Annotated in this window: 52 protein-coding genes; 20 read left to right on the plus strand and 32 right to left on the minus strand. The window is 48.1% G+C overall.

The annotated features are described in order from the left end of the window. Positions 1 to 307 precede the first annotated feature (307 nt). Positions 308 to 1648, minus strand: coding sequence for a metalloprotease PmbA (pmbA, locus tag HMPREF3091_RS18925; RefSeq protein ID WP_008815237.1), 1341 nt, complete (start codon positions 1646 to 1648; stop codon positions 308 to 310). A 341-nt stretch (positions 1649 to 1989) separates the two neighbouring features. On the opposite strand from pmbA, the gene HMPREF3091_RS18930 reads away from it, so the two are divergent. The 3 genes from HMPREF3091_RS18930 to yjgA all read left to right on the plus strand — a co-directional run bounded on the left by HMPREF3091_RS18930 (position 1990) and on the right by yjgA (position 3264). Beyond that, positions 1990 to 2169 carry a type II toxin-antitoxin system HicA family toxin gene (locus HMPREF3091_RS18930; RefSeq protein WP_070717994.1) on the plus strand — a complete coding sequence of 60 codons (180 nt, stop codon included), beginning with the start codon at positions 1990 to 1992 and terminating at the stop codon, positions 2167 to 2169. A 22-nt stretch (positions 2170 to 2191) separates the two neighbouring features. Beyond that, the gene (locus HMPREF3091_RS18935; protein WP_004097419.1) at positions 2192 to 2602 is read left to right on the plus strand and encodes a type II toxin-antitoxin system HicB family antitoxin; all 411 of its coding nucleotides are present in this window, start codon (positions 2192 to 2194) and stop codon (positions 2600 to 2602) included. A gap of 104 nt (positions 2603 to 2706) precedes the next feature. Further along, positions 2707 to 3264: a ribosome biogenesis factor YjgA gene (gene yjgA / locus HMPREF3091_RS18940; RefSeq protein ID WP_004097417.1), complete on the plus strand. Its 558-nt coding sequence runs from the start codon at positions 2707 to 2709 to the stop codon at positions 3262 to 3264. Positions 3265 to 3344: 80 nt separating this feature from the next. Here yjgA and HMPREF3091_RS18945 read toward each other — a convergent pair whose 3' ends face one another. The 14 genes from HMPREF3091_RS18945 to yiaK all read right to left on the minus strand — a co-directional run bounded on the left by HMPREF3091_RS18945 (position 3345) and on the right by yiaK (position 16975). Next, positions 3345 to 3623 (minus strand): barstar family protein, encoded by a 279-nt coding sequence (locus tag HMPREF3091_RS18945; protein WP_004097415.1) that lies wholly within the window; start codon positions 3621 to 3623, stop codon positions 3345 to 3347. Between the two features lie 5 nt (positions 3624 to 3628). Further along, positions 3629 to 4087, minus strand: coding sequence for a ribonuclease (locus HMPREF3091_RS18950; RefSeq protein WP_070717996.1), 459 nt, complete (start codon positions 4085 to 4087; stop codon positions 3629 to 3631). A 259-nt stretch (positions 4088 to 4346) separates the two neighbouring features. Next, entirely contained in the window at positions 4347 to 5837 is a 1491-nt protein-coding gene (locus tag HMPREF3091_RS18955) for an NAD-dependent succinate-semialdehyde dehydrogenase (protein ID WP_070717998.1), read from the minus strand. A 318-nt stretch (positions 5838 to 6155) separates the two neighbouring features. Continuing rightward, on the minus strand, positions 6156 to 7535 hold the full coding sequence (gene dbpA / locus HMPREF3091_RS18960) for an ATP-dependent RNA helicase DbpA (RefSeq protein ID WP_070718001.1): 1380 nt from the start codon (positions 7533 to 7535) through the stop codon (positions 6156 to 6158). A 213-nt stretch (positions 7536 to 7748) separates the two neighbouring features. Continuing rightward, positions 7749 to 8012 carry a YdgH/BhsA/McbA-like domain containing protein gene (locus HMPREF3091_RS18965; protein ID WP_004097394.1) on the minus strand — a complete coding sequence of 88 codons (264 nt, stop codon included), beginning with the start codon at positions 8010 to 8012 and terminating at the stop codon, positions 7749 to 7751. 343 nt (positions 8013 to 8355) lie between these two features. Beyond that, positions 8356 to 8916, minus strand: a complete 561-nt coding sequence (locus tag HMPREF3091_RS18970) for a C40 family peptidase (protein ID WP_070718003.1) — start codon at positions 8914 to 8916, stop codon at positions 8356 to 8358. A gap of 282 nt (positions 8917 to 9198) precedes the next feature. Continuing rightward, a complete protein-coding gene (gene araD / locus HMPREF3091_RS18975) occupies positions 9199 to 9894 on the minus strand; it encodes an L-ribulose-5-phosphate 4-epimerase (protein ID WP_004097392.1) in 696 nt (231 codons plus the stop codon). Beyond that, positions 9888 to 10760, minus strand: a complete 873-nt coding sequence (locus tag HMPREF3091_RS18980; RefSeq protein WP_004097391.1) for an L-ribulose-5-phosphate 3-epimerase — start codon at positions 10758 to 10760, stop codon at positions 9888 to 9890. The genes araD and HMPREF3091_RS18980 overlap by 7 nt, the downstream gene beginning before the upstream one ends. Then, positions 10757 to 11416: a 3-keto-L-gulonate-6-phosphate decarboxylase UlaD gene (gene ulaD / locus HMPREF3091_RS18985; protein ID WP_070718006.1), complete on the minus strand. Its 660-nt coding sequence runs from the start codon at positions 11414 to 11416 to the stop codon at positions 10757 to 10759. Before ulaD ends, HMPREF3091_RS18980 begins: the two co-directional genes overlap by 4 nt. A 13-nt stretch (positions 11417 to 11429) precedes the next feature. Then, complete coding sequence (locus tag HMPREF3091_RS18990; protein ID WP_070718009.1) at positions 11430 to 12956, minus strand: FGGY-family carbohydrate kinase; 1527 nt, start codon at positions 12954 to 12956, stop codon at positions 11430 to 11432. A gap of 72 nt (positions 12957 to 13028) precedes the next feature. Further along, on the minus strand, positions 13029 to 14366 hold the full coding sequence (locus HMPREF3091_RS18995) for an MFS transporter (RefSeq protein ID WP_070718012.1): 1338 nt from the start codon (positions 14364 to 14366) through the stop codon (positions 13029 to 13031). Positions 14367 to 14485: 119 nt separating this feature from the next. Beyond that, complete coding sequence (locus HMPREF3091_RS19000; RefSeq protein ID WP_070718017.1) at positions 14486 to 15457, minus strand: DUF4862 family protein; 972 nt, start codon at positions 15455 to 15457, stop codon at positions 14486 to 14488. A 39-nt stretch (positions 15458 to 15496) separates the two neighbouring features. Next, entirely contained in the window at positions 15497 to 15964 is a 468-nt protein-coding gene (locus HMPREF3091_RS19005; protein ID WP_070718020.1) for a NanQ anomerase/TabA/YiaL family protein, read from the minus strand. A gap of 12 nt (positions 15965 to 15976) precedes the next feature. Beyond that, on the minus strand, positions 15977 to 16975 hold the full coding sequence (gene yiaK, locus HMPREF3091_RS19010; protein ID WP_035504409.1) for a 3-dehydro-L-gulonate 2-dehydrogenase: 999 nt from the start codon (positions 16973 to 16975) through the stop codon (positions 15977 to 15979). A gap of 296 nt (positions 16976 to 17271) precedes the next feature. Here yiaK and HMPREF3091_RS19015 point away from each other — a divergent pair, with 296 nt between their 5' ends. Continuing rightward, the gene (locus tag HMPREF3091_RS19015) at positions 17272 to 18093 is read left to right on the plus strand and encodes an IclR family transcriptional regulator (RefSeq protein ID WP_004097381.1); all 822 of its coding nucleotides are present in this window, start codon (positions 17272 to 17274) and stop codon (positions 18091 to 18093) included. Positions 18094 to 18118: 25 nt separating this feature from the next. Here HMPREF3091_RS19015 and HMPREF3091_RS19020 read toward each other — a convergent pair whose 3' ends face one another. Beyond that, entirely contained in the window at positions 18119 to 18736 is a 618-nt protein-coding gene (locus HMPREF3091_RS19020; RefSeq protein ID WP_070718022.1) for a DUF3156 family protein, read from the minus strand. Between the two features lie 504 nt (positions 18737 to 19240). Beyond that, complete coding sequence (locus tag HMPREF3091_RS19025) at positions 19241 to 19858, minus strand: DUF3156 family protein (RefSeq protein WP_004097375.1); 618 nt, start codon at positions 19856 to 19858, stop codon at positions 19241 to 19243. Positions 19859 to 20589: 731 nt separating this feature from the next. On the opposite strand from HMPREF3091_RS19025, the gene HMPREF3091_RS19030 reads away from it, so the two are divergent. From HMPREF3091_RS19030 to HMPREF3091_RS19055, 6 genes are all read left to right on the plus strand, one after another. After that, on the plus strand, positions 20590 to 21501 hold the full coding sequence (locus HMPREF3091_RS19030) for a LysR substrate-binding domain-containing protein (protein WP_070718025.1): 912 nt from the start codon (positions 20590 to 20592) through the stop codon (positions 21499 to 21501). A 129-nt stretch (positions 21502 to 21630) separates the two neighbouring features. Then, positions 21631 to 22749 (plus strand): adenosine deaminase family protein, encoded by a 1119-nt coding sequence (locus HMPREF3091_RS19035; RefSeq protein ID WP_070718028.1) that lies wholly within the window; start codon positions 21631 to 21633, stop codon positions 22747 to 22749. A 15-nt stretch (positions 22750 to 22764) separates the two neighbouring features. Then, positions 22765 to 24021, plus strand: a complete 1257-nt coding sequence (dcuC, locus tag HMPREF3091_RS19040; protein ID WP_070718031.1) for a C4-dicarboxylate transporter DcuC — start codon at positions 22765 to 22767, stop codon at positions 24019 to 24021. Between the two features lie 524 nt (positions 24022 to 24545). Next, entirely contained in the window at positions 24546 to 25250 is a 705-nt protein-coding gene (locus tag HMPREF3091_RS19045; RefSeq protein WP_004097365.1) for an MgtC/SapB family protein, read from the plus strand. Positions 25251 to 25350: 100 nt separating this feature from the next. Next, positions 25351 to 26238 carry a pirin family protein gene (locus tag HMPREF3091_RS19050; protein WP_070718034.1) on the plus strand — a complete coding sequence of 296 codons (888 nt, stop codon included), beginning with the start codon at positions 25351 to 25353 and terminating at the stop codon, positions 26236 to 26238. Between the two features lie 345 nt (positions 26239 to 26583). Continuing rightward, a complete protein-coding gene (locus tag HMPREF3091_RS19055) occupies positions 26584 to 28083 on the plus strand; it encodes an aldehyde dehydrogenase family protein (protein ID WP_070718037.1) in 1500 nt (499 codons plus the stop codon). A gap of 76 nt (positions 28084 to 28159) precedes the next feature. Here HMPREF3091_RS19055 and tynA read toward each other — a convergent pair whose 3' ends face one another. From tynA to caiT, 10 genes are all read right to left on the minus strand, one after another. Further along, a complete protein-coding gene (gene tynA, locus HMPREF3091_RS19060) occupies positions 28160 to 30427 on the minus strand; it encodes a primary-amine oxidase (protein WP_371328696.1) in 2268 nt (755 codons plus the stop codon). A 421-nt stretch (positions 30428 to 30848) separates the two neighbouring features. Next, positions 30849 to 31760, minus strand: coding sequence for a transcriptional regulator FeaR (gene feaR, locus HMPREF3091_RS19065; protein WP_070718041.1), 912 nt, complete (start codon positions 31758 to 31760; stop codon positions 30849 to 30851). A gap of 139 nt (positions 31761 to 31899) precedes the next feature. Further along, on the minus strand, positions 31900 to 33000 hold the full coding sequence (locus HMPREF3091_RS19070; RefSeq protein WP_070718044.1) for a DUF1615 domain-containing protein: 1101 nt from the start codon (positions 32998 to 33000) through the stop codon (positions 31900 to 31902). 143 nt (positions 33001 to 33143) lie between these two features. Next, positions 33144 to 33833, minus strand: coding sequence for a hypothetical protein (locus HMPREF3091_RS19075; RefSeq protein ID WP_070718047.1), 690 nt, complete (start codon positions 33831 to 33833; stop codon positions 33144 to 33146). Beyond that, entirely contained in the window at positions 33826 to 34878 is a 1053-nt protein-coding gene (gene parM, locus HMPREF3091_RS19080) for a plasmid segregation protein ParM domain-containing protein (protein WP_083321468.1), read from the minus strand. The genes HMPREF3091_RS19075 and parM overlap by 8 nt, the downstream gene beginning before the upstream one ends. Positions 34879 to 35500: 622 nt before the next feature. Next, on the minus strand, positions 35501 to 36286 hold the full coding sequence (gene caiD / locus HMPREF3091_RS19085; protein ID WP_070718048.1) for a crotonobetainyl-CoA hydratase: 786 nt from the start codon (positions 36284 to 36286) through the stop codon (positions 35501 to 35503). A 14-nt stretch (positions 36287 to 36300) separates the two neighbouring features. Then, positions 36301 to 37887 (minus strand): crotonobetaine/carnitine-CoA ligase, encoded by a 1587-nt coding sequence (gene caiC, locus HMPREF3091_RS19090; protein ID WP_070718052.1) that lies wholly within the window; start codon positions 37885 to 37887, stop codon positions 36301 to 36303. 28 nt (positions 37888 to 37915) lie between these two features. Further along, positions 37916 to 39121, minus strand: a complete 1206-nt coding sequence (gene caiB / locus HMPREF3091_RS19095) for an L-carnitine CoA-transferase (RefSeq protein WP_008815277.1) — start codon at positions 39119 to 39121, stop codon at positions 37916 to 37918. Positions 39122 to 39247: 126 nt separating this feature from the next. After that, positions 39248 to 40390, minus strand: coding sequence for a crotonobetainyl-CoA dehydrogenase (caiA, locus tag HMPREF3091_RS19100; RefSeq protein WP_004097325.1), 1143 nt, complete (start codon positions 40388 to 40390; stop codon positions 39248 to 39250). 54 nt (positions 40391 to 40444) lie between these two features. Further along, positions 40445 to 41968, minus strand: a complete 1524-nt coding sequence (gene caiT / locus HMPREF3091_RS19105; protein WP_070718056.1) for an L-carnitine/gamma-butyrobetaine antiporter — start codon at positions 41966 to 41968, stop codon at positions 40445 to 40447. 712 nt (positions 41969 to 42680) lie between these two features. Here caiT and HMPREF3091_RS19110 point away from each other — a divergent pair. From HMPREF3091_RS19110 to HMPREF3091_RS19130, 5 genes are all read left to right on the plus strand, one after another. Next, on the plus strand, positions 42681 to 43454 hold the full coding sequence (locus HMPREF3091_RS19110; protein WP_070718060.1) for an electron transfer flavoprotein: 774 nt from the start codon (positions 42681 to 42683) through the stop codon (positions 43452 to 43454). A gap of 11 nt (positions 43455 to 43465) precedes the next feature. Continuing rightward, complete coding sequence (locus HMPREF3091_RS19115; protein ID WP_004097321.1) at positions 43466 to 44413, plus strand: FAD-binding protein; 948 nt, start codon at positions 43466 to 43468, stop codon at positions 44411 to 44413. Positions 44414 to 44474: 61 nt separating this feature from the next. Next, entirely contained in the window at positions 44475 to 45767 is a 1293-nt protein-coding gene (gene fixC, locus HMPREF3091_RS19120) for an FAD-dependent oxidoreductase FixC (protein ID WP_070718062.1), read from the plus strand. After that, complete coding sequence (locus HMPREF3091_RS19125) at positions 45764 to 46051, plus strand: ferredoxin family protein (protein ID WP_070718065.1); 288 nt, start codon at positions 45764 to 45766, stop codon at positions 46049 to 46051. Before fixC ends, HMPREF3091_RS19125 begins: the two co-directional genes overlap by 4 nt. Positions 46052 to 46165: 114 nt before the next feature. Next, positions 46166 to 47482, plus strand: a complete 1317-nt coding sequence (locus HMPREF3091_RS19130) for an MFS transporter (RefSeq protein ID WP_070718387.1) — start codon at positions 46166 to 46168, stop codon at positions 47480 to 47482. A 65-nt stretch (positions 47483 to 47547) separates the two neighbouring features. On the opposite strand, the gene aes is transcribed toward HMPREF3091_RS19130, so the two are convergent. Further along, positions 47548 to 48522 (minus strand): acetyl esterase, encoded by a 975-nt coding sequence (aes, locus tag HMPREF3091_RS19135; RefSeq protein WP_070718067.1) that lies wholly within the window; start codon positions 48520 to 48522, stop codon positions 47548 to 47550. 463 nt (positions 48523 to 48985) lie between these two features. On the opposite strand from aes, the gene caiF reads away from it, so the two are divergent. Beyond that, the gene (gene caiF, locus HMPREF3091_RS19140) at positions 48986 to 49390 is read left to right on the plus strand and encodes a carnitine metabolism transcriptional regulator CaiF (RefSeq protein ID WP_004097310.1); all 405 of its coding nucleotides are present in this window, start codon (positions 48986 to 48988) and stop codon (positions 49388 to 49390) included. Between the two features lie 184 nt (positions 49391 to 49574). On the opposite strand, the gene HMPREF3091_RS19145 is transcribed toward caiF, so the two are convergent. Continuing rightward, positions 49575 to 50468 carry a LysR family transcriptional regulator gene (locus HMPREF3091_RS19145; protein ID WP_070718069.1) on the minus strand — a complete coding sequence of 298 codons (894 nt, stop codon included), beginning with the start codon at positions 50466 to 50468 and terminating at the stop codon, positions 49575 to 49577. 86 nt (positions 50469 to 50554) lie between these two features. Here HMPREF3091_RS19145 and HMPREF3091_RS19150 point away from each other — a divergent pair, with 86 nt between their 5' ends. Further along, a complete protein-coding gene (locus HMPREF3091_RS19150; RefSeq protein ID WP_070718071.1) occupies positions 50555 to 51340 on the plus strand; it encodes an NAD(P)H-dependent oxidoreductase in 786 nt (261 codons plus the stop codon). 102 nt (positions 51341 to 51442) lie between these two features. Here HMPREF3091_RS19150 and HMPREF3091_RS19155 read toward each other — a convergent pair whose 3' ends face one another. Further along, entirely contained in the window at positions 51443 to 52369 is a 927-nt protein-coding gene (locus tag HMPREF3091_RS19155) for an L-tartrate utilization transcriptional activator TtdR (RefSeq protein ID WP_008815296.1), read from the minus strand. A 432-nt stretch (positions 52370 to 52801) separates the two neighbouring features. Here HMPREF3091_RS19155 and ttdA point away from each other — a divergent pair, with 432 nt between their 5' ends. Genes ttdA through HMPREF3091_RS19170 form a run of 3 tightly spaced genes read left to right on the plus strand, consistent with a single transcriptional unit; the run spans position 52802 to position 55835 of the window. Next, positions 52802 to 53710 (plus strand): L(+)-tartrate dehydratase subunit alpha, encoded by a 909-nt coding sequence (gene ttdA, locus HMPREF3091_RS19160; protein WP_004097291.1) that lies wholly within the window; start codon positions 52802 to 52804, stop codon positions 53708 to 53710. Then, positions 53707 to 54312 carry a L(+)-tartrate dehydratase subunit beta gene (gene ttdB / locus HMPREF3091_RS19165; protein ID WP_070718077.1) on the plus strand — a complete coding sequence of 202 codons (606 nt, stop codon included), beginning with the start codon at positions 53707 to 53709 and terminating at the stop codon, positions 54310 to 54312. The genes ttdA and ttdB overlap by 4 nt, the downstream gene beginning before the upstream one ends. A gap of 59 nt (positions 54313 to 54371) precedes the next feature. Continuing rightward, entirely contained in the window at positions 54372 to 55835 is a 1464-nt protein-coding gene (locus HMPREF3091_RS19170) for an anion permease (RefSeq protein ID WP_070718080.1), read from the plus strand. Between the two features lie 140 nt (positions 55836 to 55975). On the opposite strand, the gene HMPREF3091_RS19175 is transcribed toward HMPREF3091_RS19170, so the two are convergent. Both HMPREF3091_RS19175 and HMPREF3091_RS19180 read right to left on the minus strand, forming a co-directional pair. Then, complete coding sequence (locus HMPREF3091_RS19175) at positions 55976 to 56737, minus strand: alpha/beta fold hydrolase (RefSeq protein WP_070718085.1); 762 nt, start codon at positions 56735 to 56737, stop codon at positions 55976 to 55978. A 90-nt stretch (positions 56738 to 56827) separates the two neighbouring features. Next, positions 56828 to 57361 (minus strand): metal-dependent hydrolase, encoded by a 534-nt coding sequence (locus HMPREF3091_RS19180; RefSeq protein WP_008815300.1) that lies wholly within the window; start codon positions 57359 to 57361, stop codon positions 56828 to 56830. Between the last annotated feature and the right edge of the window lie 310 nt (positions 57362 to 57671).

The raw sequence follows: 57671 nt of genomic DNA on the forward strand, positions 1-57671 counted from the left end.
ACGGGCGGACGAAAACTTTCACCATTTTTACATAGAAAGGTTCTGACGCATTTTCGTGTTGAAAGAATACATTCTAGAACCGCCATCAGGGAAGATGACGGTAGGTCGAGGGCGTACAGGATGTGCGCTCTGAGACCGGTCGGCCAAGCGACGCGGTAAAAAGCGCGAGAGTCGAGAGGTTGCGCGCTGGCAACCCCTCGTCGGACGCCTACGCCAGCGGTGTCATGGACACATAAATGCTAACGGGCGGACGAAAACTTTCACCGATTATGCATAAATTCAGACGCTAGATGAAATGTATATCCCTCTACTCTCCGGCTATCTTCATTGCTTCTAGCAGCGCAGAACCACACTGAATATTGCTGCGGAGTTCAATATCATCGCCAAGGGTGACCAGATTCGACCACATATCTTTTAGGTTACCCGCAATCGTCACTTCGCTGACCGGATATTGGATTTCGCCATTCTCGACCCAGAAACCGGCCGCACCACGGGAGTAGTCGCCGGTGACACCGCTTACGCCTTGCCCCATCAGCTCAGTAACCAAGAAGCCAGTACCCATTTTTTTCAGCATATCTTCGAAGCCTAAACCTTGCCCTTTGATACGCCAGTTATGGATCCCACCAGCATGCCCAGTACTTTGCATACCCAGCTTACGCGCTGAATAGCTGGTCATCAGCCAAGTCTGTAATACGCCATTTTCCACAATATTGCGTTCAACGGTACGTACACCTTCGCTATCGAAAGGTGTAGAAGCCATCCCTTTCAGCAAATGTGGCTGTTCGTTGATGGTTAACCATTCAGGCAGAATTTGCTTACCTAGACTGTCAAGCAAGAACGTCGATTTGCGATACACACTGCTACCGCTGATCGCGCCGACTAAATGGCCAAACAGACCAGTTGCCACCTCAGCCGCAAACATGACTGGCGCTTCCATCGTCGGCAAGCGGCGTGGCGCCAAGCGGGAGAGCGTGCGGCGCGCGCACTCTTCCCCTACCCACTCAGGGCTTTTCAGATCGTTGATGTCACGAGCGATGGTATAGGCATAGTCACGTTCCATATCGCCGTCATGCTCGGCGATAACACAGCTAGAGAGCGAATGACGGCTGGAGCTGTAGCTTTGCAGCATACCGTGGCTGTTGCCAAAAACTTTAATGCCATAGTGGCTGTTAAAACTGCCGCCTTCGGTATTGGTAATACGCGGGTCAAATTTCAACGAGCTCTGCTCAGCGCGCGCTGCCAGTTCAATGCCACGTTCTGCATCTAATTCGGCAGGATGAAACAGATCGAGATCCGGCGCATCAAATGCCAGTAACTCTTTATCTGCAGGACCGGCAAAAGGATCGGGTGAGGTATAGCGTGCAATATCCAGCGCAGCCTGTACGGTACGGGCAATGGCGTCTGGGCTAAGATCCGTTGAGGATGCACTCCCCTTACGCTGCTGGTGATAAACAGTGATACCTAAAGCGCCATCGCTGTTGAATTCAACATTTTCAACTTCACCAAAACGAGTACTGATGCTAATGCCCGTAGTTTTGGTGACGGCCACTTCGGCGGCATCTGCGCCGGCTTTAGCCAGTTCTAACGCCTGTGCTACGGCGTTTTCCAGCGTCTTGCGTTGTTCTGCAACCTGAGTGATTACTTTCATCAATCTGCCATAATTATCAGAAATGGATTAAACCACCGGCGCAATCATCGCCGTAGGCCGTTATAATTGGCACCTAAACTGTGCCAGTTTCTAAAACTAAATTAACTCTGAGTTTATCAGGAACTGAGATCAATTTCGCACAATCGCTGAAACCCACGCAAAACCGCCAACGCTTACAGATCATAGACCGTATAACTTAGACAAAAACAAAATTAAGTGGGGTTCTTTACCTCAAGATCGCATTCACTACTCACTTTTAGACGCGGCTACACGACGATAAATTGTGTTAACCAGCTCGCAGGGTTATTATAACCCTCATATTTAGGGAGTCAGTGGCTATAATGAATAGCAGGATGCTGATCGCTGAAATCATGGCTGACGGATGGATTCTTAAAAGGGTGAAGGGAAGCCATTATCACTTCACTCACCCCAACAAAACGGGGCTAGTGACGATTCCTCATCCTAAAAAAGATCTCCCCGCCAATACCGTAAAAAGCATCCGGCAACAGGCTGGGCTTTAGCTTCACCACCAAGAGGTTTCCTATGCTTTATCCCATTGCTATTGAATCCGGAGATCAACACCATGCTTACGGTGTAACCGTGCCTGATTTACCGGGGTGTTTCTCTGCCGGTGATACGCTCGATGAAGCGATAGCTAACGCCAAGCAAGCAATCATTAGTCATATTGAATTGCTGGTTGAAATGGAAGCCGATTTTCCAATGCCATCAAAAATCGAAGATTTATCAAACAAAGCTGAATATCAGGAATACATCTGGGCTATCGTCGAGGTTGATGTTACTCGCCTCATGGGCGGCGCAGAAAAGATTAACGTCACGCTCCCTAAGTCATTGATTGCCAGAATCGATCGCGTCGTTGCCTTACATCCTGAATATAAAAGCCGATCCGGTTTTTTAGCTCAGGCTGCGCTCGAACAAGTAACAGTGATAAAATAGAAACAAATTTGCGATAGACATGATCTCCTTAATTTCATGTAAATCATTCAACATGAATCCTGCACAACCTGATAGGATTAGCGTCTTTTTTTAAGGAATCAGATATGCAGAAGCATCCAGACGAAGACTGGTTAGACGAAGTACCCGAAAACGATATTGATAAAGACGAAGATGACGAGATCATCTGGGTCAGCAAAAGCGAAATTAAACGTGATGCCGAAGCCCTGAAAGATCTGGGCGCAGAGTTGGTCGACCTAGGCAAAAATGCGCTGGATAAAATCCCGCTGGATGCCGATCTACGTGCCGCGGTTGAATTGGCACAGCGTATCAAAAAGGAAGGCCGTCGCCGTCAGCTACAGCTGATTGGGAAAATGCTGCGTCAGCGTGATCCTGAGCCAATCCAGATTGCATTAGATAAGCTCAACAACCGCCACAACCAGCAGGTTGCTCTGTTCCATAAATTAGAACAGATCCGCGATCGTTTGATCGACGAAGGCGACGATGCTATCTCGCTGGTTCTGGAACTCTATCCGCAAGCCGATCGTCAGCAACTACGCTCGCTGATCCGTAATGCGAAAAAAGAGAAGGCTACCAATAAGCCGCCAAAGTCAGCCCGCCAGATTTTCCAATACCTGCGCGAACTGTCTGAAGAAAGCGAGTAATGGCGCCCCTGCCAGTGCATCTTTCAGCGTACATTTGGCGCTGAAGGCTGCACTGTTGCAGCCATATGTAAATCGACGGATTAGACCGTCTTCTCCAACATATTAAAACGCAGCGCCCCTTCGAGTTCCTCTTCCGCCTCTTCAAAAAGCAGAACCAACGCAGCAAAGCGGCGTTTTTTATGGCCGTTAAAATTGACGAAATCGATCTCGACCGGAAGTTTTATGCCCCCCGTCACCGCGTCCCACAGCGCATCTAGATTGTTACCAAATTCGCTATCAAGGGAAAATTCATGGCTAAACTGACGATAAAAAGCCGGAAGATCGGCGATATGATTAAAATCGAATTTAACTTTATTCATGCTGATCACTCCATTTTTGTGAACGTGCGATAGTGATCTCGCGTTATATAAATCAGTCCATCGTTAGAGTAGATCAGTCGATCTGCCTGACGACGTCCGCATTGATAATTGATATCGGCTTCTCGCCACACGCGTTTGGCTTTTTGCGGTAAACGCTTTTCGCGATTAGAAAAACGATCGCCACCAATCGCTCTACCAGGAACCGCGCTACACAGATTCCCCGCACTCGCATCCCAACCTTCCGCTCTTGCCTGTTTTTTCGTGATATAAAAATCAGGTAGACGTTGATGTTCTCGCAGATAACTCACTACGCGATCCTGCTGTGTTAACTGTTCAATACTTTCTGAAGTAGAAACCGAAGCCGACTTCCCTTCATTACTGCTGACGGCAGCTTGGCTATTCAGAAACGCCACTCCGCTCAACGCTAGAATGATCAGTAACCCTGTCCATAAACGCTTTGCCATACACCCTCACCAGACCATTGCTTAAAGGTTTGAAACACGAATAACGGCGAAAAATGAAACAAAAATGAACCCACACTTTTTATTTTTGGCTGCCAGATAACTGGCAAGGATTCAAAGCTGCATTTACAGCCTTCGTACTTATCATAATCGCTGAATAGGGAAACACCAGTAGGGATAAGCTGAACAAATAGGAAAAACCATCAGAGCGAGGCCAAAGTGGGTGAATACTCAACAAAAAGAGTATCCACCCATCAACGGATTAGAGATTTCCGAGGTGTAGTGTTTTCACTTCCATGAATTCCTCAAGGCCCAGCGTTGAACCTTCGCGGCCTAAGCCAGACTCTTTTACGCCGCCAAACGGAGCCACCTCAGTAGAAACCGAACATTCGTTAATGCCGATCATGCCACTTTCCAACAGCTCAGATACGCGGAAAACACGTGATAGGTTTTGAGTATAGAAATAGGCCGCCAAACCAAATGGCGTATCGTTAGCACGCTTGATCACTTCCTCTTCCGTTTTAAAACGGTAGCAGGCCGCAACAGGTCCAAAAGTCTCTTCCGAGGCCATTAACATATCTTCGTTTGCTTCAGCAATCAGCGTTGGCTGGAAGAAGTTACCGCCCAATGCATGGCGCTGACCACCTACCACCACTTTTCCGCCGTTTTCCAATGCATCTTTAACGTGCTGTTCAACTTTATCGACACCCTTCTCGCTCACCAATGGACCAACGCTAACGCCTTCATCCATGCCGTTACCAACTTTCAGCTTACGAATTTCATCGGCTAAGCGGCTTACAAACGTGTCATATATGCTGTCATGCAGATAAATACGATTAATACACACGCACACCTGACCCGCATTACGGAATTTGTTCGCCATGACACCTTTGATAGCAGCATCTAAATCCGCATCTTCAAAGACGATGAATGGCGCATTGCCCCCCAGCTCCATGGACACTTTCTTCATCGTTTCCGCAGCGTTACGCACTAAGGTTTTACCGACGCCCGTCGAACCGGTAAACGAAATCTTGCGCACGTCTTTGCTCGCCATGATCGCATCGCTGATAGCTAATGTATCGCCTGAAACCGCGTTCAACACGCCATCGGGAACGCCTGCTTTTTGAGCCAATGCCAGCAAGGCAAACGCACACAGCGGAGTTTCATTGGCTGGCTTAATCAGCCCAGTACAGCCAGCCGCCAGAGCCGGACCTAATTTGCGCGTCAGCATTGCCAGTGGGAAATTCCACGGCGTGATCGCCGCCACCACGCCAATAGGTTCACGCGTCGCCCAAATACGCGATCCCGGTTTTACCGGTGGAATGATCTCGCCATTCGCGCGTTTGGCTTCTTCGGCAAACCACTGAATGAAACTCGCCGCATAATCCACTTCGCCCATCGCTTCTTTTAAGGGCTTACCCTGTTCTGCGACCATCAATTCAGCCAAGAAAGACTTGTTTTCAACAATCAGCTGATACCAGTTTTGCAAAATTTCAGAGCGCTGCTTGGCAGTCGTTTTGCGCCAAGCGGGCAATGCTTCACTCGCTGCGCGAATAGCTGCCTGAGTCTCTTTCTGTCCTGCATTGGCGACTTTAGCTACCACTTCACCCGTTGCAGGGTTTGTGACTTCATAGGTATCCGAGGCGTCCTGCCATTGACCGGCAATAAAATAGCCAGTTTTAAAGAATTCATTTTTCTTAAGTTTTTCGTGTAATGGGTTCACTTCAGCCTCCGGAATCACAGCGGTACTCATCGATACGTCGTTCTATGAGTGGTAAATAAAATGCACACTTGAAGAGTATAGAGGAAGATTTTTGAGGTGGGGGAAATTCACTGTATCAGTTTATACAACAAAAAATGGCACCCGCTAGGTGCCACTGGTGACTGGCTGCGACTGATGTGGTGGCACAGGACAGGACTTCGTGGCCGACTCAAGATTATCGCCCAATGAAGGAGAGAATATGGAAAGCGCAACCTAATGGCTGTTTGCTAAAAGAGATTCTGGTTGGAGATACTGAAGAAGAATAGCCCCGTAGATGAACTACGGGGCTGAACGCATACTGATAAAAACTTACTTATAAATCCTAACCTTGCAGCTTTTCCCTTTAATTTTACCTTCTTGCAGCTGCTTATAGGCTTTTTTGGCAGCCGCTTTGCGAATGGCGACATAAGCGTGGATCGGGAACATATCAATTTTGCCGACATCGGCAGCGGTTAATCCCGCATCACCGGTAAGTGCACCTAAAATATCGCCAGGACGGATTTTCGCCTTGCGACCACCGTCGATGCACAACGTCACCATTTCCGCCTCAAGAGGTTTCATCGGCGAAGCCATCATTTTATCTGCAGACAACCAGTTCGGCTTCAGGCCAATATAATCTTCCAACGCATGTGCTCGAACCATTTCAGATGGCGCAACAAAGCTAACGGCCAAACCTTTCTGGCCCGCTCGCGCAGTACGGCCAATACGGTGAACGTGAACTTCCGGATCGAAGGACAGCTCGTAGTTCACAACCATTTCTAACTCTTTGATATCCAAACCGCGCGCAGCGACGTCAGTCGCGACCAGCACACGGCAGCTACGGTTAGAGAATCGCACCAAAACCTGATCGCGTTCGCGCTGTTCTAAATCGCCGTGCAGTGCCAATACGCTGATATTCTGCCCAGACAACGCGTCATAAACGTCTTGGCAATCACGCTTCGTATTACAGAACACCACGCATGAGGCGGGTTGCAGATTGCTGAGCAATGCCTGTAGCAAAAGCAGTTTCTCACCACGTGACGTTTCATAAAACTGCTGTTCAATATCGGGCAATGCAGAAACATCGCCCGTTTCAATCGTGACGGGCTCGCGCTGAACGCGGGCGCTAATGCGCTCAATACCCTGCGGATAGGTCGCAGAGAACAGCAGCGTCTGACGCGTGGTGGGCGTATAGCTGATCACATCATCGATAGCGTCTGCGAACCCCATATCTAGCATGCGGTCAGCTTCATCCAGCACCAGCACTTTCATTGCATCCAAACTGACGCTTTTCTTGCGCAGATGCTCTTGGATACGTCCCGGCGTACCCACCACAATGTGTGGCGCATGGACTAACGAATCCAACTGATGGCTGATGGGCTGTCCGCCGCACAGGGTGAGAATTTTGATGTTCTGAGTGAAACGGGCTAGACGGCGCAGCTCTTTGCTAACCTGATCGGCCAGCTCACGGGTTGGGCAAAGCACCAGCGCCTGAGTCGTAAACTGCGTGACGTCAATCTGCTGGAGCAGACCAATACCAAAGGCTGCGGTTTTACCGCTACCTGTTTTGGCCTGCGCCCGAACATCGCGGCCTTCCAAAATGGCGGGTAATGCAGCGGCCTGCACGGGCGTCATGGAGGCATAACCAAGTTCAGCGAGGTTTTCAAGCTGCGCTGCTGGCAGCGACAGGGAAGCAAAGGATTGGGTCACAACAGTTACTCTAATCAGGCAAATAAAATAGGGAGGAGCAAGTTTGCTGTTTTACTCGGTCATTCGTTCATAACGACAACAGACTTGTACACATAGGGGCACATAATAGCAGAGAAGCACTTAGGCGAGCAGAAGTAAAAATGGGGTACGCTGTAAGATGAGAAATTGCGGGGAGACCCCCGCAAGATATTATAGCGTTATCGCGTGATATGCTTATTTATACACTTCTGCCGTAGCACTGATTTTGCCATGCTCACGTCCGGCAATAATCACGAAGTATTTTCCGCCTTTCTCATCAGCCAGTTTAGACAAAGCCTCTTTGGCATCCATTGGCGACGTGGTTTCAGCAGTCGTGCTTACTGTACCGATTTTCGTATATTTTGCTGCTTCATCTTTGGTGATTTCCTCTGCTGCCAAAGCGCCAAAAGATACTGAACTCACCAGAATCGCTGCTGTAATCGCTTTAATTGCTTTCATGAATCACTCCTTGTTGTTTGTAATCGGATGTAACAACTACAGAATTAAAGGTAGTACAGATTCAGGAATGTCGCAGAATAATGCTGACTTATTGTAAAGATTTAAGATAAATCTCGCTTGCACGCGCCGGTCAGCGCAGAAGATAAGAGTTGGGAAACCTCCCCGTAGAAGGGAGGTTTAAAGCCAATTATTAAAGTTCTTTACCATTGGAACGAATCACTTTTTGATACCATTCAAAGCTCAGCTTTTTCTTATGCGTCAGATTATTTTCGCCAACTGCAACCAGTTTCAATTTAAACTAAGAGTGTGAGAACGATCGAAAAACTAAAAGAATACGAGAGGATTAGATCACACGAACAGACGTTTCGTAGCTACGCTGCCAATAGTTTTCATCGAGACGTGAAGTGGTGACTCCCATACTTTTGGACGCATGAATAAACTGCCCATTCCCGACATAAATCCCTACATGACGCGTCACACTCGATGTTTTAAAGAAAACTAAATCGCCAATTTTTAGCTGTTGCTTAGAAATCTGATTTCCAGAGTGAATTTGCTCAGAGGTCGTGCGCGGTAAATTTATCTTCAGTTGACTCAGCACGCGGCGTGTAAACGCAGAACAATCAATCCCATATTTGGAATCTCCGCCCCAAAGGTATTTAACACCTTCCCAATGACGATAATTCTGCAAAATAACATTCTTTACCATGGAGTTATTAACATCGCGGACGCCCGAATTATTCACACGAGCAAAATGCATCACCGCTTTAGAATGGTGTGGAATTTTCGGTGTTTCCAGCAATTTGTCACTTTTAAAATAGCTGGGCAAATCAAAAGCTGAAGCCACCTGAACGGTAAACGTCCCTAGGCAAAAAATAACGGCAAGGGTAAGTTTTCGAAATAACATGTATAAGCATCATCGCAGAAGTGCAAAATTTTCCATCGTGAGTACAACCAAGCGGCGATCTGCGGGTATTGACCTGCAATCGCATCCTTAAGCTGGAAAGAAAATAGACATCACTGCGTGGTGATTCAACTGAATTGATATGTAAGTTATGCTTACAAGTTAAACATATTTTTTATGTATAGATAATTTCCCTTACGGGGGCATCAGTTACACTAAGACTGAAATGTTAAGAAATAAATATCATAAAAAAAGCCTCAAATGAGGCTTCAATCAAAAGCAATTTTATTGCCCATAATAAGCATTAGCACCGTGCTTACGCAGATAGTGTTTATCTAATAAAGATTGCTGCATCGCCGAGATCCCCGGTGTCAGTTGACGTGAGAAAATGCCCATATAGGCACACTCTTCTAACACGACGGCATTGTGTACCGCATCGGCAGCATCTTTACCCCAAGCAAACGGACCATGGGAATGCACCAGCACCGCGGGTACCTGCATAGGATCGATGTCACGCTGGGTGAACGTTTCAATAATAACTTCGCCGGTTTCATGCTCATAGTCACCCGCGATTTCCTCACGTTTCATCAGGCGCGTGCAGGGAATCGGGCCATAAAAATAATCAGCATGAGTGGTACCCCAAGCCGGTAAATCGAGACCCGCCTGTGACCAGATAGTGGCATGGCGCGAATGGGTATGAACAATGCCGCCAATATGAGGAAAAGCACGATATAGCGCCAAATGAGTGGCGGTATCCGAGGAAGGCTTTTTATCCCCCTCAACAACGTTTCCGCTGCTGAGATCGACCACCACCATATCTTTGGCTTGCATACCATCATATTCCACGCCAGAGGGTTTGATCACCACTAGCCCAGATTCGCGGTCAATCGCGCTCACGTTTCCCCACGTGAAGGTGACTAAATGGTGTTGTGGCAATGCCAAATTTGCGGCTAAAACCTGTTGTTTCAATTGTTCTAACATACAAAGTCTCCCTCAAGCATGCGTGCTTCGATCCACTGACGAGCCTTAATAATTTCCAGCACCGGCTCCTGCGCTTTTTCAGTCCACATTTCAATCAAGAATGAACCGCGGTAGTTCAGCTGTTTAAGCGTTCTAAATATCCCCACAAAATCCACACATCCCTCACCAAACGGCACGTCACGGAATTGCCCTTGGCTGCTTGCCGTTACGGGATAAGTGTCTTTCAAATGGATTGCAGCAATACTGTCGATGCCTAACGCGAGTTCAGCCGACACATCGTTGCCCCACGCGCTAAGATTTCCTACGTCGGGATAAACGCTAAACCATGGTGAAGAAAGCAGTCGATCCCACTTTTTCCATTTGGTTATCGAGTTCATAAACTCGGTATCCATAATCTCGACCGCCAGCATGACCTGCGCCCCCGCCGCCTGCTCCACTGCCCACGTTAGCCCTTCGGTAAAACGCTGCAGTGTCCCTTCATCCTGCTCCTCGTAATACACGTCATAACCCGCCAACTGGATGGTTCGAATCCCCAAATCCCGCGCTAGATGGATGGCTTTCGTCATGATTTCCCGAGCCTGCTGGCGTACGTTTTCATCATGGCTGCCAAAAGGAAATCGACGATGGGCTGAAAGGCACATGGACGGAATGGCAATGCCGCTCTCCAACATCGCACTCACTAAAGCACTGCGCTGTGCGGTACTCCAATCAAGACGCGCCAGCCTCTCATCGGTTTCATCCACTGACATCTCAACGAAATCAAAACCACAGCTTTTGGCCAGCGCCAAACGTTCTGGCCAGCTCAACGTTTTTGGTAGTGCTTTTTCGTAAATACCTAGCGGATGCACTCTCTTGGCGATGTTCATGCCCTTTCCCCCCAAATCGCGTTGATTTGTTGATGGAATTCCTGTGCAACCTGTGCCGGATTCGTCGCCTCAGACAACGCTCGGCCGGCAATAAACGCCCTAACGGAAATATCGCTGAATAGACTCAGATCCTGCGGAGTAATGCCACCGGTGATCGACAGCTCCAGCCCAAGATCGGAAAGCTGCTGCATTCGATCCAGATCCTGCTGACTCCAAGATTGCCCGCTGGCCTGAGCATCACGTCCGCGGTGATAGATCGCCTGCCGCACGCCCGCTGCGCGCCATGCTTTAGCGTCGTCTAGCGTCCAGTTACCAAAGAGCTCAATTTGTATTTCACCACCGCGAGATTGTGCAATCTGATGTGCTTTCACCACCGTTGCCAGCGGAGCGGCACAAATCACCGTCATCCAATCGGCTCCCGCATTAAAGGCTTCTGTTGCCAACGTTTCTCCAGCGTCGGCCACCTTAAGATCGGCAACAATAGTGTGCTCAGAGCAAAGCTGGCGCAGCTGACGTACGGCTTGCAGTCCCTCGCTAATACATAAAATCGTACCGGCTTCGATAATATCCACGCTGTTTTTCAGCGCGTTCACACTCTGCAAAGCCGCATTCAGGCTCGTATGATCTAACGCCAGTTGGAGCAAAGGTCGGCTCATAATGGGTAACTCCTTAGGACTTATTCAAAGATGAACAGCGCACGTGATAGGTCTGTAGCGCTTCAATCAGATATTGGTAACGGGTGAATTTATGTTGATACGCAGACCAAGCATCAGCGTCGGGTTCAATGCGCTGAATATCATGGCTAAGCTGGCCTTGCGCCTGCTTGAAATCCGAATAGACGCCGCAGCCCACCAAGGCGGCCAGCGCTGCGCCTAAACAGCCCGTTTCTTCAACCTGTGGCAGTTCAATCGGCAAACCGCTCACGTCGGCCAGCATCTGCATCCAAACTTTTGAATGCGCGGGGCCACCGGTAACTCGCAGTTTTTTCACCTGAGTAAAACGCTCACGCATTCGATTCAGATGGGTCATATGGCTAAATACCACGCCTTCATACACGGCTTGAAGCAGGTGCCCACGGTGATGCAGCGACTGCAAACCATAAAAGCCGGCAGTCATATCCAATCCCGCATTGCTGCCGTATAGGAAAGGTAAAAACATCACGTCACTGCCCGCTTTAGGTAAGGCGGCAACCAAGCGATTAATTTCCTCAAAACCGAGGCCGCCAAGCTGCTGGGTGAGCCACTCCAAATTGGCTGAAGAGGTCGGACTCGCTTCATGGACAATGTAGTTTTTTGCGTCTGAATTCTGGGCGTTGGCATAGCGTCCATATACGTATGGATGCGCTTCGTGTTGGCAGATCTCGGGCGCCAAACCGCTCGTCACGGCCCAAGTCCCCATCACCGCATTCAGCGTAAATTCGTCCTGTAACCCTGCGCACAACGCGGTAGAAACCACATCAAACAGCCCTCCCACCACAGGCGTTCCCGCGCAAAGCCCGGTTTTTGCCGCAACCTCCTCGGTCACTCGGCCACCTATTTCCGCCGAGCCCACCACGGGAGGAATAGCGGAATTGATCTCTGAAATGCCCAGTAACTCGGTGAGTTGCGGGTCATAGCCTCCCAAAGTCATGTTGTAGAGGTTAGATTCAGAAATATTGGTTTCTTCGCAGGCTCGCTCTCCAGTCAGACAAAAACGCAGATAGTCATGCGCCATCATTACCGAGCCAATCTGTCGGTAGCGTTCCGGCTGATGGAGTTTTACCCAGCGCAGGAGAGAAACTGGATGTCCTGTCCATAGCGTTTGCCGAGTCAGCGGATACAGCAATTCAGGCAGCCCATCTCTTTGCCACTGCGAGACCACTTCGATTGCACGCCGGTCTGATGAAAGCATCGCATTACCGAGTGGTTTTTCATTTTTATCCAGCAGGAACAATCCTTTTCCCTGAGCCGAGATCCCAATCCCTTGGACTTGCTGACCGCTTACTCCGCTTTGGCGTAGCACATTCGCGATGGTGTCGATGCAGGACTGCCATAGCGCAGACATATCACGCTCCGCCCAACCCGGATGTTCGCTGATGACCGGCAGCGCTTGACGGCTGATGCACAACTCTGCGCCTTGCCTGTCGTATAAGCCCGCTTTGAGGTAAGTACCGCCGCAGTCAATCCCCAGCCAATATTCAGTGGATGTCGCGTTCATAGTGATTCCTGTTATTTACACAATGACTTCTGCTCAATCAGCCTCCCCTGATAAGGAGAGGCTTGAGACAACTTATGCCGCCGAGCGCTTTCCTTTCGGCAATTGCGCAGTAGATTGCGTCGGCACATCACATTTGGCGGGTAAAAGCAGAGCCAACAGTGCTGCCAGCGCGAGCGATAGCGCCAGACAATAAACACCTGCATCTTTGTTGTAATAGGTGATCAAAAGTCCCACCGCATAAGGCCCGCAGAAACCGCCCAAGTTACCCAGAGCGTTAATAACACCACGAGCACCGCCCGCCATTTCCGCGCTAAACAATTTGGCTGGAATAGTCCAGAACACACCAGCAGCCGATTGCAGGAATACGCCGCAGCCCACCAGCATGGCGTATGACCACCAGATATGCTGTTTCAACGTAACGGACAGGAACATGCAAACCGCAAAGCCGAGCAACGGTAAAAATACGAACAGCTTGCGTTTGCCAGTGCGGTCAGAAAGTGAGGAGAATAGGAACATGCCCGCCATTGCACCGATATACGGCAGGATTGCCAACATGCCGACCTGTCCCATAGAGGTGTGAGTCAGCTCTTTCAGAATGGTTGGAAGCCACAGGGTGTAGCCATAAATACCGGTTTGATAGAAGAAGTTCAGCGCAATGAGTTGCCACATCGTTTTGTCCGATAGGACTGCACTCAATGAAGCATTCTTCACCTCTTTTCCGGCAATGGCGCGCTGTTCTTCCGCCAAGGTGTTAATCAGCCAGGTTTTCTCTTTTTCTGAGATCCAACGAGCCTCCTGAGGTCGGTCACATACGGCAACCACCCAAAGCACCAGAACCGCGATCGACATCAAACCTTCGATAATGAACAGCCAGCGCCAATCGAGTGCGGTGATAATCCAGCCAGAAAGCGGCGCAGTAATAATCCCCGCAATCGGCACAAACATAATCACAATGGCGTTCGCGCGGCCTCGCTCGGCATCGGGAAACCAGTTGCTGATCATCGTTAACACCACCGGCAGCATGCCCCCTTCGGCAACCCCCAATGCGAAGCGCAAAAACAGCAACTGATACTGATTTGTCACCAAGCCCGTTAATACCGAAATAACGACCCACGCCACCAGCGACCAGCCAATAAATTTCTTACCACTGCCGTGTACCGCAATTTTCCCACCGGGTACCTGTAGGAACAGATAACCAATAAAGAAAATACCGCCCGCCAGCCCCGCCATGGATGCGGTAATACCAAGATCGGCATCCATACCTCCCGGCATGGCAAAGGCAATATTCACCCTATCCATATATGAAATAATACAAGCGATTAAAATCGGAGGAATAATTCTCAGCCAGCGCTGACGTGGAATATCCTCGGGAATATTATTTTTATTTAGGGTATCAGAGTTAGAGTTCATAACTTCACGCCTTAATCATTATTGATACGGCCCATGTACATAAATACACAGATTTTCCCTATAAAAGGGTTTATTCGGTGAAGACTTGGCTTAATTAATCCATTAAAAAAGATTAAGTTTTAATTTTTACTGGCGATATTTAACGCCTTAATTCCATCGCGTAAAATGGCAATCCGGTGTTCTACGCTAGCCTGAGGATCAATTTCTAATAATTTAATCCCCGCAAAGCTCAATGAGTCGAGTGGCGCCGCGTTAAACATCTCCGCCGCTAATGCCACCGTCATTAAACTTTCAACACAATGAACCTCGGCCCCTGAGAATGGTGCAAAAGGTGCATGTAAATCTTGCCAGTCACCATAAGCTCCGCCGCAGGTCGTGCCAGAGAACATCAACGCTTTAAGGGCACCGCTTTTCTGGCTTGCACGGAGATGCTGCATAGGTAATTCGGTATTGCGGCCTTCGATAGCAGAACGTGCCCAGTTAAGCGCCACGCCGACCTCTTTACCGAGCTCTGACTTCAGGCAGTCAATAACCGCAATTTCCTGTTCTAATGGCAGAAAACCTTTGCGTGCATCTGGGGTATTCATGGCATCACAATGTTCAATCACCAACTCGCACGGCCAGTCCCAACTGACGATTTGCCGCATCGAATCGGCAAAACACTCTGCGGCTAGCACCACATCACCTGAGCCTGCTAACGGTGCCGATTGGATTTCCAAAGCCAGAACCTTCTGCATTCCAAAGCGGTCGTTAGCACGATTGATTTTATCCAGTATGTGCCGATAGTAGTCAACGCAGGCCAAGCGTTGTTCTGTATCGCTCGAGGCTAACCCAAATCCAGAATTTTTACCGCGACGGCGCATGGTTTCCATCACCGCGGTGACAACAATTTGCCAATCCGATGGAATATGCTGGAATAAATAGTCGTCACCGTACGGATGGAGATCTTCCAAGCAGGGCTGCTCAATGCCGCGAATACCTTCAATATCAGCTAATCCACGCCAGAAGGCGCTTTCCAGCGCCTCTTCTCGCTGATGAAATGAAGGCGCGCAGGGATACGCCCCGACGATAAAGCCGTTATTCTGTTTCATAGAAAATTATCCCTTAGTGATGGCAATAATGACTTCAATTTAATTCAGCGCAGTTAATGCCACTTTCACAACAACTTTTCGAATCGGAGTTGCTTTATTTTTAATGCATGCAGGGCGATGAACATCTTGTGGAAAAAAGATAGCGTAGCTTCCAGGTGTCATCGTTATTTCAGATTCGTTTTCAACGCCGTGATAAAAAATAATATCTCGCTCAGCCAGTAATGATTCTGATATTTTATTATTTTGGCGATCGGCCGCGACGCCGATAATTTCCTCTCCCCACGCGAGAAATTGAATATCGATATAGCGCCGATGCACTTCAGGGCGATTCTCTGCTTTAGGTCGTGTAGTCATATCAATAATTTGGGCATAAATATCACGCCCGTCGATTTCAACTTCGCCCGCCTCCCGTTGGCTAAAATCCGTGGAACGCAAAAACTGTAACGCTCTTTGGATAGCCTCCGGCAGCTTGCAGGGATTTTCATTGCTTATATGGCCAAATATCATCGTCTTTTATCCTCAAAGCGCCTGAATTTTTGCCCATACGCTGTCATCAATGGTGATGCCATTACGACGATTTTCAGCCAGCAAATGAGTAAACTCATGGCCCGGCAGGCGTATCGCCACATCGGGATTAGAACGTTCAGCGCTGGTGACATAATCCATAATGCGCTGAAGCTTGGCATCGCGTGTTGCACCTTCGATTAAGCGATCCACTTCAATAGCAATAAAGATCTGTGAAATACCATATTCATCTGAGTTTTCTTCAGTCACTTCCGCGACCGATGCACCGTCAGACAACAGCGTCGCAATCATATCCAGCACGATGGATAAGCCTGAACCTTTCCAGTATCCCATTGGTAAGATACGGCGATTTTTCTCGATAACGCCCGGCTCGCGAGTGAGGTTGCCCTCGTCATCAAATCCACCGTCGACTGGTAGCTCACGACCCGCTAAACGATTAACCTCCAGCATTCCATAGGAGAACATCGACATCGACATATCAACCATGGTGATAGGATTTCCAGGGATCGCCACGATCAACGGATTGGTACCAATACGGCACTCTTTTGCTCCCCAAGGTGGCATTACCGCAATCGAGTTCGTCCAGCAAATACCGATATAACCTTTTTCGGCCGCCTGCCAACCATAGCTCCCGCCTCGCATCCAATGATTCGCATTGCGCACTGCAATTAAACCGATGCCATGATCCGACGCCAGCGACATCGCGCGATCCATCATCTTTTTCGCTGTTAAATTGCCAATTGAACGCTGTGCGTCCCACTGCTCAATCGCGCCCAGCGCCAGGATTCGTTTCGCCTGCGCTTCGGGAATGATGTCCCCTGCCTCTAGTTGCTGAATAAAACGAGGGAAGCGGTTCACGCCGTGTGAATACACCCCAGATTCGGTGGTCTGCGCAAACATAGTGGCGCATTCACTCGCCGTTTCAGCCTGAACGCCGCGTGCCAATAGCACCCGTTCAAACTCCTGTTTTAACTGTTCAAAACTCACTCGCATACCGCTCTCCTCGTCAAACACATGATCTATCTGATCGTTTTTAAATCTTAAAATTTCACTATGTGAAACCTGATTCCAAAAAATAATACCGCCCAAATTTTAACAAGTCAAAGCGAGTGAGTTTTTTAAAATCATTAAAAATCAATGGATTAATTTTTATCATTCAGGAACGTGACGTGAAACACACTTCAAGCGTTTAAGAAGAGAAGGAGAAAAATGCAGAGTAATAGCAAAAAATGACGATAAATTGAGTTAACATCTCAGCAAAGTAATTTGACTGGAATGATTGAAGGCGAATGAAAACTAAAGAGAAAGAAACCGATATCGAACCAAGCAAAGAAAAACCGGCTGGCAGCCAAAGCCTTTTTCGTGGCCTTCAGCTCATTGAGATCTTGAGTAACTATCCAAACGGCTGTCCGCTGGCACATCTGTCAGAACTGGCGCAGTTGAACAAAAGCACCGTTCACCGCCTGTTACAGGGTTTGCAGTCCTGTGGATATGTCACTCCCGCGCCCGCCGCTGGTAGCTATCGTTTAACCACCAAATTTATTGCCGTTGGGCAAAAAGCGTTGTCGTCTCTCAACATTATTCATGTCGCGGCCCCTCATCTGGAAGCGCTGAATATCAACACGGGAGAAACCATCAACTTTTCCAGCCGCGAAGACGATCACGCCATTTTGATCTATAAGCTGGAGCCCACCACCGGCATGCTGCGTACGCGTGCCTATATCGGCCAACATATGCCGCTCTATTGCTCGGCGATGGGAAAGATTTATATGGCCTATGGCCATCACGACTACGTTGAATCTTATTGGAAAAGTCATCAGGACGAGATCCAACCTTTAACGCGCAATACCATCACGCAGCAAGATCAGATGTATCAGGAGTTAGAGCAGATTCGCCAACAGGGCATGGCGATGGATCGAGAAGAAAATGAATTAGGGGTATCCTGCATCGCGGTGCCAATCTTTGATATTCACCATCGCGTCAGCTATTCGGTGTCAATCTCGCTCTCAACCGCCAAACTAGGGCTGATTGGCGAACAAAATCTGCTAAAGCCACTGAAAGAAACCGCTGCGGCCATATCTCGAGAATTAGGGTTAAGCACCTACGAGTAATATTCAATGCATTCGAGGCTGCCGCTTATGCGGCAACACCTTCGATAGCAACTCGGGCCATAAGTTGTTCAAACATCTGCATCACATTTAGCAACTGCTGGCGCTGATCGTGATGCAGTTTTTGATAACGGCGTTCTACCGGCACCTGACTGATCACCTCAGAAGCCGCGAAATGTTCGATCTCTAATCGCCAGCGCCCCTGTTCTACCCACAGATTTAACTGGCGAAAATGTAGCTGCTCTAGTGCAGTAAAAATCTGCGGATAACAGTTCAATACGGCCAGCAAGCGTTGGCTATCATCGTTTTTCGCTTTACAGCGAAACCGAATCCCTCCTTGCCCCAAAACGTTACCATTGCGCACTTTCATGCGAACGGGATGCTGTAAACCTGTCACGCCCTGAATATAAAAATGGCTACAAACCACAAAAGAACGAAACAGCGCGGTCGCCTTTTCATGTACCTCAATCGTCATCCCTTGCGGTAAAGAGATCGACAAACAACGCGGCGATAGGCGCTCACACGGATAGGGGCGAAAATCGCGCGCAACCAGTTTTAGCATCTGCCCTGGCTGATACCCAACCGGATCACGCGATGTGGTCAACCAATGCCAAGCACGACTCAATAAAGGAACTGCGCTGTTCACGACTCATTCTCCGAAACATTTACCCCACCTCAGCCTCACATCAACGCTATGCGAAGCAATCGCGCTGACTGGCGGCGTAATATACACAATTCGCAACGGATGTATGAACACTCATTTTAAATGAGGTAAAGAGGCATCGGGGATAGACAGCCTTATTTCATTATCAAGCTTCTCGCACGAAGGGACCAACTCAACACTGGTTTTCTTAGCCTCTAAGTGTTTTATTCCATCGCCAATGACTTACCTATTTCAGTTAAATAGATATGCTGATGACCATGGGCGTTATCTAAACTGATATAGAAGAAAAAATACTATCAATCTCTAAGAAGGGCCAACGTTGATCAATAAGTTATAGTGGACTAACTGGAACATTAAACTTTTGCCAATCCACAGGCAGCAGCCAACCATTCATTATCCCAAAGCTTGCAAGCCCCACAAACAAAACCCCAACATCGAGTTCATCAATGTTGGGGCTATGGACTTAATTTGGATAGGTGGAATCGTTTAGGCTGCCACACCTTGTACCGTCACACGATCCATCAGTTTCTGGAACATCTGCATCACGTCAAGCATCAGGTGACGCTGTGCGTATGGCAGACGCTGATAACCGCTGCATACCGGACGTGGCCCCACCAGCTCAGTGGCGGCAAAAAGCTCGATCTCTAGCTGCCACTTTCCTGCTTCAGAGCGCAAATTCAGGCGGCGGAAATTCAGACAATCCAGTGCATCGGTAATTTCAGGATAACAATCCAGCACGGCCATTAGGCGGCGGCTGTCATCGTTATGCGTTTTAGCACTGAAGCGAGTATCTCCTCGGCCAAGAATATCGGTATTTTTCGCTTGAATATGGATCTGTTGTTGCAGGCCAGTATCACCACGTAGATGAAAATGGCAGGTCACGCTATAGCTTCTGAAGCTGGTAACCACCCGCTCTTCAACTTCAACCTCTAACCCTTGCGGACAAGCCACATGCAGCACACGATCAGATACACGTTTGCATTCAAATGGTTGCAGATTCTTCTCGACGAGATGCAACACTCTTCCCGGTTGATAACCAATTGGATCACGCTGGCCGCTCAACCAACGCCATAAATTATTCACTACCTGAACTTCACTGTTCATGTAATTATCTCCCGTGTTTGCAAAAATGAATCAAAACCAAATCTTGGCTGCTTTTATTACGCTTCTTTCCCCAATTCATACTGAATCCATCGCGGCATTCGTTGCCTTATAAGGATTCCAATGCATTTGGATAAATAGCGATTGGCCTATTTCCTCTCTGAGATTTTCTATTTCGCCCAAATTTAGGGTGAGCGAAACCGCACAAATTTTTGCGTATATACCCAAAATAATTCGAGTTGCAGAGCAACGGCAATTTGTCACATCCCTAGCAGCATAAAAACACTGTCACTCGGGTGAGCAAACGCAGCCAACGCTTCTGCCACTTGATGTCTCTCGGGTATAGGTGCAAGTGATTTGCATTTCAGTCAGTCATTTCTAGCCCGTCATTCATAAATGCCAGCTTGGTGAGATAAATACAACAGAGATAATCATCTTTAATAGTGAGGTTATTCTCAGAAGTAATAGTAATAATTTAAGTGACTAAAATATTTAGGCACAAATAAGATGTTTTTATTCAGTTGTTCTGTAGCCATTTCTAGTCTAATTAATTCAAGTTTCAGGACAAAAAAACGAGCCCCCTCTGAGTCTCGTGGCAAAAGGATGACTAAGATGAAAGCGTATAGCCAATGCGCGTGACACTTTAAGTATTAGGGATATATGCTTGGAAAATGACAAATAGGTATACTGAAAAACGAGAATAAACAGCACAACACACAAAGGGATACTCACTGATGGATACCGGCTGGTTAGAGGATTTTTTGGCGCTCGCGGAACTGCGTAATTTCTCACGAGCAGCCCAGCGGCGTAACATCACTCAGCCTGCTTTTGGCCGCCACATCCGTACTTTAGAAGAAAGCGTAGGCCAGAAACTGGTAGATCGTAGTTCAACGCCGGTAACGTTAACCCCTGCTGGCTATCAATTTCGCTTAATCGCGCACAGCATGGTAAACCAGCTACAAGAAGGGATTCAGAAAATGAATGGCCTTCCGTCTGAGATGATCAATCCTGTGCGTTTCTGTGCACCGCACTCACTGTCATCGCCCTTCTTACTGGATTTAATCGAGCAAATCGACCACACCACGCCTTTTTCGGTCGATATTTTGCGCGTAGATTTTGCCGTTGAATCCTTAATTGAAGGCGCTAGCGATTTTCTCTTAGCCTTCGACACCCACGCGCTACTCCAACCTCCGTTTACCAACTTGTTGTTAGGCAAAGGGGAGCTATTGTTGGTTAGCGCCGCCGATAATCATGGGCAGCCACTATTTACCCCAGATGAAAATAACCACCAACCCATGCCCTACTTGCGCTATTCACCAGACTCCTACAGCGCGCGCATGGTGGAACGCTTGATGCCGCAGCAACCTTTTGCCTGTCAGCCCGTATTTGAATCTTCACTATGCGACCTGCACCGCCAAATGGCATTACGCGGCAAGGGGCTAGCGTGGCTACCGGACTGCCAGATTGAAGACGAACTCAAACAGGGCAAACTGATCGCCGTAGATCGCAAACGCTGGCATATTCCCTATCAAATCCGTCTCTACCGCAATCAGGCGCAACTGCACCAGCGCGCCGAAGCCTTTTGGCAACGCCTTTCACAGCAGATTGCTCTCGGCAAAACGTTTTGGGCACCTTTACCCCGCTAAACCTAGACGGAATACCACGCATCCTGAAATATGATGCCTAAATGTATCTGCCAGTGCCGGAATAGCATTTCCCCCTCAGTGGCGCTTTACTTATGATGGCGTTTTCTTTTTTGCCGATGAGCGCCTCTAATGACACAGTCTACGCAAACGATTACTTTGACTGAGTTCTTCACCACATTCCCTAAAGTCGATCTCCATTATCATTTGTTGGGCGGCGTGCGTTTAGCCACTATGCTGGATTTAGCGCAAAAATATGGCGTTCCTCTCACGGAGTCAGAAGCCAAAAGCTATTATCGCCGCTATCAACATGAAACCAGCGTCGTTAAAGGCGGCATCGCTGCACTTAACTTTTTATATCCTCTGCTACGCAGCGCCGAAGATTACTATCGAGTGACCTATGAAGTGGCCGAAGATGCCGCTGCAACCGGTATTCGCCATCTGGAACTGTTCTGGAATCCCTCAGACACCGCGCTGACCTACGCTGAAGTCACTGAAGCAATGAGCGCAGCCATGCAGAAAGCGGCTGAGCAATGGGACATCCGTGCGCTGTTTATCCCTTCCATTAACCGTGAAAAGTCGCCCGAAGAAGCCGTCGCCATGGTTGAGGCCGTGCTGCAATACCCTCATCCGCTGGTTCCCGGAATAGGTATTGATTACAAAGAAAATGACGCGCCTATTGAGCACTTCTGGAAAGCCTATCGCAAAGCGAAACAAGGTGGGCTGCGTTTGACGGGGCACTGTTCCGAGTTCGGCCTACACTGGCGTAACGTCGAAACCGGTTTGGATTTAATTCATCTGGAACGTATCGATCATGGCTACACCGTGCTGGATAATCCAGAGCTAACGGCTCGCTGTGTGCGCGAAAACGTGCCCTTTACCGTGGTGCCAAGCAATACCTACTATCTGAAAAAATGGCCGGATGAATCTCAATGGCGACAAAACCATCCGATTCGCCACATGGCGTTAGCGGGGATGAATATTATTCCCGCAACCGACGACTGGCATATGCATAACACCAACGGTGCCGAATGTTATCGCGTGATGGTGGAAGAGTTTGGCTTCGACCTCGACGGCGTTCGTCAGCTAATGCTAAACGGCATTGATGCCTGCTGGCAGCCAGAAGAGATTAAGCAGCAGTGGCGGCAAAGCTGGGCAGAAGAATTCGACACACTGCGCAGCAAGCTAAACCAAGAACCGCACATCAATGCGGCACAACATATTTCCTATCATCGTCCACACACGGCATAGCATCGAGAAAATTCCATGTTGACCATAACTGCTGGCGTAATAATTCTGTTATTGACAATCGTTCTGCTGATTAAAAAGCAGGATACCCGCACCGTGCTGCTGTTTTCCGGCATGTTGATGTGCTTAATCTCTCTTGAACCCATGGCTGCAATGAATAGCTTTGCAGAAAAAATGGTCTCCGAAGGGTTAATTCAGGCCATCTTATCTGCCATCGGCTTTGCAACCGTCATGAAGTTCACGGGCTGCGACCGCCACCTCGTTCGCCTGCTAAGCGCACCGTTAAAGCACGTCGGTCTTTTTCTTATTCCGGGCACCATTTTACTCACCACGTTCGTTCAGCTCGCGCTACCCAGCGCCGCCGGTGCCGCGGCAGCCGCAGGGATCACCATGATCCCTCTACAGCTGGCTGCGGGCATCCACCCAGTGATGGCCGCCGCATCCGTACTCGCGGGAACTTTCGGCGCCAGTCTGCTCAATCCTGGTAGCCCGCACATGGCGCTCGTAGCCAAGATCGTCGGCGGCGATGTGATGAATATCATCGGCGATCGCGTCATGACCGTTGTGTGGCTCGGACTGATTATCATGGTCGGTATGACCATCACCGCCATATTGCGCAAAGAGCACAAAGGATACCATTCACGCTTAGATGCTGAAGATCCGCAGGAAGGCCCCATCAACGTTCTGGCGGCGTTAATGCCACTGGTGCCTATCGCACTATTGATGTTAGGTGCGTTTGGCGGCGTAAGCTGGTTAAAAATGGGCGTTCCACAGGCTGTGATGTGGGGCGTATTAGCGACTCTAGCCGTGACGCGAACCCATCCTGGCAACGTCGTTCCTGCTTTCTTTGACGGAATGGGTAAAGCCTACAGCGACGTATTTGGCATTATTATCTGCGCCGGTGTTTTCGTTGCTGGACTCACTTCAGTTGGGCTCATCGACGCCGCCAAAAGTGCGCTGATTGATTTCCCGGAAGCCGCTCGTTTTGGTGGCACTATTGGTCCATTCTTGATGGCCGTCGTGATCGGCTCCGGTGATGCAACGGCTTATGCGTTCAACGAAGCTATCACCCCGCACGCCGCTGAATTTGGTATGAACCCGACCAATCTTGGAACCGCTGCCGCATTTGCCAGCTATTTAGGGCGCACCGCTTCCCCGCTCTCCGCTGCGGCTATTGTGGTCGCTGGCATGGCTGGGGTGTCTCCTATTGAGCTCATTAAGCGCACTGCGCCAGTTATGTTGATTGGGTTAGTTTTACTCATTATTTTAATTTAATCACACAACGCTATGTTTAAAAGGGCCGTATTTTCACGGCCCTTTTGTTTTATTGTTTAATTGGCGTTCAAGGTTAATCAATTAAAATCCACATGATATTAATGAGTACCTATTTTTCCTCCCCAAACATAGGAAATAACATGGACAACGATAGACCGAGACGGCGTGTTCCTCTCAACTAATCGCATGATGTGATAATGTCCACCTCACATCCTGCATAGACAAAGGATGTGGTGTTATTTTTCTCTTAGAATTCTTCTCCGTAGAACATCACCGCAGCTTCATTGTTCAGGCTTACGCTTGCGTGCGTAGCATGCCTCGTTGAATTAACACGCCTCAAAAAAACGTGTGGCCATTAATCAGATTTAATTCTGATAGGGCGCTACATTTTATTTTCTGCTTATTCGCAACGGCAATAGTGCTATTCATTAGCACCTGCTGCGGTTCGAGTTAAACTCACGCCACCAGCAAAATAAAATTATTTCCGTTACTAACAAGCAGAGCTAAATTCTGAGGCTTTTAACATGAACTTCACTCTGCATTATGAAACCTTCACTATTTTGCTGGTCGCTTTTTTATTAGGAGCCATTATTGGCTACGAGCGCCAGTATCGTCAGCGCACCGCGGGACTGCGCACCAATACGCTGGTTGCCACTAGCGCCGCTATTTTCGTGCATCTGGCAATGAGCATTGATGGGGCCGGCGGGGCCGTCCGCGTGATTTCCTATGTCGTCTCCGGCGTCGGTTTTCTAGGTGCCGGTACGATTATGAAAGAGGGATTAAACATCCGTGGTCTTAATACCGCAGCGACCTTGTGGGGATCTGCCGCCGTCGGGGCCTGTGCCGGAGCGGGAATGATTGCCGATGCCTGCATGGCAACATTTTTTGTTGTGGCATCCAATACCCTGCTGCGCCCTATGGTCAATATGATCAACCGCCAGCCGCTTACCGATGAACACGGCGATGCAACCTATGAAATCTGCGTTATCGCCTTAGAAAACGATCAACGAGAAGCCCTCTCTCTGGTCAAGAAAACGCTAAAAGCCGAGAACTGCTTTATGTCACATTTGGACGTCGAGCCCTTCGGTGACGACGATGTCGAAATCACCGTTTCGCTGATCCCAGCCTCTGTTTCTGCCGACGATCTGGATAATCTGGTCAATGTGCTACTGGATGAGCGTTTAATTAAACAGGCCTATTACAGCCGAATTGGCGGTAGCTCTAGCTAGATTATTTAATCAGATAACGCGCCACTGCAACTCGTCATCAAGTGGTATAGGATGAAATAGCTCTTACCCTATACCCTACTGATGATTTAAGAGGACGATTATGGATAGCAACTCCAATTCTACGTCGCTTCAGCGCATCACGTCCCGCATCAAAGACGTGGGTGGAATCCCCGTATCACGCGCCATTCCAGTGAAAGAACGCCGCTTGATTGGCGCATGGTGTTTTCTCGATCACGCGGGTCCATCGGTGCTAAAAAACAGCACCGGCGGCTTCCGAGTCGCCCCGCATCCTCATACCTGTTTGCAAACGTTCACTTGGATGCTGGAAGGTGAAGTACTGCACCGCGATAGCCTTGGCTACGAGCAAATCATTCGCCCAGGACAGGTCAATCTCATGACCGCAGGTCACGGCATCGCGCATACAGAAGAGTCAGTGCCAGGGTTCACTCGCCTGCACGCGGCTCAGCTATGGATTGCATTACCCGAAGCGGTAAAAGATATGCCGCCGCGTTTTGACCATTATCCAACGTTGCCAGTTTGGGACGCCGACGGTATCCGCCACACGCTACTGGCCGGCAACTATGCTAGCTTTCATGCCCCTACGCTCTGTTTCTCTGAGCTGCTGGGCGTCGATCTTTATACTCCTGACGGCTCAAACACCCAGTTAAAACTCCAGCCTGATTTTGAGTACGGTCTGTTTGTGTTGGAGGGCGAAATCAATATTGAAGGGGAACGTTTTGGCGAAAATGAACTGGCCTATATAGGCACGCAGCATACGCGGCTAAATGTCACTCTTGCACCTAAAACTCGCTTGCTATTCCTCGGTGGTGAACCTTTGGGTGAGCAGGTATTAATGTGGTGGAATTTTGTTGGCCGTAGCAAAGAAGAATTACGTCAGTCTATTGCCGAATGGAATCAGGACACCGGACGTTTTGGCACCGTGCAAGGCTTTGACGGCGAGCGTACATTGTCACCTGAAATGCCGTAATGATCTCCCCTTTTTGAGGAGGCCGCAGCGGCCTCCTCTACCAATGCCGCATTTTGCTGCACTGCTTGGGTGGCTGCCAAATTCACCTGCTCGCCTGCCCGTTTAGGCAAGTGCGGCTAAAGATCTCTACTCGTTGATAGTGAAGGTGAAGGTTAATGCAAATTTAATCCCATTTTCATCGCACTTGGATTTATTGCTCTCGCTGTCATACCCCACCAAGCAAATGTCAGGCACAGCAAAAAGACATGGCTATCCTTGTTATAGACTCATGAGGTCATGACTGGTTTGTCGCTCAGCGATAAGACCCATCTCTCACCAAACTCCTTTTGACCGACGGGAGGGCTTATGCCCGATAATAAAGTAGCCATTCTGGACAGCGTTTCGCGTTTCCTTGACCGTCAGCACGGACTCTACATCAATGGAAAGTGGCAAGAATCTACCGCCGATGAGCGTTTAGCCATTTATAACCCTGCGGACGGAACACAAATATCGTCTTCCGCCGATGCCAATGCAGAAGACGTCTCGTGCGCGGTCATCTCCGCTCATCAGGCATTTCACTCCGGCGTTTGGGCGCAACGTTTGCCCGCAGAGCGTGAACGTATTTTGCTGCGTTACGCCGATTTAGTGGAACAGCATGCCGAAGAACTCGCTCAGCTCGAAACGCTGGAACAAGGCAAATCCATCAATATTTCCCGCGCTTTTGAAGTCGGTTGTACTCTGAACTGGATGCGCTATACCGCAGGGCTGACAACCAAAATTACCGGCCAAACGATGGATGTCTCTATCCCTATGCCTGCCGGAGCGAAATACATGGCCTACACTCGCAAAGAGCCTATCGGCGTCGTTGCCGGTATTGTGCCATGGAATTTTCCACTGATGATTGGTATCTGGAAAGTGATGCCAGCGCTGGCTACGGGCTGCTCTATCGTGATTAAACCCTCTGAAACCACCCCGCTCACGCTGCTACGTATGGCCGAGCTAGCCAGCGAGGCCGGTATTCCTGATGGCGTATTTAATATCGTCACCGGCAAAGGTTCTGTATGCGGTAAAGCGTTGACGGAACACCCATTCGTCGCGAAGGTCAGTTTTACCGGCTCTACGCCGGTTGGCAAAGGTATTGCCCGCGCCGCAGCCGATCGGCTAACCCGCGTCACTCTAGAATTAGGCGGAAAAAACCCCGCTATCGTGCTGAAAGACGCGGATCAACAGCAGGTGATTGAGGGATTAATGGCGGGGAGCTTCCTCAATCAAGGACAGGTTTGCGCCGCTAGCTCGCGTATCTACATTGAAGAACCTATTTTCGATTCACTGGTTGCGGGTTTTGAACAAGCAGTTAAATCACTTTCCGTTGGCCCAGGGATGGATGCGTCAACGCAGATTAATCCGCTAGTTTCACGTCAACATCGCGATAGGGTCGCCTCTTATCTACAAGACGCCAAAGCCAAAAACGCCGAGCTAATCAGTGGCGCGGTAGGGCCTGATTCACAAGGGTTCTACATTCCACCGACGCTGGTGATTAATCCAGATGCTGCGCTAAATCTGGCACGTGAAGAAGTCTTCGGCCCCGTGGTTAATCTTATTCGTGTCAAAGACGCCGAAGAGGCGCTGCATCAGGCCAACGATACCGATTACGGACTCACTGCCAGCCTATGGACCACCAGCCTGCAAACGGCCATGGCCTATACTCCGCGAATTCAGGCCGGTACAGTGTGGGTCAACAGCCATACCCTGATCGATGCGAACATGCCTTTTGGAGGCGTCAAACAGTCAGGAACCGGACGTGATTTTGGCACGGATTGGCTAGATGCCTATACCGAAACCAAAACGGTATGTGTTAGATATTAAGTTCTGCTGATACGTTTATCTTCGAAAAACAAAAAGGGGTTGCTAGATGCAACCCCTTAATTTTTACGTTACCGGTTTATTCCTTCTTTCCACTCAAATCCAGCGTCGGAGTTTCGCTAAAGAAGTTCCACGGTTTCAGCAGAGCATGTACCCATTCGGTTGGCATAATGGGCCACTCTTCCGCACGGGCAACGTGCGTGGTGCCCGTCGTGAGCCACACAACGTTATCGGTGTTTTCAATTGACTGATTATCCGAGGAATATTGCCCTAATCCCGTGTCGTGAATAGAACGGTTCGGATACTTGCCTTCCGGATAACGTTCATCCGCGTTGTAGCGTGTCACCCAAAGCTGTTTATCCATAAAGCTCAAACGATGATAAATCCACTCATCTTTACCGAAATTAGCGCCTTTAGCGATGGGGTGAGTTCCTCCCGCATAAGGGATCAACTGGTAAGAAACAGGGTTTCCCATCTTGTTGGTTATGTTGGTATTGCTTAACAAACGGATGGTTGAAGGATCAAATTTCTGCGCCGCGTCTTTTTCGGTTTTCACATCGACCTGATCTACCTGCATGGTACTGGTACGCGGGCCGCTACGATCGTTCGGTTTCACATCTGGATTGAGCTCAACCAAGCTGTTGTTCTCGCCATCGATGTCCATATCTAAACGGAAGTTATAGATATGCTGATGCGTCGTGCCCACGATATTATGATCGATAAGCGTGCCATATTTGGTGTCATCTTTGGCGGTTGGATCCTGCATGGTGCGCGCTTTCACGCCTTTCACCGCTTCGATCCCCGTCGCCCCAGCATCAATGCCAATGGTGCCGTTCTGGTGGAATACCCAGTCAAAAATATAGTCGTAGTTACCCACTGTACTAATCCAACGCACCACCAATTCACGGCGCTCTGCGCTGACGTTGGGTTGCCCCATCTCCTGATGCTTGTATTCTGGCCCCGCATAGCGTTCGAATATCGCTATTGCCCGCGGAATGGTCATCGGTTTACCGGTGTAATCAGCGATAGTTTGATCGATTAACACCGCGTTTGATGGCGCATCTTTACCACGCGCAATCGGCGAGGTCAGAGTTCCCATCCCATAGTCGCCGGAGTCCAAATAAGCTTTGAAATACCAACCGATATCCGGATCGCCGTAAGGGACGATCATTCCCCCTAACGATCCCTCATACATGATCTTACGTTTTTTGCCCTGATCGTTGTAAGTCACGGTCGAAATGATCGGCCCAACGCGTGAGTTCAAACCGACGTGGAAATCCCAATTCTGCCAATGAATCGTGTTGCCAGTAATGGTGTAGTTTTTCCCTTCTGGCTCCACGATTTCTAGCGGCTTGATCTCTGGTGCTTTGCGATCGCGTCCATCAAACGGACGCGGTGCCATCGGCACAGGGATCACTGGCCCCTCTTCAATCTTAATGATCTTCTTCTGCTCAAGATCGACCACCGCGACCAGATTTTCAATCGGGTGAGCCCAGTAGTTGCCATCGCCAACATCTAAATAGCTAACGACTTTCAACAAGCGCCGATCCTGCGTTAGCCCATCTTTGCCATCAAAATACCCTACGGTTAACGGCGTGGTGATCACCTTGCTCGGATCGTTAATCCCACGTTTTTTCAGCACTGCGGCAAAATCGGTACTCGTGTTAATCACTGACTGAACGGTGGAGAAATCATCCAGCAGCACCATACCCTGCGCATCTTTTATGGGCGTCCACGACACCACTTTTTTATCTTTCAGATCGATAACGCTCTCCACCACGTGCTTACCATCCAACACGGTCACGTTAGCCTGACGCGGTTGCTCCACGGTTTTGCCCGCTAACACAAACTGCCAAACTTCGTCTTTGGGTGGCTCGCGCAGTGAAATCTCAGTAAAGCGGAAATTATTCCGATAGTTGTCAGATGCTTTAATCACATCGACTGCGGCCTTAATTTCATCCGCACTCAGAGGATTCAGTGGGTGAGCGCGTTTTTCAATCGCGAAGGTTTGATCTAAACCAGACTGAAAAACCTCATTAATAAAGTCTTCCGACATGTATGCCACTTTGTCGCGGAACACTATCGGCACCGCCAGCTTCAATGGTTTGCCGTTAACGATAGCTTCGTTGGTGTCTGGCTTAACCTTGATATAAGCACCGTCTTTGGAGAGGATAAACATACGAGCGTAGTCATCCCACTGAACGTCTGCACCAAACTCCTCCAACGTTTTTTCCATCGGAACCATATGGGCTGCGGCTCCATGAGCCTGAGCGGTCGTTTGCCAGCCAGCAGAGGTCAACAACCCTAATGCCAGCGCAATCGCAACCGGTAGACGTTTCTTAATCATCGTTTTTTTATGCAGTGCTGTTTTTGAAAACACGGTTTTGCGAAACATTATTTATTACCTCACCACTAGAAATGGGCATTCATGTCAGTGAATCAGTGCGCGGGATAATCTCGACCTGGTATAGCTGAATAGTGACGAAAGTCAGTTCCTCAATATCCTCCTCATACTTCTCACTGTATTTCATTGGCAACATTCACACACCCCACTCACTGATGTGCTGCCTCTGTACCGCTCGAATTATCTTGGGGATGGTTTTTTAGGGGCTTTGGTGTGTCTTATTGTTGGTCTGCCGCCACGCTCTGCTACGGTTTAATGAGCCAGTATCGGCTGACCCAGCTCAAACATAACAATTCGTTGGAGGGATTAATTTGTTGTGTATGCCATCAGCTTTGTCACTAATGACAAACTCGCAGAGATGAGACTAACGATACTGTTTGCGGTATTCGCCTGGCGTGATACCAAAGCGCATTTTGAAAGCGGTTGAGAAATGGCTGTGATCGGCAAAACCCCACGAATAGCCAATATCTGACAATTTTTGTCTCACGGGCGCACTGCGTAACGCGTTAGCACACAGGTCCAGACGACGATTTTTAATATACTGCGCCACCACCAGTCCTTTACGCGCAAACATGCGGTAGAGACTACGCACCGAAACCCCGACCTCGCTGGCAATCCACTCTGGCCGTAACGATTCGGACTGAATATGTTTATCAATAAAAGAGAGCGTGCGATGGAAAACTTTATCCTGTGGTGCATCATCATCACGGGCGATCAGCGCTGGACGCAATAGCGTAGCCACGGCATCTAAAACCGCTTCGCTCTCCTGCTGATCTAGCGCGCTATTGCGCATACTTTCTTGCACCAGCTGCTGGCTAAGCCGCACCATCGGCGCACCAGCAGCCAAGCGTTGCGCACAGCGGAGATCGGCAAACTGCAAATTACGTTCTAGGTAGCCGCGTGGCAGCAGTAGTGATATCTGGCTAGAGGTTTCACTAAAGGTAAAAGTGCTAGGCTTTGCGGCATCAATGAGCGTGATGTCTCCGGCGGAAAGTAGCGCCCGTTGTCCTTCCTGCTCCATTTCAGAATGGCCGCTGAGCTGAAATACCGTGTAAAAATAGGAGCCATCGCTCTGCGCGATTTCCTGCGGCGTGCGATACAGCTTGGTTTGCGCAATATCCACGACGCTAAGGCGTAACGCTCCTGAGCGAAACTCTTGCACCGAGCCACTAAACCCTTCCCCCAAGGTTTTTGCCGCAAAGCGTCCACAGGCCTGATTAATTCGGGCAAGCCAGACTTCGAAATCAGCGTCTTTAAGCTGGGATGATGTGGTCATCGTCTTCTACCTCACACGAATAACTTATTGCAATGCAGCGGAGGAAAGCACGTCCAGTAGCAGACGCCCGCCAACGATAACAAGTGATTAACACCTGAGCAACAAGAGACGCAATAAGATGCGAAGCACCCCGCAATTATTAGCGTGCTTTAGCCATGCACTTCTGCCAGCGGCCATCGACACGTTTAGCAAACCACGCCGTTGTCAGTTGGCGTGTTATTTTTGGGCTTTCAAGCGTAATCCCAGGCAATATTTCACGCGGCAACTTTTTACCACCCGATTTTTCGGCTAACGCATACACCTGTTTATACAGCGACGTTTTTTCAAAATCGATGCTATCGCCTTTTTCTAGCGCTCGGCGAATAGCAGAATCACTCATATCAAGACGTTTGCCTAGCGAGCGCACAGCCAGTTCGGTAGACCCCGGTTTATCGGTGCCATAGTTAATTAAATCACCGTCCAGCGCCAGTTTGATCCCCGTCAGTCGGCTAACAGCACGTTGAAATGCCGCATTACGGCTGGCATACCAGCCAGCATTGAAATCAGCAAAACGGTAAATTGGCTGAGGATAATTTGCCGGATAGCCAAGCAGATGCATCGTGCCAAAATAAACACCGCCGCGACGGCTAAAAACTTCACGGCGAATGGTGCCATCAACCTTATATGGATAGCCTTTGGCGTGTGCTTCAGCAAACGCAATGCTGACCTGCATTGGCCCGCCAGTGCGTACTGGATTCAGGTTACCGAATAATTTTTGCCCCATCGGCACCATGTTGATGAAATCATCAAAGATCGCGCTCAACTCTTTTTCGCTACGCACTTTATCTAAGCGTTCACTGTAGCTTTTGCCGTTAGGCGATTTAATCAGCAACGCGGTATGAACTAAAAAGTTGGGTATATGCATCTGATCTGCACGGCGATCGATCTCTTTCCACGCAATTTTACCTAAACCCGGCACCTGTGGATCGGCCTGAAAGGTAGATTCTTGTTCAGTAACCGCAATCACCGCGCACAAGTTTTCAGGCGTTGGCGGGATATCCTGAGCGGTAAACGCGGCGGCAATATCCGTCGCCCATCCCTGACGATCGCGCACGTTGCTTGGGATCAAATCCACTAGCTGAGCTTTCACCTGCGCCGGACGCGGCGTTGGCGTCTGAGTGGTTTTTGTTGAACATCCAGCCAATACCAACAAAGCCAGTAAACCCAGCGGGCGTAATCCTAAAGCGCGAAAATTTGCCATTTTTATCGAATAATCAGAGTGATTGAGATAAGGAACGGTAACGCAGATAGAAAGGCGGGTCTAGGTTTTGCTGCCTGTTTGACAGACAACACAATGCAAAGCAGCCATTTCTTACCTTAGTGAAATGGTTGCTTTTATCAGCGTTAAAAGATCCCTTTCTGGCGAATTTTCTTCATTTTTTCGGTGGAGGAGACCCTATCTGCCAGCTCAATTTCTTCTGTATTGCCTATCCGTGCAGGCTCGGCAGAAGCCGCGCTGCGGTTATTTAGCCGTAGCTGCTGTAGCTGGAGATTTTGCTGCTCCAGTAACTTATTCATACGCTCCAGTTCAGTGCGTAAATGAGCAAATTCGGCCTGTTGCTCGCGGCTTAACTCCGTAGATTCTGCTTTTTCCCTTATCGCCGCCGAGGTGGGCTCAACGGTGTGTGGCACAGGTATCGACTGTGCCAGCAGTTGGCGCAATTGCTCTAGTTGCTGAGTAGAAAAGTCTTCGTTCTCACGTACCTCCGGAACACTCTCTGTCAGTGCAATCGGCAAAAGATGGCACTGTTGCAGCTCCTTGATCAACTCATTCAGCGTTAAATGCTCACGCCCGATGGACTCAGCAACATGATGGCATAATTGCGGGCTGAGGCTATGCAGTTGAAGGCCGGCAAGGTAGACGTCGCGATGGAACTGCCGAGTTTCCATATTTACATCGTTGCGATCGCTATCACTCTGCTTGAGCTGACTGTGTAACTGTTGCAACACAGACATCGTTTGCCGATCGGCCTGAGACTGAGTTGGGCTGAGATAAAGCGAAAAATTAACCCGACTCGTCTGCCCTTTACTCATTCGCCTCTACCTCAAGCATCAAAGGTTCTGCCAAGGCGTCAGCGCCAGATTCTGAATGATAGAGACAAATTTCACGAGACAGCGCACTCTGGGGGTTATCAATAGTGATAATTCGATCTCCTAACGTGGCATAGGCTTTTCGAATCGCCTCTTCCACCAGCGTCGCCCCGCCTCCCACCAAGTAAACGCGGTTCGGGTTTTTAGCAAACTTTTTGGCTTCATAGGCCACCTGATCGCCCAGCTCGCAAATTTTGGTTTCAATGCGCTGTAGTATATCGGGGATACGCGACTCATCATTCACCACACTACGCACAAACGCCATATCGTGGCGACGTTTAATCAGCTCATTCGCGACTAAATAGCTAGAATCGCTATCGGCCGCAGCCAATGCTTTACGAATCGCATCGGTCACCATCGCCACGCCGATTTCGTTGTTACCGTAAATCGCGGATACATCATCGAACTCTCCAACGATAACGCCCATATCTAGCGTAGTACCACCGCAGTCAACGACTAAAGATCGCGTGAATTCGCTGGTGTCCGAATTAAGCAGATGTGACAACACCGCCGGTAGGCTTTCAGGCATCACTTCAACACCAACGATTTTGAATAGCTCACCTTTGTTAAGCGAGATTTCTCGCATCAAATTACGGCGCTTAGCTTCGATTTTATCTTCGTTACGCTGGCAGTCATCAGGATTATAGAACTGGGTAATCGGCAGTGTGACCACGACGTCCACTTCAGACGGTTCAAGACCGCTTTGCAGCAACGCATGGTGTACCGCGAGCAGATTCAAATCATCATACTGATATTCAATATGCGTGGTAGATAGGGCTTTGTCAGACGTCGCATCATAGGTGTATTTAGTGGTACCGATGGTGTAGTTGTACACCTTCTGCCCACGCAGCAGCGCCGCACTTTTCCAATCTTTACGGAATGAGTTCGGAGAAACAACGGTCTTTAATATGCCGTTCTCAATCCAACTGATTTTGACGTTGGTAGAACCATCATCAATGGCAAATTTCATGCGAGCTTGGCTGGACATAGCTTTTTATCTCAATGAACATAGTGTGTGGGCAAAGCCATAACAGAATATTCTGCTACAACGTTGTCTAAAATATTTAAACTGATAAACAGGATATTGGCAGAGAGAATATCGTCGACGATATCTAAGCGAATAAATCAAGAACGGAATATTGCTTTATCTCCCCGCGCTCAGCAGAGATATCCTTAGAAGCTATGAATTCTATCTTATACAGTAAGACAATTGAGGAAATGCTAATCGCAATATGATGCGCATCAGAAAGTGGAGATCTTTTAAAAAAAAGATTTAAGAAGATATTTTATTGTGTCGCTATTAGCCCGATTGCTTCGTCATAAATAAGTGGGTGACACACAGACCATTGCGGCAGTAACCCATTTGGTTACCGCCACAATAATAAACGCCAACAATTTATTTCTCACACGTTGTTACGCATGAATCCACATTCTTCTTACACCTTGGGCACCATGTCTGGCACTGATTTAACATGCTATACAGCTGCCCGCGGATACGCTGCTGACAACCCGGACAAGTGACATAACGCGAACCGAGCAGGCTTTGCATTCTCGCTTTGTGCGTCATTCCCCCCTCTTTATTTTGGCTGTCCGGCTTTAACGTCATAAACCTAGCGCCCTTTCCATACCGGATCACGTTTTTCAGCAAACGCCTGCGGCCCTTCTAAAGCATCTTCAGAATGCAGCACCGATGGATAATGTTTTAGTTTGCCGCTGCGAGCGTGACGATAGCCCTCTTCCACAGACAGCTCGCTGGTTTCACGATAGATTTCTTTAATCGCGGCGACGGCCAGTGGTGCATTAGCTGCGATCTGCTCCGCTAATTCGCGAGCTTTTTCCATCAATTGCTCACTTTCAACCACCGTATTAACGACGCCCCAACGCAGTGCTTCTTCGGCATCCATGCTGCGTCCAGTCATCATCATTTCCATCGCTATCGCCGGCGGCAACAGCTTAGGCAAACGCAGCATTCCGCCACTATCAGGAACGATGCCCAGTTTAGCCTCTGGCACTGAGAAGCTGGCGTGCTGCGCGCAAACGATCATGTCGGCAGCCAGAGCCAACTCAAATCCACCACCAAAAGCATAGCCATTAACGGCGGCAATCACTGGCTTATCTAAGTTAAACAGTTCGGTAAGGCCAGCAAACCCGCCCGGACCAAAATCAGCGTCTGGTGCCTCACCTTCTGCCGCAGCTTTAAGATCCCAGCCCGCAGAGAAAAAACGTTCGCCCGCGCCGGTAATAATCGCGACACGCAGTTCTGGATCATCACGAAAAGCAATGAAAGCCTCACCCATCGCAAAACTGGTTTTTGCATCAATGGCATTGGCTTTCGGTCTGTCTAGCGTAATTTCTAAAATATAGCCATTGCGCTTGATATGTAATGATTCGCTCATATTAAAACCTCTTATTAAGAAGAAACTTCAACCAGACTTTTTTTAATCACTTTTCCCGAGCAGCTTCTTGGTAAACTTTCCCTTATTTCAAAAAAAGAAGGGACTTTAAATTTCGCCATATTATTTTCACAAAAAGTAAAGAACTCTTTCTCTGTCATAAATTCGCCATCATTTAAGACCACCACCGCTTTTATCGCTTCATCACGAATAGAGTCTTTTAAACCGATAACCGCAACGTCCATAATTTTAGGATGCGTAGAGATAATATTTTCCAATTCAACGCAGGAAATATTTTCTCCACTGCGCTTAATCATGTTGCAACTGCGCTCGACAAAATAAAAGAAACCTTCTTCATCAACATAGCCATAATCACCGGTGCGCAACCATCCTTCTGCGGTAAGCGCTTTGGTACTTTCCTGCGGTAGTTTGTAATACTCTTTAAATAGCGTTTTGCCCGGAATACCTTTGACCCACATTTCACCGACTTCTCCAGCCGGCATTTCCAGCCCTTGCGCGTCCCTAATTTGAGCTTCATATCCCATGCCAACTCGGCCAATAGAAGGCCAGCGTCGTTTATCACCAGGGCGATCGCCAATGACGCCGACGATCGTTTCTGTCATGCCGTAAGACGTGAGTAATCGCACCCCAAACCGCTGAATAAACGCCTCTTTTTCCTGCTCAGAAAGATTGAGATAGAACAGCACTTCGCGCAGATTATGCTGTCGCTCCCACGGCATTATTGGCTGCATCATCAGGGTTTTCATCATCAGCGGAATGCATTCGGTGACGGTAGCTCGGTATTGACATACCTGTCCCCAAAAAGCACGCGCACTGTATTTTTCCAGCAGAACAAAAGTCGCCCCCACCGTAAACGTTGGCATCGCGGCGGTACACTGACAATCAATATGAAAGGCAGGCATTGGCGTTAAATAAATATCATCGCTTCTTACCCCGCACTGCCAAGCCGTGTAATAGCCAGCAAACAGCAGGTTATGGTGGGTGATCACAACGCCTTTCGGGCTGGAGGTGGTGCCTGAAGTAAAGAGGATCTCCGCCGTATCCTCACTGCTGATCTCAACCGAGGAGAGCAAGGTATCCGGCTGGCATTTTTGCATCTGTTGAAAATAGAGAACGTCGCTAGCCAATAGCGCTTCAGCGCTGTTATCTATCAACATGATTTGGTGTAGAGAGGATGAAGCCTGCTGCTTTATATCAGCGTAAATTGAATAAAACTCAGCGGAAGTCACTACGATCGTGGCTTCACACTGATTAATAATATAAGCACTTTCATCACGTAGTAAGTTGGCATTGATAGGCACCACGATGGCACCTATTTTCGCTAGGCCGAACCAACAAAAAATAAATTCAGCACAGTTATTAAGATGCAAAGCGACTTTATTGCCTTTGGTTATACCCAGAGAATAAAACAGATTAGCCGTACGGTTAATTTCATTATTCAGTTCGGTATAACTGTACTGGGATGCTTCTCTTTGTTGATGCTCAGTAGCAAGACGTTCAACAATTAGAGCCGTTTTATCACCGTATAACTCCGCTAAATCATCCCAAGCCTGACGTAAATTTCGTTTGCCTATCATGTCCATCACATATCTACCCAAATAATTGCAGTGGCTAGTCGGCTTTAGCCAACCCTTTAGCCACCAGTGCTTCAATGTCGGCTTCAGAGTAGCCAATACTTGCAAGAATGGTCGCTGTATCCATACCGTGGGTTGGCATGCCGCGCCAAATTTGCCCCGGATTATTTTTAAATTTCGGCATGACATTCGGCCCTTTATAGGTACGGCCGTCGATGGTATCCCACGTCGTGATGGATTCACGGGCAATATATTGCGGGTTACTCTCTAATTCAGGAATAGTGAGTACTTTGGCGGAAGCAATGTTGAGCTCAGCAAAGCGAGCCAGCGCTTCTTCGTATGGTTTACCAGCCAGATATTCGTCCAATTTATCTTCGACTAACTCACCAAACGGACATTCAACACGGTGAATTAGCTGGGTGCCTTCTGGGATCTCTGGCGTGCCCAGCAGATTTGCAATTCCCATATCTTTAAACATTTCTTGAATTTGGTTCACGCCAACCAGTTCCATGACGATATAACCGTCTTGGCATTTATACAGACCACAGCCCGCGTAGTAAGGATCTTTGCCTTTCGTCATGCGAGGGCAAACTTCACCGCCGTTGAAGTAGTCCATCATGAAGTACTGTCCCATACGCAACATTACTTCATACATCGCCACGTCAATACTTTCGCCAATGCCTGTCTTTTGCATTTTGTACAACGCCGCTAATGCAGAAGTGGTTACCGTTAGACCAGAGAAATAATCTGCGGTATACGGAAATGCGGGCATAGGCTGATCTTTATCGCCGTTTTGGATCAGGTATCCACTGAATGCTTGAGCAATCGTGTTATAGGCCGCTAAATTGGTGTATTCCGGCGTACCGTACTGACCAAAACCGGAGAGATGCGCGATGATAAGCTTAGGATTATGTTCCCAAAGAATGTCATCCGTGATGCCACGACGGGCGAAAGCAGGGCCTTTGCTGGCTTCGATGAAGATATCAGTGGTTTCCATCAATTTCAGGAACGCTTCACGGCCTTCGTCTTTGAAAATATTCAACGACAGCGCGTGTAAATTTCGACGAGAAAGCTGCGGATAATTAGGTTGAACGCGGATCGTATCGCCATAGGCGACGTTTTCAATCCAGATAACTTCAGCTCCCCATTCAGCAAACATCTGCCCGGCAAAAGGCCCCGCAATTTCAATTCCGGAAAAGACCACGCGTAAACCAGACAATGGACCAAACGTAGGCATTGACATAAATTATTCCTTCACAATGAGAGAGGATGTAGTCACGACTACACCGCCTTTTAACCTGAGATATCTGGGCATAGCGCACCGCGAAGCGGTACGCTTTCCCTAATATCAGACTGACTCCGTCGTCTATTACCGATACTGCTTCAGCACCGCGCGGCCCAGCGTTAGGATCTGCATTTCATCCGAACCACCAGAAACACGATCCACACGCAGGTCGCGCCAGAAACGCGTAATGCGATGATCGCCTGCGATCCCTACCCCACCGAGCACTTGCATCGCTGAGTCCACCACTTCAAACGCAGCATTGGCGCAGAAGTATTTGCACATCGCCGCATCGCCGGAGGTCATCAAACCGTTATCGCTTTTCCACGCTGCTTCAAACAGCATGTTTTTCATCGAGTTAAGTTTGATTGCCATATGAGCAAACTTTTCCTGAATCAGTTGGAAACGCCCGATAGCCTCACCAAACTGCACGCGCTGGTTGGCATAGCGCGCTGCATCTTCAAATGCACAGAACGCGGTACCGTAGTTGGTCAGAGCAACAATGAAACGCTCATGATCAAACTCTTCTTTCACGCGATTAAAGCCGTTGCCTTCACGGCCAAACATGTCTTTCTCTTCCAGCTCAACGTTGTCAAACAGGATCTCGCAGCAGCTATCCATGCGCAGACCCAGCTTTTCCAACTTATTCACTTTCACGCCCGGCTTGCTCATATCCACAAACCATTCAGAGAAAACAGCTTTATCCGGTGATGCCGCATCGCGAGCCATCACTACGATATAAGGTGTGTAGGCGCTGCTGGTGATAAAACACTTACTGCCGTTGAGATACACTTTGCCGTTTTTGCGAGTGTAGGAAGTTTGCATACTGCCCACGTCAGAACCGGCTCCAGGCTCAGTAATCGCCGAGTTCCACATCTGCTTGCCGGTACCACGGAAAGCCATAATCTTATCGATTTGCTCCTGTGTACCTTCACGCAGCACCGTGTTAAAACCACCAGGCAGTTGATACAGCACATAGGTTGGTGCGCCTAAGCGACCCAGTTCTGCCCATACCGCAGCCAGCGTGACAAAGCCCGCATCCAAACCACCGTGTTCTTCAGGCAGCAGCAGACTATCGATACCCATATCCGCCAATTCCTTCACGAAGCGCTCTGGATATTGGCTATTGCGATCGCACTCGGCAAAATAAGCTTCCCAGTTTTCTTGCGCCATCAGGTCGCGGATGCCGGAAACGAATAACTCTTGTTCATCAGATAGTGCAAAATTCATAAATCAAGCCTCTTGGCGGTTAAGATTTGAAAAACTCTTCAAGGCAAAACGGAGTTAATATTTCCAGTGCGTTGCCTTAGCATCTTTCAAGAAAGATATAGTTATCAATATGTTGACAAAGAATAGCGGACACCCACCGGCGATGATCGCGGTCTGAATCGGCTTAAGCCCACCGAGCGCCAGCAGAATGATCCCGATGATCCCCACCAACACAGACCAACCCACACGTACCCAAATCGGTGGTTCGTCATAGCCATTAGCCCCGCGGCAGGTAGACATCGCCAAGGTGTAGGAACAGGCATTGATGAGAGTAACGGTCGCAAGGAAGCACAGGATGAAAAACGCCCACATCGTCAGAGTGCTAAACGGTAGCAGGGCCCAAGAATCGATAATGGCGCGTGCTACACCATGTTGTTCAATAACTTGAGGAATATTGATTTTGCCATTGTTGATCAGAGAGAGCGTGTTACTGCCCAAAATGGTCCACAGCAGCCAAGTTGAAGCGGTTAGGCCACCAACCATCCCCAAGCAAAGCTGACGTACGGTGCGTCCTTTGGAAATACGCGCCAGGAAAATACACATCTGAATGCCATAGACAATCCACCACGCCCAGTAGAACACGGTCCATGCCTGAGGGAATCCGCTCTTACCTACGGCATCGGTGTAGAACAACATACGGGTGAAGTTGTTCAGTAGAATGCCGACGGAATCGGTAAAGTAGTTGATGGTGAAGCTGCTGGCGCCAATGATGAATACCCAAGCCAGTAAAATTAGGCTCAGATAGTTACGAACGTCACTAGCCACCTTAACCCCGCGCTGCAGGCCGAAAGCCACACATACCGCGTTAAAAATGACCCAGCAGGAGATAATTAACGCATCCAGTTGCAAGGTATGCGGAACGCCAAAGAGATATTGAATACATTCGGTCACAAGCGGCGTCGCTAAACCAAGGCTAGTGCCCATGGCCAAAATCAGCGCCACCAGATAGAGGTTGTCGATAACCGTACCGATAATACCGTTGCAGCGTTTCTCACCAAACAGCGGAACGAGCGTACCGCTCGGACGAACTACGTCGATTTTTTTTACAAACAGGAAATAACCAAAAGCAACAGCCAAGAAGCTGTAGGTCGCCCAAGGTAGAGGACCCCAGTGGAATAAGCTGTAAGCCAATCCTAAATCTTTTGCTGGGTTAGAGAACGGTGTCAGCCCAAACGGAGGCGAGGAAACGTAGTAGTAAATCTCGATAGATCCCCAGAACAGTACCGCCGCAGAGGTACAGGAGGCGAACATCATGAAGATCCAGCTAACTGTACTAAATTCAGGCGCTTCTTCTCCCAAACGACGTTGGGCAAAAGGTCCAAAAATCAGCCAGAACCAGCCGATAAACATGACAACCATATACCACTCAAACGCCCATCCCCACTCAGTGGTGATGTAATTAAATACCGAGTTAATGACGATATTTGATGCGTTTAAATCGCGCATGGTTAAATAACAAAGCAATGCGACAATAATCAATGATGGGAAAAAAACCTTGGGTTCAATCCCTATTTTCCGTTTGCTCTTTTCTGTGCTCATGTACATTTTCCTTTATGGAAAGAAGCCCCTAATGGAAAGTCCAAACTTTCCATAACAACTTGATATGCAATATCCAGAATAAAAATCAGCAGACTGCCCATGACATGACAAAAAACTGACGCTAGTTTGCAGGCAAACTTAAAGTCATTATTTAAATAATTATTACGAGTTATTTCATTATTTCCATAAAAATGCCTGAATGTAGATAAAACGCGCTACTTAACGTTGCGATATAATGAGATTTGGCAAGTGATTAATCCGTGATCTTAATCAAACAATTTTCTGACTTAAGATCGGGCATAGCATGCCACCTCACGGTGAAAACAATTAAATTCATTTATATCAATAGTTTGAAGTGTAACTTAAAAATCAACTTACTGGACAACCCCACAAAGATGTTCAATATTGGTGATCTAGGTATTATTTTGACCTAGTGAATCATGGTATTTCTATTATCGTGATAGCGATTCATGGAAACAAATAACCAAGCCATGTCGTTAATTAAAATTTAAGCAAGTGACTTCCTTTCACTAAATAGTCACCTTGTTATTAATTTTATTTCCATAATGTGTGGCTTAACCCGTCAACACAATTTTAACGCGTATCTAAAAATAGAAATTTTTTTAATGTTTTGAGCTTTAAATTTATCGCTCAGAAATTATTACGCATAAGTATCACGCACATTGTATTGCCTATCGAAATCGGAGAAGTGATGAAAATTATCGCATGTTACAAACTCATCCCCGAGGAGCAAGATATCACTGTCAATGGTGATGGCTCTCTGAACCTCAGCAAAGCGGATGCCAAAATAAGCCAATTCGATCTTAACGCTATCGAAGCTGCTACTGCATTGAAACAACAAAATAGCGATATACAAATCATCGCGATGAGCGTAGGTGGTGAAGCGCTCGCTAACGCTAAAGGCCGCAAAGATGTGTTATCTCGTGGTCCTGACGAGTTAGTCGTCGTTTCCGATGCTGGCTTAGAAAAAATGCTTCCTCACCAAACTGCTGCGATGCTCGCTGCGGCAGCCAAGAAAACCGGTTTTGATGTGATCCTCTGTGGCGATGGTTCTGCCGACCTGTATGCCCAACAAGTTGGTCTGCTGCTTGGCGAAGCGCTCGGTGTTGCTGCTATTAACGGCGTCAGCCGTATTCTGTCGCTCTCCGATACAAACATTCAGATTGAACGCACATTAGAAGATGAAGTGGAAACTCTCACGATCCCGCTACCTGCGGTGCTTTCGGTATCCACTGACATCAATACGCCTCAAATTCCATCGATGAAAGCCATTCTTGGCGCAGCCAAAAAGCCGGTCACCGCATGGCAGCCCGCCGATCTTGAGCTGGGTGAGATAGCCCCTTACACAACGCTGCTGAGCGTACAAGCACCACAACAGAAAGCGCGTGGCCGCGTCATTATCGAAGGCGACAGCGATGAACAAATCTCAGAATTCGCAGAACATCTGCGCAAAGTAATCAGCTAATTGGGGGCGTTATGAGCAAATTTTCAACTGTATGGGTGTTTAGCGACACCAAATCACATCTACCTGAGCTGATTAGTGGAGCGCGTGAACTGGGTGAAATCATTCACGTCGTTAGTCAAAACGATGAACAGTCTGCCCTCGCCTTCCGTTTGGGGGCTAACGCCGTGTATAGCCTCGGCGAACAACCCGATAATCGCATTATCGAAGACTATGCCGATACTTTGACACAAGCCATTCGCAGCCAGAGCCATAGCTCACGCGCTTTACTGCTGCTGCCAGCCACTCGTCGTTGTAAAACGCTGGCCGCCCGCCTAGGCGCACGCTTAGCCGCTGGTGTTGTTAATGATGCTGCCGAACTGAGTTTGGAAGATGGCTGCCCTGTTGCCACGCATATGGTGTATGGCGGCTTGGCGTTCGGCAAAGAGAAAATCACAACCGACTACGCCGTTGTCACCCTGACCAGCGGCGTGTTTGCCCCAGCACAGGAAGATAGCGCTCGTAGTGGAAACGCACAAACGCTGGAATTTATTGCTCCCGCTCACGCCATCATTTGTGAATCTCGACGAGTGAAACAGGGCGAAAGCGTCGATCTGGGTAAAGCCCGTTTGGTGGTCAGCGTAGGGCGCGGTATCGGCTCACAGGAAAACATTGCTATTGCCGCCGCCTTAAGCAACGCGATTGGCGCTGAGCTTGGCTGTTCTCGCCCAGTCGCTGAGAACGAGAAGTGGATGGATCGCGAACGCTATGTCGGTATTTCAGGGATCATGATTAAACCCGATCTCTATCTGGCGCTCGGAATTTCCGGTCAGATCCAGCACATGGTCGGTGCCAATGGCGCACAGATCCTGATGGCGATCAACAAAGATAAGAACGCGCCAATCTTCCAATATGCCGACTACGGGATCGTAGGCGATCTGATGAAGATCGTTCCCGCATTGACCGAAAAATTAAAACGATAGAGCAAGGCTAGGTAAGGCTAGTTGCAGGGCTAGCCTTACTTGTCTGGCATACGGAGATCTTATGTCTGAAGATGTATTTGATGCCATTATCGTCGGCGCAGGCCTGTCTGGCTGCGTAGCGGCGCTAGTGTTGGCGCGAGAAGGCGCAAACGTATTAGTGATTGAACGCGGCAATCACGCCGGTGTTAAAAACGTGACTGGCGGCCGTCTGTATGCGCACAGTCTAGAACGTATTATTCCAGATTTTGCGACACAAGCTCCCGTTGAACGTCGAATCACTCACGAAAAAATTTCATTTCTTACCGATGACAGCGCTGTCACTCTCGACTATCACCATGCCCGTGCGGCGGAACCTGCACAGGAATCTTATTCGGTGCTGCGCGGTAAATTTGACCCATGGCTGATGGAGCAAGCTGAAGCCGCTGGCGCCCAATTCGTCCCTGGGATCCGCGTAGACAAGCTGATCCAACGCGATGGCAAAGTGATTGGCGTTGAGGCTGACGGCGATATTCTCGAAGCCAACGCGGTCATTCTGGCTGAAGGCGTTAACGCGCTTCTGGCCGAGCAACTGGGCATGGTGCAAAAACAAGTTTCGGCGAAACATGTTGCCGTAGGCGTTAAAGAGTTGATTGAGCTACCACGCGAACTCTTAGAAGCGCGCTTTAGCTTAACCGATAACGAAGGCGCGGCATGGCTCTTTGCCGGTACACCGTCTGACGGCCAGATGGGGGGCGGTTTTCTCTATACCAATGGAGACTCGCTCTCTTTAGGCATCGTGGTTGGGCTTCATCATATCGCTAGTGCAGGAAAATCCGTGCCGCAAATGTTAGAGGATTTCAAACAACACCCTGTTGTTCGTCCTTTAATTGCTGGGGGGAAAACCCTGGAATATGCCGCGCACGTCGTTCCTGAAGCGGGCATTAACATGCAGCCGAAATTAGTCGGCAACGGGGTACTGATCGCTGGCGATGCCGCAGGCATGTGTATGAACCTTGGGTTCACCATTCGCGGCATGGATATGGCAATTGCTTCGGGAGAAGCGGCTGCCCGCGCAGTATTGGAAGCCAAAACCAACAACGATTTCAGCGAACGTGGATTGAGTTGCTATCTGAAACTACTGGAAGAACTACCGGTAATGAAGGATCTGCGCCACTATCGCAAAGTGCCTGCCATGCTGGAAAACCCACGCATGTTCACCCAATACCCGCAGATGGTGGCCAATATCATGGCTGATATGTTCACCGTCAATGGTCAACCGCCGCAGCCAATGCGCAAGATGATCATGCGTCACTGCAAAGAAATTGGTTATTTGAATCTGCTCAAAGATGGCATTAAAGGAGTGACAGCGCTATGACCGAACCTGTCAATGTTGACGTCAAATTAGGGATTAACAAGTTTCACGTCGATGAAGGGCATCCGCACATCATCATTCGCGAACACCCTGATATGGCGGCTTTTCGCACCCTAACGCTGGCGTGTCCTGCTGGGTTATACAAGCTTCAGCCCGATGGAACGATCCGCTTCGATTACGCAGGCTGTCTGGAATGCGGCACCTGCCGGATCTTGTGTAAGGATTCCGTGTTAGACGAATGGAACTATCCACGTGGCAGCTTTGGCGTTGAATACCGCTACGGTTAAACCCCGAGATCCACGCTCGCCACGCGTTTTATCCCTCTTTTACCAACATTAGCCATTCAGCGAAGCGGTAGTTACCGACGCTGAATGGCTAGCAGGCTGATTAGCAGCAACATTATGGAAAAATCCAAAAGGTTTGATGACATCAGTTTTACGCCAATACATCGTAAAATCATGCTTTGGGGCAGCGGTGGGCCCTTTCTTGATGGCTACGTGCTCGTCATTATTGGTATCGCGCTGGAACAACTCACGCCAGTATTGAAACTTGATGCTCAGTGGGTAGGACTTGTGGGGATCGCCACACTGGTTGGCCTGTTTATCGGCACGTCTCTGTTTGGCTATGTGGCGGATGTGCTTGGCCGTCGCCTGATGTTTATTATTGATATCATTGCCATTGGCGTGATTTCTGCCGCTACGATGTTTGTCACCTCTCCGCTTGAACTGGTGATATTACGTTTTCTCATTGGCATCGTGATTGGTGCAGATTACCCCATCGCCACCTCGATGATTGCAGAGTTCTCCACCACGCGTCAGCGCGCTTTTACCATGGGATTTATTGCTGCCATGTGGTATATCGGCGCAACCGCCGCAGATTTGGTCGGTTACCTGCTGTATGACGTAGCAAACGGCTGGCGTTGGATGCTCGGAAGTGCGGTTGTTCCCTGTATTATCATCCTGTTAGGGCGTTTTGAACTGCCTGAATCACCGCGCTGGCTGATCCGCAAAGGGCGGGTCGAAGAGTGTCGTGCGCTGATGTTTAAATTATTCGGCGAAAACGTTGTTTTCGATAATGAAGAAACGCAAGAAACCCGCTATAGCCAGATTTTTACTCGTCGTCATCTGACATCGATCCTGTTTGTCGCCATTATCTGGACATGTCAGGTGATCCCGATGTTTGGTATTTACACCTTTGGTCCACAAATCATCAGCCTACTTGGCCTAAACGAAGGCAAAGAGGCCGTGCTTGGCAACGTGGTGATTAGCCTGTTTTTCCTCATTGGCTGTATACCCGCTATGTATTGGCTCAATAGCATCGGCCGTCGCCCATTGCTCATCGGCAGTTTTGCCATCATGACGCTGGCTTTAGCCGTGTTGGGCGTAGTGCCCGATCCAAGCATTACGCTTATCGTATCGGCTTTTGCTCTCTACGCTTTTTTCTCGGGCGGGCCGGGGATTTTACAATGGCTTTATCCTAACGAACTGTTTCCAACGCATATCCGCGCATCAGCCGTTGGTGCCGCGATGTCACTCAGCCGGATTGGTACCGTAATTTCAACTTTTGCGTTACCGCTGTTTATGCAGCAGCATGGAATTGCGATGACAATGCTGGCTGGTGCTGGGGTTTCTTTATTTGGCATGGTGATTTCGATATTTCTTGCACCAGAAACGCGTGGGCTATCATTAGATAAAACCAGCCAGATGGAGCTGTACTAATTCAACAGCCATTCAAAATCGCTTAAAACACGCGGGCAATCTCATCGACTGCCCGCAAGGTTTTGTTATAAGGCGAGTTGAAGCTGTTCACGGAAATAAATCGCCCCATCGCGTAAGGCTTGATCGGCACTTTCCATCATGCGCGAATAATGTAAAAACGCATGTAATGTGCCTGGATACATCTGATACCGGCAGGGCTGCTGATGTTCACTCAGCGTACGATATAGTGCAATGCTGTCGTCAATCAGCGGATCAAACTCAGCGCTAGCGATAAAACAGGCTGGCATTTTCTGACTAAGATCGTTATTGAAAATACAATAGTATGGGGATTCTTTATCATCATCGCTGGCTAAATAAGCATTCTGGTACATTGCGATATCAGGTCCCGTCAGGCCGTCCCACTCTCCGCCATACAGACGCCGACTGGCAGAATCTTGCAAACCATAAAGTCCGTAATAAAGGAGTATCCCCTGCACTTTTCCACAATCAATGCCGCGATCGCGCAGCCATAATCCGCTAGCAATAGCCAGCATGGCTCCTGCGGAATCCCCCGCAAAACCAATAGATCGCATATTTAAGTGGTAATCGGCAGCGTGTTGATGGAAATGACGACAAATATCGACGGTTTCCTCTATTGCTTGCGGAAATTTTGATTCAGGTGAAAGCGTATAATCTATGCCAATAACGTTGCAACCGCTGTAATGAGCCAGTAAACGCATAATGCGATCGTGGGTATCTAGATTACCGACAATAAATCCTCCACCATGCAAATAAAAAATGACCGCTGAAGTTTCGCTATTGGGATAGTATATTCTTGTCTCTATTTCTCCATGCGTCGTCATAACCTTTTCATGAATAATTTTCATCATCTGTGGGCCATGAAGATTCCAATATTTACGTTCCTCTATATAAGCTAATCTTATCGTTGAATTATCACTATCTGGCGATATCGGTATTGCATTCTCCTTTTGGACACATAACACCTCTCGCATCTCACTTGATATTTTTTCAAGTACATCAACTTTATTAACTGGTTTCATTACACCCTCTTTAGTAACTATTTCATTAATGAGTTAACAATCAAACATCCCTTCATAATTAAACAATAAAAAACATTACTAACCATATAGATATGCAAAAAACTGAGGCATGTGCATGTTATGCAGCACTCTTATTATGTCTATTATAAATATTCAGTTAATTGCTCTGATAATGGTTTCTCGCCAATGAAAAGCACACGTAGTCATATTTAAAGAAACTGAAAAATGGTAATAACACACATCAAACAAACACTAGCATTACAATAAAACAACAATAAAAAAAAGTTACAAACCTTCGATGTAAAATCGATGAAATACATAGCGAATACACCATTAGACAGGTATATTCTGATCCATGTATGATTATTAATGTGAATATGATCGCATAGCTATAAATTCGTTCTTATATAGTGAAATATAGATAACGGTGTGCCAAATTTTTTTTTAATTAAAAGGTGAGTCTATGTGTAGAGAATACGTGCAAGAGCCTTTATATTTGTTGGTTGCACGCTGGGCGATGCAGCAGCAGCGCTGGATAAGCTCGCGTGAGATCGCCGATAAGTTTAATCTCACGCCTTGTAAAGCCATTAATCTGGTTTCCTATATTCTTTCTGCCGTTGACGAAATTGACTGCCAGACTAAAACTATCCCTAACCATTTAGAAGGTCGTGGGTGTCAGTGCCAACGTATGATCCAAGTCGATCATATTGACGATCACATCGCGGAACGCATCAAAAACGCCATTAACACTGATGGAGACGATAACGACTCCACCAGCATGCCACGTATGACGATTCCGGTACCGCCATCCGAGCTCAATCAAGAGCAAAAATGGAAATGGATGCTGTCTAAGGGGCAAAGGAAATAGCCTCTAAATGTGCGCTAGGTGTGGATGCTTAACGCCACACCTAGTGCTTCATTCTGGAAAACTGAGCAGCTCGCCGCAATTTGGAAAAACGAAGCGGTAGAGCGATTGAATAAAATGCAGTAGCTCGCATGTAGCGGTATAGCTGGGAGTTATGCCGCTGCATATTGCTGCCGACTTCGTTAAATCACACCGCCCCCGCAATAAAATCACGCAGCCAGCGGTGGGCAGGATCGCGATGAGAACGCTCATGCCACAGCATCGACATTTCATATCCTGCAATCGCTAGCGGAGGTTCAATGTATTGCAATTCAGGGCTGGCAAGAGCCAAGCGCAAAGGTAACATAGCCACAAGATCGGTACTCGCCAGAACCGATTTTACAAACAGAAAATGAGGCACTGAAAGCACCACGCGGCGCATGAGTCCAGCCTGCTCTAGCGCATCATCCGTGACCCCACAAAAACCACCGCCGCTTGGCGACACAATCACATGATCCAATGCGCAAAACTGCGCGGGTGTGATCGCAGGCGACAGCTGCGGATGCCCTTGACGCCCGGCAAGCACATAGCGCTCAGAGAAAAGAGTTTTGCGATGCAGCTCCGGGGAAGCCTCATCGCTGACATGAAACGCAATATCAATCTCCCCCGTTTCCAACTGCTTAGCTATTTTTGCCGGAGCCAGTTCAATCACCGACAACCGTGTATTGGGTGCAACGCTGCGTAACCCCGTCAGAACGGGCAACACCACCGTGGATTCACCATAGTCCGCAGCAGATACCGTCCACGTATTTTTTGCCGTAATCGGTTCGAAGGGTTTAGTTGGCGCCACCACGCTCTCCAAGGCGCTCAATGCAACCCTCAGCGGTTCACGCAATGATTCAGCCTTCGCCGTGGGCAACATGCCTCTCGGTCCTGGCAGTAACAAAGGATCGTCGAAAATATCGCGTAGTTTTGACAGATGAACACTGATCGATGGCTGGGAAAAGTTAAGCTTCTCAGCAACTCGCGTGACATTATGCTCAGTAAGCAGAGCATCAAGTGTTACCAATAAATTAAGGTCGAGCCGGCGGAGATTACTCATATTAATACCTGAAATATCAGAAATTCATTTCTCATGAATATGACAAACTTCTAATCTGCGATCTCTTTCTTTTTGAGATAACCGCAATGAATGTCCTGATCGTTTATGCCCATCCTGAACCTAAATCACTTAACGGTTCGCTAAAAAACTTCACCATTGAGCATCTGAAAAATACCGGACATGATGTACAGGTTTCAGACTTATATGCCATGAATTGGAAGTCAGCCTTGGACGCCAGCGACGCTAAAACTCGTCGAGACGACAGCTATTTTGATGCTTCGCTAGACTCAAAGTATGCTTTCGAGAATGGGCTGCAAAGCGATGACATCGCCCTTGAGCAAAGAAAACTGATGTGGGCAGATGCGGTGATTTTCCAGTTTCCGCTATGGTGGTTCTCTATGCCAGCCATTATGAAAGGTTGGGTAGAACGCGTTTATGCTTATGGTTTCGCCTATGGCGTAGGCGAACATAATGACCAACATTGGGGCGACCGCTACGGTGAAGGTACTCTTGTGGGTAAGCGTGCCATGCTGATGATAACCGCTGGTGGATGGGAGCCGCACTACAGCGAGCGTGGCATTAACGGGCCAATCAACGATATTCTATTCCCGATCCAGCACGGTATTTTGCACTATCCAGGATTCGACGTGCTGCCGCCTTTTGTGCTCTACCACACCAGCAAAGTGAACACAGACAACTTTCCCGCCATCTGTAACCAGCTTGGCCAGCGGCTGGATGATTTGTGGCATACCCGACCCATCGCGTTCCGTAAACAAAACCACGGTGATTACAATATCCCACAGCTGACGCTAAAAGAGGATATTGCCCCTGAAGTGACGGGGTTTGCAGCGCATATTGTCACTAAGCAATAATAGATTGCTAGGCTCGGCATCTACCTAAAAAATCAGTGGTGGTTTAAAACGGAGATAAACACTGCTGATAACCCCCTGCTACGGCCAAATGCATAGACAGAGTTATTTTTCGCTAAACGCATCGTGGCAGTATTGAGTCAGGAAATCGACACAGACCCGTAATTTCGCGCTTTGATACAGCGGTTTTTGGTAAACAGCCCAAATATTTGCGCTTTGCGAATACTCAGGCAAAACTCGAATTAATTTTCCACTGTTTAAAAATGGCACGACATCCCATTCTGAACGCATCATGATACCTTTACCTTCTAATGCCCAACGCAGGATAATTTCTCCGCTATTAGACGATAGATGCCCCGATATTTTGACGGTTTTTTTCTCATGCTCGCACTCTAATTCCCAAATACCCGCCGTCGAATCGCGCTCTTTAGTAATGAGGCAATCATGCTCCAGCAATTCGGTTAATGTTTGAGGGGGATTTCTCTTTTCGAAGTATTTAGGTGATGCACATAAAATGCGTTTATTTTTAGCCAGTAATCTAGCGATATAGTTATCAGGAATTTCATCATTTATTCTAATATCAATATCGATATTATCGCGACTTAAATCTATTTGACGGTCAAACAATTCAAAATGAATCTGTAATTCTGGATATAATTGCATTAATTGTGTAATCGCTGGAGCAATATGGCTACGGCCAAAACCAAAACTACAGCCAATACGCACCATTCCTGCCGGTTGAGTTTTGGTTTGCCCGAGATCATCCATAAGCTTCTGTAGCTGCGTGAGGATATTCAGGCCCTGCTCATAGCACTGTTTTCCACTGTCTGTCAGGGCAACCCCACGAGCGGAACGATTCAACAGTTTTGTACCAAAAATATTTTCCAAAATTTGAATTCGTTTAGTCACAAAGGCTGGCGTTTGCCCAAGACTTTCTGCCGCGGCGCTAAAACTGCCGCAGCGCACAATTTCAACCAGCACCTGCAAATCTTTGGGTAAAGGGTACTGATTTAGTACCGTTTGGTTATCCATCCGTCTCATCTCCTGTGCACCATTGACACTATACCCTAAACGATTCTCGTTGTAGGACAACACGTCTTTAGCCTTGTTAAACAGCACTTGTGCTGGCCTGAAAGTGAGTCCCTAGAGTGGGACGGATAACAAACGTAGCCTATACACATGCCACTTGATGCATGACAGGTACATGATGACGTTATTTCCCATTTGCACCAATAAAACCGATTAAATGACTGATCCCGATCAACATCTTTAGTGTTAATAAAATGATATCGCTGTGTTTAAAGTTTAGAAAAATATCTATTTAAAACGAAGATTAACAAATCGTAAATTTAATATTCACAGTTCCAAAATCCATAAACCCACATTAATCATGGTAGTTTAATGACATCAGAGTTAATTCTCTCTTTATTATCCAGAATTATACTAGCCCTGGAGTGATCTTTAATGAATGAGCAAAAAAAACAGGAAAGCATAAATAAATTAACGCAGATAGTTGCGAATTTCACTGCGATGATTTCAACCCGAATGCCAGACGATGTTGTTGATAAATTAAAAGCATTACGCGAAGCAGAAACATCCTCAATGGGGAAAATTATTTATCACACCATGTTCGATAATATGCAAAAAGCAATCGACCTCAACCGCCCTGCATGTCAGGACACCGGCGAAATTATGTTTTTCGTCAAAGTCGGTACGCGTTTTCCATTACTGGCAGAGCTGCAAGCTATTTTAAAACAAGCGGTTGAAGATGCTACCGTCAAAGCCCCTCTGCGCCACAATGCGGTAGAAATCTTTGATGAGGTGAACACAGGGAAAAATACCGGTAGCGGCGTACCTTGGGTGACATGGGATTTAGTGCCAGACGGAACCGATGCCGAAATTGAAGTCTATATGGCTGGAGGCGGATGTACACTGCCTGGTCGCTCAAAAGTGCTCATGCCTTCAGAAGGCTATGAAGGGGTAGTGAAATTTGTTTTTGAGAATATCTCTACGTTGGCGGTTAATGCTTGCCCGCCTGTTTTGGTCGGCGTTGGAATTGCGACCTCGGTGGAAACTGCCGCGGTGCTATCGCGCAAGGCGATTCTGCGCCCGATCGGCACACGTCATCCTAACCCTAAAGCCGCTGAGCTTGAACTGCGTTTGGAAGAAGGACTCAATCGCCTAGGTATTGGGCCGCAGGGACTCATGGGCAATAGTTCTGTCATGGGGGTTCATATTGAATCAGCGGCTCGTCATCCCTCGACGATTGGTGTCGCTGTTTCAACCGGATGCTGGGCTCACCGACGCGGCACGCTGCTTGTTCATGCAGACCTCACATCTGAATCCATTTCCCATACGCGGGGTTCACTATGAAAAAGATCCTTACCACACCCATCAGCGCTGATGATTTAACTGATATTCGCGTCGGTGATGTTATTTATCTCACCGGAACATTAGTCACCTGCCGTGACGTCTGCCATCGTCGATTAATAGAGCTTAAGCGCCCTATCCCCTACGATCTGCACGGCAAAGCCATCTTTCATGCAGGCCCTATCGTGCGGAAAAATGAAGACAAATGGGAGATGGTTTCTATCGGCCCCACCACCAGCATGCGTATGGAAACGTTTGAAAAAGAGTTCATCGAACAAACTGGGGTTAGATTGATCGTGGGTAAAGGTGGAATGGGGCCATTGACCGAAGAGGGCTGCAAACAACACAAAGCACTGCACGTTATTTACCCCGCAGGATGCGCAGTATTAGCGGCCACACAGGTTGAGGAAATTGAAGAAGTCCATTGGACCGAATTGGGTATGCCTGAATCTCTATGGGTATGTCGAGTCAAAGAGTTTGGCCCGCTCATCGTCTCTATCGATACCCATGGTAATAATCTGATCGCAGAAAATAAAAAAATATTCGCAGAGCGCCGCGAGCCTATTGTGAATGAAATCTGCGAGCACGTTCATTACATAAAATAACCCCGATGAAATAATCCAATAAAGAGAGGCTGAGCCTCTCTTTCTCATAGGACGTTACCATGCCCTTTTTCCGCAATTATTGGCGGTATCTGGCACCGCTTATTGTGACGCTGATCCTCGCTTCGTTTCCTACGCCTTCAGGTCTTGAGATTCATGCATGGCTTTTTTTCTCTGTATTTATGGGGATCATCGTTGGATTGATCTTGGAACCCATTCCCGGAGCCGTCGTCGCCATGGTTGGCATAGCCATTATTGCCGTATTATCGCCGTGGCTGTTATTCAGCCCTATTCAGATGTCGCAAACAGGATTTAAATTCACCACCAAAGCACTCTCATGGGCGGTATCTGGTTTTTCAAATTCCGTTATATGGCTTATTTTCGCTGCATTTATGTTTGGAACGGGATATGAAAAAACCGGCTTAGGTCGCCGTATCGCTCTCATTTTAGTCAATAAAATGGGACACAAAACGCTATTTTTAGGCTACGCAATCATGCTATCGGAGCTCATCCTTGCTCCCGTAACACCGTCCAACTCCGCACGTGGTGCTGGAATAATTTACCCTATTATCCGCAACCTTCCCCCGCTATATGATTCTCAACCTAATAGCCGTAGTTCCCGCAATATCGGCTCATACATCATGTGGATGGGGATCACGGCAGACTGTGTCACCAGCGCTATTTTCTTAACGGCCATGGCACCTAATTTGCTGCTTATTGGCCTTATGAAAAGTGCGACGGGGATGTCGATAAGCTGGGGAAACTGGTTTTTAGGAATGTTGCCTCTCAGCGTAGGCTTAGTACTGTTGGTTCCATGGTTAGCCTATATCATTTATCCGCCAGTGCTAAAATCCGGTCATCAAGTCCCTCAGTGGGCTAAAGAAGAACTCGTCGCGATGGGGCCTTTATGTCGTAAAGAAAAGAGAATGCTGATTTTGATGGCGGCCGCTCTTCTATTATGGATATTTGGCGGTGCTTATATTGATGCTGCGATGGTCGGATATAGCGTTGTCGCTATTATGCTGGTGACCAATATTATTACCTGGGACGACATTATTAGTAATAAGTCCGCATGGAGCGTTTTCTTTTGGTTAGCGTCGTTAATTACGTTAGCCACGGGCTTAAATGACACTGGATTTATTCCATGGTTTGGTCAACGACTCTCGCAAGGGCTTTCTACCTATTCACCAACGTTAGTCATGATAGCTTTGATTGTCGTTTTTTATCTGCTGCGCTACTTTTTCGCCAGTGCCACGGCATACACTTCTGCACTAGCCCCAATGATGATTGCAGCCGCAATGGGAATCCCCGCCATTCCACTGCCTATCTTCTGTCTAATGGTGGGCGCAGCAATCGGGTTGGGAAGTATTTTAACGCCCTATGCAACAGGCCCTAGCCCCATCTACTATGGAAGCGGCTACTTGCCAACCACCGATTATTGGAGGCTGGGTGCGATTTTTGGCGTAATTTTTTTACTGCTGCTTCTAATCACAGGTTTCTTGTGGATGCCGTTCGTCTTTACGTAACAAGCTATTCCACTCGTTATCCTGCTCGATGAAGCGCGTAAACCGCGCTTCATCTTCATCGCATTAAGACCCAAACATAGAATACTCCGGAAGCGCTATGAGCCTGTGGAAGTACGCTTCAAACCGCATCAGCAATATCATTACTCGGCTAGACTAAATGCTTGGCACAGCGCCTTTGCTAATCCTTCAGGATTTTCCCACGACATTGAGTGCCCAGCATGAGGGATGGTAAGTACCTGAATACCATGCTTTGGTAGCTCGGACTGATCAACATCAGGCAAAGAATTTTCACCAAAAATCATCCATCTCTTCATAGAAAGTGAGTAAATCAGTTCGCGCCACGTAGGCTCAACGCCCGCAACCAGAGAAGATGCGCCGCGATGCAAGGCATAGGGTGCCGTAGCCGACACGCAGCCCAGCCAAGGCGTTTTCTCTTTTTCAAGCACCCGGGAATAGCCTACTCGCACAAATTCATCTTCGGTTTGAGCAGCAATCAAGCGACTATAAAAACCACCGCCACTATCAAAGTTAGGTTCAGAAACCACGAGTGTTTTCACTTTGTGAGGCAGCATAGCCGCCACTTCAATCGCAATACTGCCGCCCATACTATGCCCATAAACATCACACTCCGGCAGATCTAATGTATCAATCAGCATAGAAATAATCCGAGCATGGTCGCTAGTGCTGTAGCTGAACGCTGCAGGTCTGTCGCTATACCCCGCTCCCAGCAAATCTAACAATATAATTCTGCGCTGGCGAAATATGGGTTCCATCACCACTCTTGGATACTCATAAGAGGAAGCACAGCCTAGCCCGTGAATAAAAATAATGGGCAGACCGTTTCCGGGTAAATCTTGATAGCGTAGATGCGCATTCAGTGAAGAGATAAAGAAACTTTTCATTAAAGATTATCCTATGCAGAACCAATGTGCCGATGTATATCTAAAGTCGATGGATTAGCTGCGAGAACGTCTAGAGAAATGACGCCGAGCCTAACGAAGCATGCCTATTTTTCGTATTAGAAAAAGCACCCCAATAAAAACGAATCCAGGCAACCAAACCCATTGTAATTCAGAATAAATTACGGCGAATCCTGACGGTGTGAGATAGCGAGACAACGCAAAAGGCGCGACTTTGATGACCTGCCACGGAGCAAAAAATCGCTCATCCGACCAAGGCCACAGCCAGCCTACGCCCATACCTCCAGTGGTAACTGAATCAAGAAGACTATGAGAAAGCAGCGAAACAGTGAGAAACGACCAAACCCTCAGTATGCTAGCCCGAAACCATCGAGTCCCCAATAGACAGAGTATTGGCACAAAGAAGGCGAATAACAAAGAATGAGTAAAACCGCGATGCCCAAATTCATTGGCATAAGCCACCCCAAGTTTGAACGACAAAACATCAGCATCCGGCAACATCGATAGCACCATTCCGGCGAATAAGAGTCGCGTGGGAATAATTTTTCGACCTAACCCTAATCCCAGACACAAAGGTACAGCAGCATGAGTGACTATCGTTGGCATATTGGGAATACTATCTGAAGGATGAATAACAATGAAAGTGAAACAATATAATCCTTAGCACTTTTTACGTCCATTTAAATATAAATAAACTCCAATAATAGAATATATATCCGTGAGTCATTCACATGAAAAATTAATTAAAAAAACAAAGAAAACGTTGAAATAACATAGACAAAACATACTGAGATGAATGGCTTAGAAATATTACTTAATAAACCATGATCTCTAAGTGGATCAATGGAGAACGCGACTCACCAAGAAAGACATAGGCCGAATGCGTTATTATATTTTTACTCAAGATTCATAAGAA

It is taken from the genome of Hafnia sp. HMSC23F03 (assembly GCF_001816025.1).
Classification (GTDB): domain Bacteria; phylum Pseudomonadota; class Gammaproteobacteria; order Enterobacterales; family Enterobacteriaceae; genus Hafnia; species Hafnia paralvei.

What these genes read in the sequence shown, in the direction of transcription:
- pmbA (WP_008815237.1), bottom strand. Translation starts at nt 1,648, where the DNA reads ATGAAAGTAATCACTCAGGTTGCAGAACAACGCAAGACGCTGGAAAAC.
- HMPREF3091_RS18930 (WP_070717994.1), top strand. Translation starts at nt 1,990, where the DNA reads ATGAATAGCAGGATGCTGATCGCTGAAATCATGGCTGACGGATGGATT.
- HMPREF3091_RS18935 (WP_004097419.1), top strand. Translation starts at nt 2,192, where the DNA reads ATGCTTTATCCCATTGCTATTGAATCCGGAGATCAACACCATGCTTAC.
- yjgA (WP_004097417.1), top strand. Translation starts at nt 2,707, where the DNA reads ATGCAGAAGCATCCAGACGAAGACTGGTTAGACGAAGTACCCGAAAAC.
- HMPREF3091_RS18945 (WP_004097415.1), bottom strand. Translation starts at nt 3,623, where the DNA reads ATGAATAAAGTTAAATTCGATTTTAATCATATCGCCGATCTTCCGGCT.
- HMPREF3091_RS18950 (WP_070717996.1), bottom strand. Translation starts at nt 4,087, where the DNA reads ATGGCAAAGCGTTTATGGACAGGGTTACTGATCATTCTAGCGTTGAGC.
- HMPREF3091_RS18955 (WP_070717998.1), bottom strand. Translation starts at nt 5,837, where the DNA reads ATGAGTACCGCTGTGATTCCGGAGGCTGAAGTGAACCCATTACACGAA.
- HMPREF3091_RS18965 (WP_004097394.1), bottom strand. Translation starts at nt 8,012, where the DNA reads ATGAAAGCAATTAAAGCGATTACAGCAGCGATTCTGGTGAGTTCAGTA.
- HMPREF3091_RS18970 (WP_070718003.1), bottom strand. Translation starts at nt 8,916, where the DNA reads ATGTTATTTCGAAAACTTACCCTTGCCGTTATTTTTTGCCTAGGGACG.
- araD (WP_004097392.1), bottom strand. Translation starts at nt 9,894, where the DNA reads ATGTTAGAACAATTGAAACAACAGGTTTTAGCCGCAAATTTGGCATTG.
- HMPREF3091_RS18980 (WP_004097391.1), bottom strand. Translation starts at nt 10,760, where the DNA reads ATGAACATCGCCAAGAGAGTGCATCCGCTAGGTATTTACGAAAAAGCA.
- ulaD (WP_070718006.1), bottom strand. Translation starts at nt 11,416, where the DNA reads ATGAGCCGACCTTTGCTCCAACTGGCGTTAGATCATACGAGCCTGAAT.
- HMPREF3091_RS18990 (WP_070718009.1), bottom strand. Translation starts at nt 12,956, where the DNA reads ATGAACGCGACATCCACTGAATATTGGCTGGGGATTGACTGCGGCGGT.
- HMPREF3091_RS18995 (WP_070718012.1), bottom strand. Translation starts at nt 14,366, where the DNA reads ATGAACTCTAACTCTGATACCCTAAATAAAAATAATATTCCCGAGGAT.
- HMPREF3091_RS19000 (WP_070718017.1), bottom strand. Translation starts at nt 15,457, where the DNA reads ATGAAACAGAATAACGGCTTTATCGTCGGGGCGTATCCCTGCGCGCCT.
- HMPREF3091_RS19005 (WP_070718020.1), bottom strand. Translation starts at nt 15,964, where the DNA reads ATGATATTTGGCCATATAAGCAATGAAAATCCCTGCAAGCTGCCGGAG.
- yiaK (WP_035504409.1), bottom strand. Translation starts at nt 16,975, where the DNA reads ATGCGAGTGAGTTTTGAACAGTTAAAACAGGAGTTTGAACGGGTGCTA.
- HMPREF3091_RS19015 (WP_004097381.1), top strand. Translation starts at nt 17,272, where the DNA reads ATGAAAACTAAAGAGAAAGAAACCGATATCGAACCAAGCAAAGAAAAA.
- HMPREF3091_RS19025 (WP_004097375.1), bottom strand. Translation starts at nt 19,858, where the DNA reads ATGAACAGTGAAGTTCAGGTAGTGAATAATTTATGGCGTTGGTTGAGC.
- HMPREF3091_RS19030 (WP_070718025.1), top strand. Translation starts at nt 20,590, where the DNA reads ATGGATACCGGCTGGTTAGAGGATTTTTTGGCGCTCGCGGAACTGCGT.
- HMPREF3091_RS19035 (WP_070718028.1), top strand. Translation starts at nt 21,631, where the DNA reads ATGACACAGTCTACGCAAACGATTACTTTGACTGAGTTCTTCACCACA.
- dcuC (WP_070718031.1), top strand. Translation starts at nt 22,765, where the DNA reads ATGTTGACCATAACTGCTGGCGTAATAATTCTGTTATTGACAATCGTT.
- HMPREF3091_RS19045 (WP_004097365.1), top strand. Translation starts at nt 24,546, where the DNA reads ATGAACTTCACTCTGCATTATGAAACCTTCACTATTTTGCTGGTCGCT.
- HMPREF3091_RS19050 (WP_070718034.1), top strand. Translation starts at nt 25,351, where the DNA reads ATGGATAGCAACTCCAATTCTACGTCGCTTCAGCGCATCACGTCCCGC.
- HMPREF3091_RS19055 (WP_070718037.1), top strand. Translation starts at nt 26,584, where the DNA reads ATGCCCGATAATAAAGTAGCCATTCTGGACAGCGTTTCGCGTTTCCTT.
- tynA (WP_371328696.1), bottom strand. Translation starts at nt 30,427, where the DNA reads ATGATTAAGAAACGTCTACCGGTTGCGATTGCGCTGGCATTAGGGTTG.
- feaR (WP_070718041.1), bottom strand. Translation starts at nt 31,760, where the DNA reads ATGACCACATCATCCCAGCTTAAAGACGCTGATTTCGAAGTCTGGCTT.
- HMPREF3091_RS19070 (WP_070718044.1), bottom strand. Translation starts at nt 33,000, where the DNA reads ATGGCAAATTTTCGCGCTTTAGGATTACGCCCGCTGGGTTTACTGGCT.
- HMPREF3091_RS19075 (WP_070718047.1), bottom strand. Translation starts at nt 33,833, where the DNA reads ATGAGTAAAGGGCAGACGAGTCGGGTTAATTTTTCGCTTTATCTCAGC.
- parM (WP_083321468.1), bottom strand. Translation starts at nt 34,878, where the DNA reads ATGTCCAGCCAAGCTCGCATGAAATTTGCCATTGATGATGGTTCTACC.
- caiD (WP_070718048.1), bottom strand. Translation starts at nt 36,286, where the DNA reads ATGAGCGAATCATTACATATCAAGCGCAATGGCTATATTTTAGAAATT.
- caiC (WP_070718052.1), bottom strand. Translation starts at nt 37,887, where the DNA reads ATGGACATGATAGGCAAACGAAATTTACGTCAGGCTTGGGATGATTTA.
- caiB (WP_008815277.1), bottom strand. Translation starts at nt 39,121, where the DNA reads ATGTCAATGCCTACGTTTGGTCCATTGTCTGGTTTACGCGTGGTCTTT.
- caiA (WP_004097325.1), bottom strand. Translation starts at nt 40,390, where the DNA reads ATGAATTTTGCACTATCTGATGAACAAGAGTTATTCGTTTCCGGCATC.
- caiT (WP_070718056.1), bottom strand. Translation starts at nt 41,968, where the DNA reads ATGAGCACAGAAAAGAGCAAACGGAAAATAGGGATTGAACCCAAGGTT.
- HMPREF3091_RS19110 (WP_070718060.1), top strand. Translation starts at nt 42,681, where the DNA reads ATGAAAATTATCGCATGTTACAAACTCATCCCCGAGGAGCAAGATATC.
- HMPREF3091_RS19115 (WP_004097321.1), top strand. Translation starts at nt 43,466, where the DNA reads ATGAGCAAATTTTCAACTGTATGGGTGTTTAGCGACACCAAATCACAT.
- fixC (WP_070718062.1), top strand. Translation starts at nt 44,475, where the DNA reads ATGTCTGAAGATGTATTTGATGCCATTATCGTCGGCGCAGGCCTGTCT.
- HMPREF3091_RS19125 (WP_070718065.1), top strand. Translation starts at nt 45,764, where the DNA reads ATGACCGAACCTGTCAATGTTGACGTCAAATTAGGGATTAACAAGTTT.
- HMPREF3091_RS19130 (WP_070718387.1), top strand. Translation starts at nt 46,166, where the DNA reads ATGGAAAAATCCAAAAGGTTTGATGACATCAGTTTTACGCCAATACAT.
- aes (WP_070718067.1), bottom strand. Translation starts at nt 48,522, where the DNA reads ATGAAACCAGTTAATAAAGTTGATGTACTTGAAAAAATATCAAGTGAG.
- caiF (WP_004097310.1), top strand. Translation starts at nt 48,986, where the DNA reads ATGTGTAGAGAATACGTGCAAGAGCCTTTATATTTGTTGGTTGCACGC.
- HMPREF3091_RS19145 (WP_070718069.1), bottom strand. Translation starts at nt 50,468, where the DNA reads ATGAGTAATCTCCGCCGGCTCGACCTTAATTTATTGGTAACACTTGAT.
- HMPREF3091_RS19150 (WP_070718071.1), top strand. Translation starts at nt 50,555, where the DNA reads ATGAATGTCCTGATCGTTTATGCCCATCCTGAACCTAAATCACTTAAC.
- HMPREF3091_RS19155 (WP_008815296.1), bottom strand. Translation starts at nt 52,369, where the DNA reads ATGGATAACCAAACGGTACTAAATCAGTACCCTTTACCCAAAGATTTG.
- ttdA (WP_004097291.1), top strand. Translation starts at nt 52,802, where the DNA reads ATGAATGAGCAAAAAAAACAGGAAAGCATAAATAAATTAACGCAGATA.
- ttdB (WP_070718077.1), top strand. Translation starts at nt 53,707, where the DNA reads ATGAAAAAGATCCTTACCACACCCATCAGCGCTGATGATTTAACTGAT.
- HMPREF3091_RS19170 (WP_070718080.1), top strand. Translation starts at nt 54,372, where the DNA reads ATGCCCTTTTTCCGCAATTATTGGCGGTATCTGGCACCGCTTATTGTG.
- HMPREF3091_RS19175 (WP_070718085.1), bottom strand. Translation starts at nt 56,737, where the DNA reads ATGAAAAGTTTCTTTATCTCTTCACTGAATGCGCATCTACGCTATCAA.
- HMPREF3091_RS19180 (WP_008815300.1), bottom strand. Translation starts at nt 57,361, where the DNA reads ATGCCAACGATAGTCACTCATGCTGCTGTACCTTTGTGTCTGGGATTA.